The following is a 57355-nucleotide window of genomic DNA, read 5'->3' as shown; positions in this document are numbered from 1 at the left end:
GCCCGCCGACCACCCCGCGCTGGTGCAGGCCGCCGACTGGATGCTCACCGAGGAGATCTCCAGGCCCGGCGACTGGGCGGTGCGCAGGCCCGAACTGCCGCCGGGCGGCTGGGCGTTCGAGTTCCACAACGACAACTACCCCGACATCGACGACACCGCCGAGGTCATCCTCGCCCTGCGGCGGGTCAACCACCCGGACCGTGAGCGGATAGAGGGAGCCATCTCACGCGGGGTGCGCTGGAACCTCGGCATGCAGTCCAAGAACGGTGCCTGGGCCGCCTTCGACGCCGACAACACCAGCGCCTTCCCCAACCGGCTGCCGTTCTGCGACTTCGGCGAGGTCATCGACCCGCCGTCGGCCGACGTCACCGCCCACGTGGTGGAGATGCTGGCCGTCGAGGGCAAGGCCCACCACCCGCGCACCCGGCGCGGCATCACCTGGCTGCTCGCCGAACAGGAGCCCAACGGCGCCTGGTTCGGCCGCTGGGGCGTCAACTACGTCTACGGAACAGGGTCGGTGGTACCCGCGCTGACCGCCGCCGGACTGCCCGGATCGCACCCCGCGATCCGCCGTGCGGTGGCCTGGCTGGAATCCGTGCAGAACGACGACGGCGGCTGGGGCGAGGACCTGCGCTCCTACCAGGACCCCGCATGGGCCGGGCGCGGGGCGTCCACCGCCTCGCAGACCGCCTGGGCACTGCTCGCGCTGATCGCCGCAGGGGAGAGCGACAGCAAGGCCACCGAGCGCGGAGTCGCCTACCTCGCCGAGACCCAGCAGCCGGACGGCTCCTGGGACGAGCCGTATTTCACCGGCACCGGCTTCCCCTGGGACTTCTCCATCAACTACCACCTGTACCGGCAGGTGTTCCCGCTCACCGCACTCGGCCGGTACGTCCACGGGGAGCCCGTCTTCCCCCACTCCCGGTCCGCAACGGACACCCGCAACGCCCGCTGAGGGGGCTGCATGACCCGAAACCCGGGTTCGGCTGGACCCGGCAGTTCCACACCGCTGCTGATCGCCTGCGCGCTCGGCATCGAAAGGATCGCCCTGCGCGGCGGCGACCGCAGCGGTGCGGCAGGACCCGTCCTCGTACTCCGTACGGGGATGGGACCGGAAGCCGCCGACTACGCCATCGCCCGAACGCTCACCGAAGGCCCGGCCAAGGACGCGGCGGTCATCGCCTCCGGGTTCTGTGCCGGACTCGCGGCCGGCATGCACCCCGGTGACCTCGTCGTCGCCACCGAGACCCGGGACCGGCGCGGTGCCACGCCCTGCACGGACGTGGAAGTGCTGGCCGACGCGGTGGCCAGAGCACTGCCGGAACGGGTGGTCCACACCGGGCCGCTGGCCGGCAGCGACCACGTCGTACGCGGCACGGCCGAACGGGCCGCACTGCGCGCGACCGGGGTGATCGGCGTGGACATGGAGTCCGCCGCGACCCTCGCCGGCGCCCTGCGGACCGGGCCGAGGCCCGTTGCCGCCGTCCGGGTGGTCGTGGACGCACCCGAGCACGAACTCCTCAGGCTCGGCACGCTCAGCGGTGGAATATCGGCCTTCCGTGTTCTCCGCCAAGTACTGCCGGCGTTTTACGAATGGCACCGTTCTTTGTTGCTCCCCAGGAGGTGAGCCAGATGGCAATGCCGCTCCGTCAGACCATCAGGGTCGGGACGTATCTCATCGAACAGAAGATCCGAAAGCGCGAGAAGTTCCCGCTGATCGTCGAGCTGGAACCGCTCTACGCGTGCAACCTGGCCTGCGAGGGCTGCGGCAAGATCCAGCATCCGGCGGGTGTGCTCAAGCAGCGCATGCCGGTCGCACAGGCCGTCGGGGCGGTGCTCGAATCGGGCGCCCCGATGGTCTCGATCGCCGGTGGCGAGCCACTGATGCACCCTCAGATTGACGAAATCGTGCGGCAGTTGGTGGCCAAGAGGAAGTACGTCTTCCTCTGCACCAACGCCATGCTGCTGCGCAAGAAGATCGAGAAGTTCAGCCCATCGCCCTACTTCGCCTTCGCCGTGCACATCGACGGGCTGCGCGAGCGGCACGACGAGTCGGTCGCCAAGGAAGGCGTCTTCGACGAGGCGGTGGCGGCGATCAAGGAAGCCAAGAAGCGCGGCTTCCGGGTCACCACCAACTCGACCTTCTTCAACACCGACACCCCCCAGACCATCATCGAGGTACTCAACTTCCTCAATGACGACCTGGAGGTGGACGAGATGATGATCTCGCCCGCCTACGCCTACGAAAAGGCTCCCGACCAGGAGCACTTCCTCGGCGTCGACCAGACCCGCGAACTCTTCAAGAAGGCCTTCGCGGGCGGCAACAGGAAGAAGTGGCGGCTCAACCACTCGCCGCTCTTCCTGGACTTCCTGGAGGGCAAGGCCGACTTCCCGTGCACCGCATGGGCGATCCCGAACTACTCCCTGTTCGGCTGGCAGCGGCCCTGCTACCTGATGAGCGACGGATACGTGCCCACGTACCGCCAGCTCATCGAGGAGACCGACTGGTCGAAGTACGGACGCGGCAAGGACCCGAGGTGCGCCAACTGCATGGCGCACTGCGGCTACGAGCCGACGGCCGTCCTGGCCACCATGGGCTCCCTCAAGGAGTCCATCCGCGCCGCCCGCGAGACCGTCTCCGGAAACCGCGGGTGACGTGGAACCGCGGGTGACGTGATGACCGCCGGAGTCCCGGTTCGGCCGGGGCTCCCGGCGGCGGTCGGCACGGAGGACGCCCGGGGGCCTTCGGGCCGGTCCGGCGTCACGGTGAGCTGAACAGTAGATCCGAGAGGGGGCCGAACGTGGCGATCTTGGAAGGTATCAGGGGTCCACGGGACCTGAAGGCGCTGGACGAAGCAGAACTCGTCGAACTGGCCGAAGAGATCCGGCAGTTCCTGATCAATGCGGTGGCCAGGACCGGAGGCCACCTCGGCCCCAATCTCGGCGTGGTGGAGCTGACGCTCGCGCTGCACCGCGTCTTCGAGTCACCGGTCGACCGGATCCTGTGGGACACCGGCCACCAGAGCTATGTGCACAAGCTGCTGACGGGACGTCAGGACTTCTCGAAGCTGCGCGGCAAGGGCGGCCTCTCCGGCTACCCGTCCCGCGCCGAGTCCGTCCACGACGTCATCGAGAACAGCCACGCCTCCACGGTGCTCGGCTGGGCCGACGGCCTCGCCAAGGCCAACCAGGTACTGGGCAGGCCCGACCACGTCGTCGCCGTCATCGGCGACGGCGCGCTCACCGGCGGCATGGCCTGGGAGGCGCTCAACAACATCGCCGCCGCCAAGGACCGCCCGCTGATCATCGTCGTCAACGACAACGAGCGCTCCTACGCACCCACCATCGGCGGCCTCGCCAACCACCTCGCCACCCTGCGCACCACCGACGGCTACGAGCGGTTCCTGGCCTGGGGCAAGGAACTCGTCCAGCGGATGCCCGTCGTCGGCAAGCCGCTGTACGAATCGCTGCACGGCGCCAAGAAGGGCTTCAAGGACGCCTTCGCCCCCCAGGGCATGTTCGAGGACCTGGGACTCAAGTACGTCGGACCGATCGACGGACACGACGTGGCCGCCGTGGAGTCCGCGCTGCGCAGGGCCAGGCGCTTCCACGGGCCCGTACTGGTGCACTGTCTGACGCAGAAGGGGCGCGGGTACGCCTTCGCGGAGCAGGACGAGGCGGACCGGTTCCACGCGGTCGGCGCGATGGACCCGCTGACCTGCGAGCCCCTCGCCCCGTCCAGCGGGCCCTCCTGGACCTCGGTGTTCGGGGACGAGATGGTCAAGGTCGGGGCCGAGCGGCCGGACGTCGTGGCGCTCACGGCGGCGATGCTGCACCCGGTCGGGCTGACCAGGTTCGCCGAGGCGTTCCCCGAGCGGGTCTGGGACGTCGGGATCGCCGAGCAGCACGGCGCGGTGTCGGCGGCCGGCCTCGCCACCGGCGGGCTGCACCCCGTCTTCGCGGTGTACGCGACCTTCCTCAACCGGGCCTTCGACCAGGTGCTGATGGACGTGGCACTGCACAAGTGCGGCGTCACCTTCGTCCTGGACCGGGCCGGGGTGACCGGCGCCGACGGGGCCTCGCACAACGGCATGTGGGACATGTCGATCCTCCAGGTCGTGCCCGGGCTGCGGATCGCCGCCCCGCGCGACGCCGCACAACTGCGGGCCCAGCTCCGGGAAGCGGTGGCGGTGGACGACGCGCCGACCGTGGTGCGCTTCCCCAAGGAGTCGGTGGGACCCGAGTACCCGGCCCTCGGCCGGGTCGGCGGACTCGACGTACTGCACAGGGACGAGGATCCCGAGGTGCTCCTGGTGTCCGTGGGGGCGCTCGCGGGCGTCTGCCTGCAGACCGCGGAGCTGCTGAAGGAGCGGGGCGTACGGTGCACGGTCGTGGACCCGCGCTGGGTCAAGCCCGTGGACCCGGCGCTGCCGCCGCTCGCCGCGCTGCACTCCCTGGTCGCGGTGGTCGAGGACAACTCCCTTGCCAGTGGCGTCGGTTCGGCCGTAGGGCAGGCGTTGCGGGAGGCGGCCGTCGACGTGCCGCTGCGGACCTTCGGGATTCCCGAGCAGTTCCTCGCGCACGCCAAACGCAGCGAGGTGCTGGCCGACATCGGGCTCACGCCCGTGGAGATCGCCGGGCGGATCGGTGCCGCACTGGCCCCGCCGAACTCGAACTGAGCACCTGACGAAGGAGAGTTGAGGGATGACCGAGGACGCGCCCAAGGGCTTCGACCTGGCCGGGCTGCTGGCCGCGCGCGGCGGCGAGCGGTACGAGCTGCACACGCGGTATCTCAACCACCAGCTGCCGCGCATGCTGCACACCATCGGCTTCGACCGGGTCTACGAGCGGGCCGAGGGCGCGTATTTCTGGGACGCCGAGGGCAACGACTACCTCGACATGCTGGCCGGGTTCGGGGTGATGGGCCTCGGCAGGCACCACCCGGTCGTCCGCAAGGCACTGCACGACGTGCTCGACGCGTCGCTCGCGGACCTGACCCGCTTCGACTGCCAGCCGCTGCCCGGGCTGCTCGCGGAGAAGCTCCTCGCGCACAGCCCGCACCTGGACCGGGTGTTCTTCGGCAACAGCGGCACCGAGGCGGTCGAGACCGCGCTCAAGTTCGCCAGGTACGCCACCGGCAAACCGCGCGTCCTGTACTGCTCGCACGCCTTCCACGGGCTGACCACCGGATCCCTGTCGGTCAACGGCGAGAGCGGGTTCAGGGACGGGTTCGCGCCGCTGCTGCCCGACACCGCGATCGAGATGGGTGATCTGGCCGCGCTGGAACGGGAGTTGCTCCGCGGCGACGTGGCCGGTTTCGTCGTCGAGCCGATCCAGGGCAAGGGGGTGCACGAGAGCCCGCCCGGATTCCTGCGCGCCGCCCAGGAGCTGCTGCACCGGCACAAGGCACTCCTGATCGCCGACGAGGTGCAGACCGGGCTCGGGAGGACCGGGGACTTCTACGCGTACCAGCACGAGGACGGGGTGGAGCCCGACCTGGTCTGCGTCGCCAAGGCGCTCTCCGGCGGCTACGTACCCGTCGGGGCGACGCTCGGCAAGGACTGGATCTTCAAGAAGGTGTACTCGTCGATGGACCGGGTGCTGGTCCACTCCGCCAGCTTCGGGTCGAACGCCCAGGCCATGGCGGCCGGGCTCGCGGTCCTCGCCGTGATGGAGGACGAGAACGTCGTCGCCAACGCCCGGCGGACCGGCGACCTGCTCAAGGCGCGGCTCTCCGAGCTGATCGGCAGGTACGAGCTGCTGCACGACGTGCGCGGACGCGGACTCATGATCGGTATCGAGTTCGGCCGCCCACAGTCGCTCAAGCTGCGCGGCCGGTGGACCATGCTGCAGGCCGCGCGCAAGGGGCTCTTCGCGCAGATGGTCGTCGTACCGCTGCTGCAGAAGCACCGGATCCTCACCCAGGTCTCCGGCGACCACCTCGAAGTGATCAAGCTGATTCCGCCGCTGACGGTGGGGGAGGCGGAGGTCGACCGCTTCGTCGCGGCCTTCACCGCGGTGATGGACGACGCGCACACCGGCGGGGGCCTGATGTGGGACTTCAGCAGGACGCTGGTGAAGCAGGCGGTCCTCAACCGGTGACTTTTTGCCTCAGAGGCAAGTGATTTGCCTCTGAGGCAATCCGTCTGGCCCAATGTAGGTATGACGCCACGCCTCGAAGAGGCGGCCGACGGCTCCGGCGGAAGTGCCGACGAGCTGCCTTCGGTCGCCCCCCACCTGCGGGAACTCCGCCGCAACAGCGGTTTCACGCTGGAGGCCGCGGCCCGCCGCGCGGGACTCTCCCCCGCGCACCTCTCCCGGCTGGAGACCGGACAGCGCCAGCCGTCGCTGCCGATGCTGCTGGCCCTCGCACGTATCTACGGTACGACCGTTTCCGACGTACTGGGGGAGACCACCGGCGAGCGCGACGCCGTCCTGCGGGCGGGCGACATGAGCGCGCGCGAGGCCGACGGCTGGACGTACCGGCAGGCGGGCGGTTCCGGACGGGCCATGCAGGCGCTGCGGGTGCACGTTCCGCACGCGGCGCAGCAGGATCTGGTGCGGGTCCATCCCGGGGAGGAATGGCTGTACGTCCTGGAAGGGCGGCTGCGGCTGGTCCTGGGGGAGAGCGTCCACCTCCTGGACGCGGGCGACAGTGCCCACTTCGACTCGCTCACGCCGCACCGGATCACCGCGGTGAACCCGGGCGGGGCCGAGCTGCTTTTCGTCCACACACTGATGCAGAGCACCGCTGCCGGTCTCTGCCTGCCCCAGGAGTCATGAGATGGCGGAGCTCACCGAGTCACAGAACGCCGCGATGGCCGCGATCGCCAGGGCCGCCGACGAGATGGCCCGCTCCGAGACGGCCGGTGACGGCAAGAAGGCCGACTGGAACGACGGTGCCGGCCGGTCGACCGGGGTGCTCGGCTTCGTGGAGGACCGGGCCCCGCGCGGCCTGGTCCTCCGGGTCTTCCTCTATGTCGCCGTCGGGCACGTCTTCGCGGCCTTCATCTACCTGCTCTTCACGCTGGGCGGCGAGGGCTGAGCGCGAGGGGTCACGAGGTGAGGCGCTCGCGCAGCGCCTCACGGGTGGCGGGGGAGAGGCGCAGGCCCTGGGTCAGGTACGTCTCCGTGTCGCCCCAGATCTCCTCGATGCCGGTGAACGCCGCGTCGAGGTATTCCACGCGGGCGTCGAAGAGCGGCGCGAGCAGGCCCATCACCTCGTCGTTCATCGCCTCGGGGGACGTGCTGCTGCGGCGGACCTTGTAGCGGCGGTGCGGGTCGTTCGACTTGAGGTAGTCGGCGGTGATCGCCTCCCGCCGGACCCCCACCGCGAGCAGCGTCACCGCGATGGCCAGACCCGCGCGGTCCTTGCCCGCCGCGCAGTGCATCAGTGCGGGGACGCTGTCCTCGGCGAGCGCGTGCAGCACCCGGCTGTGCTCGGCGGTCCGCTCCTCGATCATCCGGCGGTACGACTCGGTCATCCGGCGGGCGGCCTTGCCGTCGTCGAGGATCTCCCGCAGCTGGTCCATGCTCCCGTCGCGCACCATCCGCCAGAACTCCGTCCCGTCGGCCGGGTCGCTGAGCGGTATGTTCACGTTCCGCACGCCGGTGAGCGCGACGTCCGGGCCTTCCAGCTTCTGGTCGGCGGCGTTGCGGAAGTCGAAGATCGTGTGCAGGCCCAGGGAGTTGAAGAACTCGGTGTCGGGGCCGGTGGCGTGCGCCAGGTGGCCGCTGCGGAACAGCCGTCCGTACCGGGTCAGCCGCCCGTCGTCGGTCGGCAGGCCGCCCACGTCACGGAAGTTCCGTACCCCGGCGAGCTCGGGCTCCGCATCGGCGGACGACGACGGGGCGGGGACCTGCGGCACCTGCTGGGTCACGAGTGCTCCTCAAGGGTCGTTCGGTGTCGCCGGTCGCGATGGCCGACGAGGGCGCGTTTCGACGATACGACATGGCCCGACATGGATACCTCGGGCAACTAATGGGGATTTGTGCGGCACTTGAGGGCTTCGGGGGCCGGACGGACCGGCGTCGTCCGACCGAATTGAGTGCTTTGGTGAATGCTGAGGCTTTTGCGTGGGCGAGGTCCGGGTGCGGAGTGAGCAGGATCATAGGGAGCCGTGGCGCCCCTGCTGCCGAGGCGTCAAATGGCAGGCCAGGTACGGAAAACGGGCAGCGGGGCAGTTGTGGGGCGACGTGAAAATCATGGAGATGAGGTGCTCGCGGGAAGGAGAAGAAGGGAACGGCTTGTTCCGGCGGCCTCCACTCGCTTACGTTCACCGTCAACCCGGGTGGACCGCCGAATCCTGCCACCGCCCGGCCATCCGCACCCATATTTCTTCGTGTGGCAGGAGCGGGGGACCCAGGTAGTACGCCGGCACCGGAAGACGCGAGTCGACCGGAACGGCTTGGGGTGAAGCCGCGCTCGACGAGAGCGCGACCGGGCATCTCCAGCCCGAACCCGACAGCTCACCTCGCAGGCGCCGGAGAGGAATCCGTCATGCCTGCAAAGGGTAAGCACCGCCGACCGAAGCCCAGTTCCTCGCTCACCCGCGGTTTCGTCGCCGCCGGTACGGGCGGTGCGGCACTGGCCCTCCCGCTGATCGGCGCCACCGGCGCGCAGGCCGCCGAACCGGCAGCTGCCCCCGCCGCCGCACCGGGCCAGGCGGCCCGGTCCGTGGCCCAGCAGGCCCCCCAGATCCAGATTCCGCAGCAGCGCACGGCGGCGCCCGAGGCCGCCCCGAAGGCAGCCCCGGCGTCCGCGCCCAAGGCCGACTCCGCGCGCCAGGCCACCCGTACGTACTCCGTGGTCACCGGCGACCACCTCTCCAAGATCGCCGCGGCCGAGAAGGTGCGCGGCGGCTGGCAGAAGCTCTACGAGGACAACCGGACCGTGGTCGGCGGCGACCCGTCGCTGATCCTCCCCGGCATGAAGCTCTCGATCGGCGCGAAGGCCCCCGGCGGCGCGGCCGCCCCGGCCGCCGGTGCGGGACAGAAGTCCGCGCCCGTCGAGCGCAAGGCCGTCGAGCGCACCGAGAAGCGCAAGGAGCAGCGGGCCGAGCAGCGCCAGCAGCGTACGGAGAAGCGCAAGGAACAGCGGGCCGAGCAGCGCACCGAGTCGCGCACCGAGCCCCGTGGGCAGTCCAGCGGTTCGGGCTCGCGCAGCGGCTTCACCGCGCCCGTGCCGTCCGGCGTCTCCACCTCGTACCGCGCCTCCGGCGGCAGCTGGTCCAGCGGTTACCACACCGGCGTCGACTTCCGGGCCTCCTCCGGCACCTCGGTCAAGGCCGTCGGCGCGGGCACCGTCGTCTCCGCCGGATGGGGCGGCGCGTACGGCAACGAGGTCGTCATCCGGCACAACGACGGCCACTACTCGCAGTACGCCCACCTGTCCGCCCTGAACGTGCGCTCCGGCCAGAGCGTCTCCGGCGGCCAGCAGATCGGCTACTCCGGCTCCACCGGCAACTCCACCGGGCCGCACCTGCACTTCGAGATCCGCACCGGCCCCGGCTACGGCTCGGACGTCGACCCGCTGAGCTACCTGCGCCAGAAGGGCGTCTCGCTCTGACGCACGGGCCGGCGTACGGGCCGACGCACCGGCCGTCGCACGGGCACTGACCCGTACGGCCCCGTGCCCGCCACCCCTTCGTTCCGCCCCCGTACCGGCCCGGTACGGGGGCGGAACGCGTGCGGCGCGAGGCCCCCCTGCGTATTCCGGGTTGAATGAATCTTGACCGGTGGCATATCTCACCCTCCGTCACCCCCTCCCTACGGTGGCGTAGGTCACTTGCGGAAGTGAAGGATGTGTCGACGTGGCAGACGATTCGAGATCATTCAGCGCAGGCACCATCGGGTCGTACGCGGCGATCGGGGACAGCTTCACCGAAGGGGTCGGCGACCCCGGGCCCGACGGCGCGTACCTCGGCTGGGCCGACCGGCTGGCCGTCCTCCTGGACGACCGGGTACCCGAGCACACCTTCCGTTACGCGAACCTTGCCGTACGGGGCAAACTCCTCGACCAGATCGTGGCCGACCAGGTCCCCAGGGCCAGGGAACTCGCCCCCGACCTGGTCAGCTTCTGTGCGGGCGGCAACGACATCATCCGGCCCGGCACCGACCCCGACGACGTGGCCGAACGGTTCGAGAAGGCCGTCGCCGACCTGACCAACGCCGTCGGCACGGTCATGGTCACCACCGGCTTCGACACCCGGGGCGTCCCGGTGCTGCGCCATCTGCGCGGCAAGGTCGCCACCTACTCGGCGCACGTACGCTCCATCGCCGACAGGTACGACTGCCCGGTCCTCGACCTGTGGTCGCTCAAGTCCGTGCAGGACCGGCGCGCCTGGGACTCCGACCGGCTGCACCTCTCGCCGGAGGGCCACACCCGGGTCGCCCTGCGGGCCGGACAGGTGCTCGGCCTGGAGATCCCCGCCGATCCGGACGAGCCGTGGCCGGTGCTGCCGCCGCGCGGCACGCTCGAAGCGCGCCGCGACAACATCCAGTGGGCGCGCGAGCACCTCGTACCGTGGATCGGACGACGGCTGCGCGGCGAGAGCTCCGGCGACCACGTGGAGGCCAAACGGCCGGACCTGATGCCTCTCTGACGGAGAGTCAGGGGGTGATCAGGGGGTGAGTTGTTCGGGGCCGATCAGGGACGTGTTCCCGTCGACGGTGCAGGCGTAGGCCCCGGCCAGCGCGCCCAGCCGGGCGCACTCCTCCAGGGGGCGGCCGGACAGCCGCCCGTACAGGAACCCGGAGACGTACGCGTCGCCCGCGCCGTTGGAGTCCACCACCGGGGCGGGCGGGACCGTCGCCGGGACGTGGCGCGGGGTGCTGCCGCCGTCGCGGGTCAGCAGGTACGAGCCGCCCGCGCCCGCCGTCGCGACCACGGCCCCGGCCCGGCCCTCGCGCAGGATCTCCCGCATCACCTCGCCGATCCGCTCGCCCGCGCCCGCCGCACTCAGGAACACCAGGTCGGCCCGGAGCGCGAACGCCCGGTGGTGGTCGGCGACACCGTCCCAGTCGTGCAGGTCCGTGGAGAGCGGAACGCCCGACTCCACGATGTCGTCGAGCAGGTGGCGGGCGAAGCCCATGATCGACACGTGTGCGTGCCGGGCGCGCCGCAGATGGGGCAGGAAGAAGTCCCGGGGCATCCGCAGGTCCTCGGGGTCACGGGCGTCGTAGAACGACATCCGGCGGCCCGCCGGATCCACCAGGTTGACGGCCCGCCTGGTGCCGGCGGCCGACACGAGGGGCTCGAAGTCGACCCCGCCCTTGGCCATCCGCTCGCGCACCTGGCCGCCGATCCAGTCGTCGCCGATGACGTCCAGGAACTTCACGTCCAGCCCCAGTGCCCGGCAGCCCAGCGCCACGTTGCCGCCGGTGTGGCCCGGCCACTCGCGGATGGGGGCCACGCCGACGGAGTCCGCGAGCGGGACGGGCAGGGCGTCGACGCGTACGACCGTGTCCACACCGCTGCCGCCGATCACCAGGACGTCGAGACCGCCGTCGCCGTCCCACTGCCCTTGCTGCACCACAGTGCTCCCCTTCCCATGCCCCTGGTCTCCCCGACGGGCCCCAGTATGCGGGGTGCGGCCGGGGCCCGTGCCCGGGCGGGAGCAGGTGTGAAAAGGCCGTGTCACCGGCCCGCGAGGTGAATTTCGGTACGGCGGTGGGAGTGGCGCGGCCAGTGGGGGGCCGGGCGGTGCTGGGATGTCCCCGCTCCGTCGCGAGCCCGCTTCCGGGCCCGCCCGTCAGCCCGTCCCCCTCGGAAGGATCCGTCACCATGTCCGTCTCCCTGCCCCTGCCCTTGTCCCGGGCGTCCCTGCCCCTGTCCCGGGCCCTGACCGTGGCCGCGCTCACCGGTGGTCTGCTGGTCAGCGCGGCGCTGCCCGCCGCGGCCCTGTCCGGTGCGGCTCCGGCAGCCCCGGCGGCGGCAGCCCGGCCCGTGCCGTCCACGGTCACCGTCACCGGGGAGGGCGCTGCCGCCGCCGCCCCCGACATGGCGATCATCAGCCTGGGCGTCGAGACCACCGCCCCCACCGCCAAGGCCGCGCTCGCCGCGCAGGCGAAGGCCTCCGAGGCACTGCTCGCCGCCGTCCGCAAGCAGGGCGTCGCCGACCGCGACGTACGTACCGAAAGCCTCTCCCTCAACGCGGTCTACCAGCAGCAGAACGCCCCGTCCAAGGTGACCGGCTACCAGGCCGGCCAGAACTTCTCGGTCCGGGTCCGCGACCTGGCCCGTACCGGCGCCGTCGTCCAGGCGGCGATGGACGCCGCGGGCGAGGCGGGCCGCATCGGCGGCATCTCCTTCGACGTGGCCGACCCCACCGCGCTGCGCACCGAGGCCCGCAAGGCCGCCCACCTGAGCGCTCGCGCCAAGGCGGAGCAGCACGCCGAGCTCAGCGGCCGCACGCTGGGCCGTCTCGTCTCGATCAGCGAGTCGGAGAGCGGGCGCCCGCGCCCGGTGGCCATGCCGCCCGGGGCGATGGCCGACGAAATGCCCGTGGCACCCGGCGAGATCCAGGACGAGGTCATGGTGACGGCGGTCTACGAGCTGGACTGACCGCCACCGGAATAGTGCCCGGAGCGGGCATAGGGCGGGGCCCCGTCACGTTCTCGTAAGGCATCCCCCGGATGCGCCGAGGGCCGCGGTGGCCACCGCCGTCCGTTCCCGGAGCGACCGCGAACGTGCGTCCTCCGGTAACGGGCCCGTGTCCCCGACGTAGCACAGGGTGCACATAATGGAATGAACGACGAACCCCTTGGAGGTGCCGTGACCACTGCGGATTCCCCGCTGAAGCCATTGCGCGAGAAGCTGCGCGGGCTGCGGACCGCGGCGTTCGGAGCCGACGCGACAGGGGAGCGGATGGAGCGCATCCGCCGTTCGCCGAACTTCGCCGACGGCGTTTTCCAGAACCCCGAGGGCACCCGGAGCAGACCCAGTTCCAGCTCCACCCGCGAGCTGCTCTCCACCTACTTCCGCAAGGAGGAGCGCGTCCTGCGTTCCCCCGACGGCACCGTCCCCGTGTACGCGACCACGCTCGCCGACACCGCCGAGCCGCCGGTCTCGGGGCTCCGCATCACCTGGATGGGCCATTCCACGGTGCTCGCCGAGATCGACGGCAGCCGGGTGCTCTTCGACCCGGTCTGGGGCGAGCGCTGCTCCCCGTTCGACTTCGCGGGCCCCAAGAGGATGCACCCGACGCCCGTACCGCTGGCCTCGCTGGGCACGGTGGACGCCGTCGTCATCTCGCACGACCACTACGACCACCTCGACATGCCCACCATCAAGGCGCTGACCAGGACGGACACCGTCTTCGCCGTACCGCTCGGCGTCGGCGCCCACCTGGAGCACTGGGGCGTACCGACGGGCCGCATCCGCGAACTCGACTGGAACGAGTCCACCGAGGTCGCCTCACTCACCCTCACCGCGACCCCCGCCCGGCACTTCTGCGGCCGCGGCCTGCGCAACCAGCAGCACACCCTCTGGGCGTCCTGGGCCGTCGCCGGACCCGAGCACCGGATCTACCACAGCGGAGACACGGGCTACTTCGAGGGCTTCCGCGACATCGGCGCCGCGCACGGCCCCTTCGACCTCACGATGATCCAGATCGGCGCCTACAGCCCGCACTGGCCGGACATCCACATGACCCCCGAGGAGGGCCTGCGCGCCCACCTCGACCTCCAGGGCGGCAGCCCGCTGGGTGTCCTGCTCCCCATCCACTGGGGCACCTTCAACCTGGCCCCGCACCCGTGGGCGGAACCGGCGGAGTGGACGAAGGACGCGGCGGCGGACGTGGAGCAGCCGGTGGCGTTCCCCTGCCCCGGGGAGCCCTTCGAGCCCGCCGGGGCGCTGCCCGACGCGCCGTGGTGGCGGAGCGTTTCCTCGCCCGTCGTACGGCACTGGCGCACGGGAACCGGGGAGGCCGCGCGCGAGCAGGCGGCGGACCGGGGCGAACTCGCACCTGCGGCGGAGAGGTGAGCGGGCACCCCGCCGACGCTCACGGCGGCTGCTGGCGCTGACGTTGACGTACAGCGGGACGAGCTGAGCCGAGGCCCTGCCTTCCCCGATGTGGGGAGGGCAGGGCCTTTCGCGTTTCCCGTGTCCGGCAGGACTTTCGAACTCGCGTCCGACCCCTGCGACCGTTTTCGGGCGGTCGCTTTTCGTATCCCCGTACGACGCCTCATACCAGAGCGGGACCCCGCATGGGCAAGTTTGGCAACTGCCCATCACTCATGGAATGTTCCCGACTACTGTGAGTGCCCGGTGATCAACGGGGGCCCGCATCACCCGAGTTGAGCCCAGCCCTGACCAGGCGGGCCCCGCCATGCCGAATCCCTGGGGCCCCACGTACCGAGGACGCTGATGTCTCATCTTCGCGCACCCTCCGCGCGAGCAGACCGCCGCGAGGGCGGGCGGCACGGCCGGTCGGGGGTCCGCCCCCCGGTGGTGTCCGCTCCCGAGGCGCACGTACGTCCGCAGCTGCTCCGCGCGGCCGTACTGCCGGCGGTGGTCGTCGCCCTGAGCGGCGCGGGCGCGGTGCTCTACACCGTCCGCACGACCGGCACCCGGCCGACCCAGAGCTTATGGGCGGGGCTCGCTGTGGCCGCCGTGCTCGCCGCACTCGCCGTCGGCACCGCTGCGCTGGCCGCCCACCGCACCGCGCGCACCGTGTTCGCACGGTGCAACGAGCTGCGCCGCACCAGTGCGCGCAGCCAGGACGAGCTGCGCGCCGTGGTGGACCGGCTGCGGCGCGGCGAGAGTCCCGACATCCGGCGCACCGTGCCGCCGGGGCTCACCCGTACCGGTGACGAATTCGGCCTGCTGGAACAGGAGTTGGGCCGCGCCCACGACGCGGCGGTGACCGCCGTCGTACAGGCCTCCCAGTTCTCCAGCAGCGCCGGTACGGACCAGAAGGTCGAGGTCTTCGTCAACCTGGCCAGGCGGCTCCAGTCGCTGGTCCACCGCGAGATCCAGCTCCTCGACGAGCTGGAGAACGAGGTGGAGGACCCCGACCTGCTCAAGGGCCTCTTCCAGGTCGACCACCTGGCCACCCGGATCCGCAGGCACGCCGAGAACCTCGCCGTGCTCGGCGGGGCCATCTCACGGCGCCAGTGGTCCAACCCGGTCTCCATGAGCGAGGTCATGCGGTCCTCGATCGCCGAGGTCGAGCAGTACTCCCGGGTCAAACTCGTACCGCCGATCGACGGCACCCTGCGCGGCCACGCGGTCGCCGACATCATCCACCTGCTCGCCGAACTCGTGGAGAACGCCACGGTGTTCAGCGCCCCGCACACCACCGTGCTGCTGCGCGCCCAGTTCGTCACCGCGGGCCTGGCCATCGAGGTCGAGGACCGGGGGCTTGGCATGCCGGTCACCGAGCAGAACAAGATGAACGCCCTGCTCAGCGACCCCGACCAGGTCAATGTGCAGCACCTGCTCCAGGACGGCAGGATCGGACTCTTCGTGGTCTCCGCGCTGGCCCGCCGACACGGCATCGCGGTCCGCCTGCAGAACAACATCTACGGCGGAGTGCAGGCCGTACTCGTCCTCCCGGAGGGCCTGTTGGGCGGCGACCACGAAACCGCGGGAGCCGGTACGTCACGCCAGTCGGGCGGCGGAGTGCACGGAGGCGTGCCCGCCCAGTCGCAGGGCGACCGCCCCCCGATATCCGGTGCGGCGCCCGATGCACGGCAGCCCGGCCCGATGCAGTCCGACCCGCGGCAGTCCGCCCCGAGTCAGTCCGGCCCGATGCAGTCCGACCCGAGCCGGCCCGTACCGCCGGTGCACACGCACCCCGGCGGGCCGTCGCCCGCGCCCCGTGAGGAGCGGCCCAGGTCCACCGGGTCCCCGGCCGGGACGACGGGCAGCAGTCCGCTGCCCGTCCGGGGCGACCGGGCGGACCGGCCCACCCCGGCGGCCGCGGTGCCCGGCGTCACCCACGGCCTCACGGCACCCCCGGAGTTCGTGGTCCCTGCCGAGCCGGTGCACAGCGCGGCAAGGCCGCCCGCCGAGGGTGCCGTACGGGGCAGGGTCAGCAAGCCCCGCCTGCCCAAGCGGCGCAACCAGGAGAACCTCGTACCCCAGCTGAAGGACGGCCCCGCCCCGCGCAAGGACGACGAACAGCCCGCCCTGCACGACCCCGGACTGATGGCCGCCTTCCAGCGCGGCATCGACCTCGCCGAAGCCGCCGACGTACGGACCGAGGAGCCCCCGCACCCGGAGGGCGGCCTTCCGGGGCCCGGTACACCCGAGCGGCCTGTCCCGCCCGAGCTGCCCCGGCGTCACGAACTCCCCGAGCACCCCCGGGGTGCCGGACACCCGGGACGCGGAGCGGCCCCGGAGCAGACCGACGGCGCCCGCCCCGACGACACGAACTTCCCCACCCCCAAGGAGTAACCCCATGGTGAGCGATGCGCCGACCGGCCAGGCGGCCGACCTCGACTGGCTGCTCAGCGGCCTCGTCCAACGGGTGCCGTACACCCGCAGCGCCGTCCTGCTCTCCTCCGACGGACTCGTCAAGTCCGTGCACGGCCTCGACACCGACAGCGCCGACCACATGGCCGCCCTCGCCTCCGGGCTCTACTCACTGGGCCGCAGCGCAGGAATGCGCTTCGGCGACGGCGGCGAGGTCCGCCAGGTGGTGGTCGAGCTCGACTCGACGCTGCTGTTCGTCTCGACGGCCGGCTCCGGGACCTTCCTCGCCGTGCTCGCCGGGCGCGAGGCCGACGCCGCCGTGCTCGGCTACGAGATGGCGATGCTGGTCAAGAGCGTACGGCCGTACCTGGCGACGCCCGCACGGCAGCGGGCGGGCAGTGCGCCGAACGCCCCGGGGCAGTGACCGTGGCGGCCCCGAAGGACGGGCCCTGGCTCGACGACGCGGCCGGCCGGCTGATCCGCCCGTACACGGTGAGCAACGGCCGCACCCGTCCCACCGCCGAACTCGACCTGCTGACCCTGGTGATGGCCACCGGCACGGGCCTGCCCCTGCACCTCGGACCCGAGCACGCGACCGCGCTCGGGCTGTGCGACGACCCGATGTCGGTGGCCGAGATCGCGGCGCACCTGCGGCTGCCCGCGGTCGTCACCAAGGTCGTCCTCTCCGACCTGGTGGACTGCGGCGCGGTCCTCACGCACGCACCCGTCCTCCAACACACTCCGACCGACCGCGACTTGCTGGAGGCAGTGCTCGATGGTCTACGACGACAACTCTGACTACGGCTCCGGAATCGGGGACGACGGCTACGGGGGCGACGGCTACGGCGGCTGGGGCCACGGGGGCGGTGGCGGTGGCGACGTGCCGGGCCCCGAGAGCTTCCCCACCGCGTTGAAGATCCTCGTCGCGGGCGGCTTCGGCGTCGGCAAGACGACCTTCGTCGGCGCGGTCAGCGAGATCGACCCGCTCAGCACCGAGGAACTCCTCACCCAGGCCGGGGCCGACACCGACAGCCTGGAGGGCATCGAGAACAAGTCCATGACGACCGTCGCCATGGACTTCGGCCGGATGACCCTCGACGACCAGCACGTGCTGTACCTCTTCGGCACCCCCGGGCAGGAACGGTTCTGGTTCATGTGGGACGAGCTCTCCAAAGGGGCGCTGGGTGCCGTCGTGCTCGCCGACACCCGCCGTCTGGAGGACTGCTTCGCCGCCGTCGACTTCTTCGAGCAGCGCGGCATCGGATTCGTCGTCGCCGTCAACGAGTTCGACGGCTCCTTCCGGTACGAACCCGAGGAGGTGCGCGGCGCCCTCGACCTCAACCCCGGGATCCCGGTGGTGATGTGCGACGCCCGGCTCGCCAGCTCCGGCATCGCCACTCTCGTCACCCTCGTCAAGCACCTCCTCAACAACGCGCCCGCCGTCCCCACCACAGTCCACGGAGCCCACCCATGACGGGAGCCCACATATGACGTACGACAGGATCGGTCACCTGCTCCTCACTCCCGCCGACCGGGAAGGGCCCGAACGGGCGCGCAGGCTACGGCAGTTGGGGGTCGGAGGGCGGCCCGACCCGATACTCGACGCGTTCGCCGTCCGGCTCGCGCTGGCGGTCGGCGCCCCTTACTCCATGGTCAACTTCATCGACGAGAACCGGCAGTTCTTCGCCGGACTGCACACCCCGTCCGGCACCCACTCCGGCAGCGACCTCGGGGCTGCGGCCGCGGCGGGGCGGATCGGCCGGGCGATGGCCCGCGACCACGGCTACTGCCCGCACGTCGTCGCCCGGCGCAAGGCCCTCGTCCTGGAGGACGTCTGCGACTACCCGCGCTTCGCGGGCAACCCGGTCGTCGACGAGATCGGCATCCGCTCCTACCTCGGCGCCCCGCTGATCGACCGCTCCGGCATCGCGCTCGGCGCGATCTGCGTCGTCGATACCAAGCCCAGGCAGTGGGGGCGGGAGGGGCTGGAGACCATCAAGGCGATGGCGGTGGAGCTGATGGCGGAGATCGACCGGCGGGAGGAAGGGGGAATTTGAGGGCGGCGTCCGAGGGCGGCAGCCGGGAAGGGCAACCGAGGACGGCGTCCGAGGCGGCCCGGTCGTATGCGCCGCACATCCGGGCATTAACGTCAACTGCCGTACTGCGCGCGGATGCCCGCCCCGTTCCGGCCAGCGCTTCGGGCTCGCAGGGCCCGCCGGGCCCTTCAAGGGAGTGCCACACCATGACCGAACAGCCCGACCTCCGCATCGGCGTCCTCGGGTACGGGCTGCGCGGCAGCCTCGCCCGTACGGCACACCGCCCCGGCGCCGGAGCGCGGGTGACCGCCCTGGCGGACCCCGACGACCGCGCCCGCGCCCAGGCCGCCGAAGCCTTCCCCGACGCCGCGACGGCCGCCGACCACCGCAAGGTCCTGGAGGATCCGGCCGTCGACGCCGTCCTCGTCCTCACCCCGGACCACACCCACGCCGACCTCGCCTGCCAGGCACTGCGGGCCGGAAAGCCGGTGTTCGTGGAGAAGCCCCTGGCAACCTCCGTCGAGGACTGCGACACCATCCTGCGGACCGCGTACGAGACCGGCACCCGGCTGTACGTCGGCCACAACATGCGCCACATGCCGGTGGTCCGCCTCATGCGCGAGCTGATCGCGGCGGGCACCATCGGCCGGGTCAGGACCGTCTGGATACGGCACTTCGTCGGCTACGGCGGCGACTGGTACTTCAAGGACTGGCACGCGGAACGCGAGCACACCAACGGTCTGCTCCTCCAGAAGGCCGCCCACGACATCGACGTACTGCACTGGCTGGCCGGCGGCTACGCGCGCGACGTGCAGGCCATGGGCGACCTGATGGTCTACGGCGACAACCCGCACCGCCGCGCCCCCGGCGAGCCCAAGACCGACGACTGGTACACCAAGGACGGCCACTGGCCGCCGCACACCCAGCGCGACCTCAACCCGGTCATCGACGTCGAGGACGTCTCGCTGCTCAACATGCGCCTCGACAACGGGGTCCTGGCCGCCTACCAGCAGTGCCACTTCACCCCCGACTACTGGCGGAACTACACCGTCATCGGCGACGCGGGCCGGCTGGAGAACTTCGGCGACGGCCCCGGCGGCCAGGTCAAGGTGTGGAACACCCGCCGTTCCTCGCACCGTTTCGACGCCGACGAGGTCCACGAGATCCCGGCGGCCGAGGACACCGCGGGACACGGGGGCGCCGACCCGCTGCTGATCGACGAGTTCCTGCGCTTCGTCCGGGACGGCGGCGCGACGGACACCTCGCCGGTCGCGGCCCGGATGGCGGTCGCGGCGGGCTGCCGGGCCACGGAGTCGCTGCGCGACGGCGGGACACCGCGCCGGGTCCAGGAGCCGGACGCGGAACTGGCCGCCTACTTCACGCGGGGGCAGACGCGGGCATGAGCCGGGCGTGACGCGGGCACGGGGCGGGCGTGACGCGGGCACGGGGCGGGCATGATGCGGCGCCTGCCGGGGGAGGTGCAGGACCGTACCCCGCCCGCACCACCCCATCCGCACCCCCCGGCACCCACCGCGAGAGGCAGGCCCCCACCCATGACCACCACCGGCACCGCGACCGCGCACGACGGCGTCCAGATCGCCACGTACACCTGGCTGCCGGACGGCGGCCGACCGCGTGCGCTCGTCCAGATCGCGCACGGGGCCGCCGAACACGCCCAGCGCTACGACCGGTTCGCCCGCCACCTCGTCTCCCACGGGTACGGGGTGCTCGCCTCCGACCACCGGGGGCACGGCGCGACCGCCACCGGCACCGGCGGGTTCGGGGTGACCGGGGACGGGGAAGCGGACAGCTGGCGGGCGATGGTCGACGACCTGCGCACGGTCGGCGGCCAGGCCCGGGCGCTGCACCCGGGGGTTCCCGTGGTGCTGCTCGGGCACAGCCTCGGCGCGATGCTGGCCCGCGACTACGCGCAGGAGTACCCGGACGACCTGGCCGGAGTGATTCTCTCGGGAGTCTTCCGCACCCTGCCCGGGACGGACCTGGAGGCGGCGGTGGCCCGGCTGGAGCGGGAGGTCGCGGAGGGCGGACGCACCTCGGTCTCCGGATTCGTCCCCGAGCGGTTCGCCTCCTTCAACGACGCCTACCCGCACCGCACGGGCTACGAGTGGCTGTCCCGGGACGAGGCCGAGGTCGACCTCTACGCGGCGGACGAACGCTGTGGCTTCGCCTTCAGCGCGGGACTCGCCCTGGACTGGGTCCGGGGCATCCGCAAGCTCAACGACCCGGCGAACGTCGCCCGCATCCCCGCCGACCTGCCCTTCCACCTGGCGGTGGGCGCCGAGGACCCCTGCAACCAGGGGCTGACGCTGCTCCACGAACTCCTGGAGGACCTGCGCTACGCGGGTATCGAGGACCTGACCTGGAAGGCGTACGAGGGCGCCCGGCACGAGATCCTCAACGAGACCAACCGGGACGAGGTCCAGGACGACCTGACGGCCTGGCTGGACAAGCACGTCTGAGCAGGCGGACTGTCAGTGGTGGCCCGTACGGTTTTCCCATGACCACTGCCGAGGACGTACGCAGGGCGGCGCTCGCCCTGCCGGACACGACGGAGAAGCTCGCCTGGGGGCAGCCGACCTTCCGGGTCGCGGGCAAGCTCTTCGCCGCGCTGGGCGACGACGACACGTCGATGGCCTTCCGGTGTCCGAAGGAGGAGCGCGACGAACTGATCGCGGCGGAACCGGAGAAGTTCTTCCTCCGGGCCGGGCACGACGACCACTACAACTGGCTGCGTGCCCACCTGGCCGCCCTGGAGGACGAGGAGGAACTCCGCGCCGTCCTCGTCGACTCCTGGCGGCAGGTGGCACCCCGCAGACTCCTGGCGGACCACCCCGAACTGGCGGGCCCGTGACACACACGCCCGTGCCGGAGGGCTAGCCGAGGAAGGAGGAGATCCGCTCCCGCAGCGATGCCGCGTCGAGACCGTGCGCGGTGAGGTGCTCGTCCAGTTGGCCGTAGCGGCGCAGCTCGCGCTTCGCGACGCCCAGCCCGAGTACCCGGTGCGGCAGGTCGGCGAGCGCGTCGTTCGCGGCGGCGGTCGAGGTGCCCGCGAGGTACGGCTCGACGACCACCACGTCCGGGTGCCCGGCCGCACGCAGCGCCGCCCCGTCGAAGGGCCGTACGGTGGCCGCGTACAGCACCGTCACATCGAGCCCCGCCACGGCCGCGAGCACGTTGTCCAGCATCGGCCCGACGGCGACGACGGTCCCGCCGCGCCCCTCCCGTACGGTGACGAAACCGCCCTCGCCCCGTACCTCCTGCGGCTGCGCGTTGCTCTGCAACGACAGCCGTACGTACACCCGGTCGTCCCCGGCGGACACCGCGTGCCGCAGCAGCGCCTCCGCCTCGTCGGGATGCCCGGGCACGTGCACCGTCCACCCGTCGAGGGTGTCCATGAGGGCCACGTCGCCCGGCGACATGTGGGTGAAGCCGCCCGCCGGCCAGTCGAAGCTGGCGCCCGCGCTGACCAGCACGCCGCCCACGCCCTGGTGTCCGAAGTCCAGCTTCACCTGCTCGAAGGGCCGCTCCACCAGGAAGCTGGCGAAGGTGTGCACCACGGGCCGCATCCCGGCCAGCGCCAGCCCGCCGCCGACCCCCACGAGCAACTGCTCCCTGATCCCGACGTTGATCACCCGCTCCGGGTGCCGGTGCGCGGCGGTCGCGAAGCCGTCCGCGCTGATGTCGGCCAGGACGACGGCGACCCGGGGGTCCTCGTCCAGCAGCCGTCCGGTGGTCGCGATGAACCGATCCCGCATCGTATCCATGGCAAATACCCCTTTTCTGCTGTTTGTTGGCTCAGCTGTCCTGGTTCTTGGGCTCGACGCGGGCCACCACCACCCGGGGCCGGCCCGGGTGCGGCGCGGTGAACGCCGCGTACAGCGCCTCGTGGTCCCGTCCGTCGACGGTCGCCGCGGACCAGCCGGCCGCCTCGAACCGGGAGGCGATCCCGCCGGGCCAGCCGTGCGTGGCGGACGAGTTGTCGACCACGACCACGTTCAGCTGCCCGAGGCCCGCGGGACCCGCGTACGCGATCGCCTCGTGGTTGCTGCCCTCGTCCAGTTCCGCGTCGCCGACCAGGACCCAGACCGAGGGGTCGGTGCGGCCCTGCGCCCGGAGCCCCAGCACCGTGCCGACCGCGAGCGGCAGCCCGTGCCCGAGCGACCCGCTGCCGATCTCCACGCCCGGTACGAGCACCCGGTCCGGGTGGTGCCCCAGCGGCGAGTCGTACGAACCGAACCCCGGCAGCACCTCCTCACCGAAGAACCCCTTCGCGGCGAGCACCGCGTAGTACGCCATCGGCCCGTGCCCCTTGGACAGCAGGAAGCGGTCCCGGCCGGGGGCCTCCGGGCTGTCGGGGGAGACCCGCAGCACCCGGTCGTAGAGCACCCACAGCGCGTCCAGGGTCGAGGTCGCTGCGGGCCCGTGCTTCTCGTCGCCCGTCATCAGCCCCATCAGGTGCCGAAGGTCCTGGTACCCGTACTCCGGCGTCGTCGTCGGCTTCGTCTCCGGCTCCGGCTTCACTTGCGTCGTCTTCGTCGTCATGGAATCGACGATGCAACGTCAACCGGACTTGAGGTCAAGCGACAGTGTGCCGGAATCGGGCGGGCAAAGTCGTTCGCAACCACGTCCTGAAGTGCGGTATTGTTCTCAAGCGCGCTCAGCCAGGGGAAACCCCAGGTCAGGCGGGCACCGGGACGTGGCGCAGCTTGGTAGCGCACTTGACTGGGGGTCAAGGGGTCGCAGGTTCAAATCCTGTCGTCCCGACTGGAGACAGTCGCAGATCAGGGCCGGTTTCGGAGCAATCCGAAACCGGCCCTGATCATTCTTGGGGACTAATTGGGGACCAGTCGGGGGTCCGGCGTCCTTGACCGGGTCAGCGGGTCATGACGATGGGGCTCGGCAGCGAGCGTGGTGCGCGTAGCGCGGTTAAGTGGGCCGAGAGCGTCGCTCCGGCGGCCGTGATCTTGTGGACGTCCGGGTGCAAGTAGCGCTGGGTGGTGGTCAGTGAACCGTGGCCGACGATCCTGCGGATGACGTGCACTTGGACCCGGCGTCGGCGAACCAGGTGAGTGCGGTGTGCCGGAGGTCGTGGCGGCGCAGATGTTCGTAGTCGAGCTTGGTGACCACCTCGTCCCAGTGTGTGGCATCGCGCAGGCCGGCGGTGGAGATGCGTCCGCCTCGTGGGCCGTGAACAGGCGGGCGTTCGGATTGGGGCCGGCGGACAGGATGCGCTGGGCGACGAGGGGGGATCTCCTCGACGATGGGAACCTTGCGGGCCTGCTTGCCCTTGGTGCCCTTGTCGGTCAGCCCGCCGGGCGCGGGTAGGGTCTGACGCCGCACAGCAGCGACTCCTGGCAATCGCAGGAAACGGTCCGCCAGCCCACGCGAATGGCCAGGTCTCATGCCGTCACAAAGTCCTCGTGAGTCGGCCACTTGACCTGTCGGCGGCCCTCGGGGGCGCGTGTGTCTTAGACATGCTGTGGGGACCCGGGACCGGTCCGTAACCGACGCCTCGGCAAGCCCGCCGACCCGGGTCCCCTGCTCAGAGTCGGTGAGTTTGCCCGGGCACGACTCGCCTCAGCGCGGCGGGCCGGGCGACGGCTTAACCGAAGAGGGTGTGGCGGGGCCCATCTCGGGCATCGCCCGACTCCGGGTGCGGGTCACGCCGTGTGCCCGGCGCCGCGCAGCAGTGGAGGGTTGAGCAGCCAGGCGTCTCCGCGGCGGTAGAGGGCAGCCGGGCGGCCGGTGGGGGGGAAGCGTTGATCGCCGGTGGGCTTGACGAAGCCCGTGGTGTTGAGCACCTTGCGGCGGAAGTTGCTCGGGTCCAGTTGCTGGCCCCAGATCACTTCGTAGACCGTGCGCAACTCGCTCAGGGTGAGGAGTTCACGGCAGAAGGCCGTGGCGACGGCGGTGTATTCGAGCTTGCTCCGGACCTGCTCCAGGGCTTCGGCGAGAATCGCCGGATGATCGAACGCCAACGCCGCCTGCTTCCCTTCCAGCTGGGAGACGGGAGCCCAATAGGCGCGCCGGGCGTCGGTGCCGCCCACGGGGGCGGGCAGGTCCGGTCCCAATGCGAGATAGGCGATCGTGACCACTCGCCCCCTCGGATCGCGTCGGGGGTCTCCGTAGGCGCCGAGTTGTTCGAGGTGCAACTTGTTCCCGTCGATTCCGGCCTCCTCGCGAAGTTCACGGAGCGCGCCCTCACGCAGGGTCTCGTTCTTCTGCACGTAACCGCCGGGCAGCGCAGGACGACCGAGGAAGGGCTCCACCCCGCGCTCGATCAACAGCACCATCAACTGCCCGGACCTGATCGTGAAGATCGCCAGGTCGACGGTCACCCATGACGCCTCCACCTTGGTGGAGTCTTTCAGCCAGTCATCCACGCTGAACCCCTAAAGGTCTCATTGACTTAAACGCCTGCGCGATTTATGGTCTCACAGACCAAAACACAACGAGGGCAGGGGCAGGGCATGTTCACTTCCCATGCGCCATCAGCCAAGGCGGTAGGGGACGAACCTTCCGCCGCCACCCGTCACTTATGCAGCGGCGTATACGTGGACGAGCGCTTCCGGGACCTCGTGATCAACGAGGTGTGCACCGCCCCGTACCGCAGGGTCGCCCCGTCCTACGGGTTCGACATCGTCCCAGTCATGCGCCACGCGTGGCGGGCCGCCGCGCTGACCGCGCTGCTGCGGGGGACGGTGGCCGGCGCGGTGGGTGTCCCGGTCTTCGTTGGCGCCCTGCCCACCGCCGTCATGGTCTCCTGCGGTCTCGCTCTCCTGTGCCTGATTCCGCTCGCCGTCGAGCTGAGGAAGTTGGACCGGGACGAGCTTGGGCTCGACCTGATCGGCCCGACCAGGCGCAGCAGGCGGAAGGCACGGAAGTCCAAGCGTCGGGGGCTGGGGCCGGTGCCGGGCCCTCGGGCTCTGTTGAGGTGGCTGTTCCCTCGTAGATACTCGGAGAGCGCACACGCACTCAGGCGCGTCGGCTGGGCTGCGCTGTCCCTGACGCTGGTCGGCCTGATGTTCGCGCTCACCCATCCGCGCCAGGCCACTTCCGCCGTCCATGTAGGCGCGGGTATCACGTTCGTATGCCTCGGCGTCGGAGCCGTAAGGCAGTTGATACTCCACCGCATCATGCGGGCACCGGCTCTGCGGCCCCGGTACCTGTCCCGCCGGGAGCAGGCGGCAGACACGGAGCAGCACCATCCCTGTGCGGTCTACCGCCGCGCTCGTCACAGCGAGGACGATGACGAGGACGACTTCGCTGTCTTCACCCTGTTTGGCGACGAGTCGCCCTTCATCGGAGCGGGTGAGCTGGTCTACCAGTGGAACCCGCCCATGAGCATCCAACTGCTCCGACCATCTGACGACGACGGCGCACCGCTGCACGAACGTGAGCACCCCGTCCCTCCGTTCCGGGCGCATGAACTGGTCGACTATCTGCGCGAGGCGGTCCAGTTGCTCGACACCGACAGCCAGGACGTCCGGCTTCCAGCACGAGTCACCGACCGCGTTTACGTCGCCGAGACCGATGTGGCGATTGACCGTTCGCTTCTGACCCGCGAGTTCGATGCAACGCGGCTGCGGGAGATCATTAACACGCCCGAATCGAAGGAGTACCACTTCCTTGAGGTGACCACTCCCGCTGAAGGAGCCGAGTTCGTCGCGACGGTCCTGCTGCACATCAGCGTTCAAGGGCGCACGCTGAGCATCTCCACCGCCGCGTGCGTCCTCGCCCACACGCCGAGATCTTTCCAGCGCACCGCAGAATTCGGGCACCATGGTGTCCTGGCAGTCGCCTGGGCGGCTCTGCGTGAGCTGGCCATACTACCTTCGGAGATCCGACACTCCTGGCGACTCCTGGGCTATCTCTATTCCCTGGGGAAAGCAGCCATATTTCCCCGCGACCTCACCTCTACGCCAATCCGTAACGTTCTAATCGGTAGCCGCGTGAGCATACGAGAGAAATCGGCGCAGGAATGGTCAAAGATCCAACTGGAGAAAACCGAAATTCTCGGACGGATGAAGACTATAGAGCGCCGGCTTCTCCGGGCTGCCGGTGACTTCCTGGCCACTCACGATGTGGATGCGTCCGAGTTCAATGACCGCGCGACCAAAATTATCAACAGTGGCATCTTCAACTTCGGCGACAACAATAATTTCAGCAACAACGCCGTGGGCGACGCCGCGCAGGTCAGCGCGTCCGCGCACGAATCGTCAGGCCCCAATCCCAGCGGTGGAGGAAACAAGTGAAAACTAATCGCGGAATCGTCAGCCACGGTGACCACAACACTTTTAATAACAATGCCATCGGGGAGCACGCTCGCGTCTCCTTGGCCACTCCCACTCACCGCTCCACGCGCCCCGCCGAGATCGGCTCGGACGGCGAACCGGCCTCCGTCGACTGGGACATCGGTGTGGTCACAATCTTAAGTGAGGAACTGCGATCCGTGGCAGACGAGTTGAAACTCGAACGGCACAAGGTGGGCGGGGGCCTGTATTTCTATCAAGGCGAGCACACCACTCCGGACGCAACCGTACGCATCGTGGCCACCCAGAGTCAGAGCCAGGGGCAGCGCTCGGCGATGGCCGCCCTGGAGAACCTGCGTCGCCACTACAACCCGCGGCTGTGGGCACTCGTGGGTGTGGGCGGTGGGATCCATGATCAGTACGCGCGTGTCGGCAACGTGGTCGTCTCCACCGAGATCGTGTATTACGAGAACCGCAAGGTCAATCCGCTGGGGGACGTCCGTCGGCGCGGGGAGCACCGCCAGGCTCCCGCGCCGGTCGTCCACGCGGTGAACGCCTTCTTCGCCGATCATGGAACCCCGGCACGGATCCACGGGCAAATTGCCACGCACGCGTCGGAGGAATTCGAAGTCTATCCAGGTTTGATCGGATCCGGTGAAGCCGTCATCGCTGACCGGGAGAGCGATATCCGCGAATGGCTCAAGAAATATCACGAGAAGGTCTTGGCAGTGGACATGGAAGCCGGCGGGCTGAGTCAGTACTGGCAGGAAAACTCAGTCCACGGCGCTTCCAATCCCGGCTGGATCGTCATCCGAGGCGTGTCCGACAATGCCGACCAGGATAAGGGTCACGGCTTTCACGAGCTGGCGGCCCGGAACGCCGCGTACGTTTTACGGGAACTTCTGCGCTATCTCTGCTGACTCTCTGTCAAACGGGAACCCGACTACCCGAGATCAGTCATACGCTGGGAGATGGCTCGCATGACTGCTTTTCTGTTCGGAATACTCAGCTCGCTTGCAGCCAGCGCGATCGTCCTCGTCCTCGGCCTCGTACGCGGTTCCCGCCCTCTGTGGTGGCTGGTCGCGGTCTGCTCGCGCCTCTCTGGCGCTGGGCTCGCTCGTGTGTACCGTCACCAGTCGTCCGCCGAAGGCGATATCGCCCGCGATCTCGGCCGAGCCAGTTGGATCAAGGTGCTGGCGGGACGAGGAAACGTACTCACCCGCGAGGTCTTCTCAACCCTGTGGTCGGGGGAGCTATCCCCGGGATCCGTCCAGGTGCTGCTGCCCGACACGCTCGCGCCGGGCGACTCCTGGCTCGACCGACGCTCACAGGATCTACGCCTCTTCGATCCCGGCTTCACGTCCGACCTGCTCAGGAACCAGGTTCGGGCGAACACGGACTACATCGCCCAGGTGACCCGCGCGCAACCCCATGTCCAACTGCGCAGCTTCAACCTCCCCAACACCTGCCGCGTGATCGCCACGGACCGGGCGGCCTACCTCACCTTCTACAGCAGCTCCAGCCACGGCAGGAACTCTCCTTGCCTCTACGCACGGGCCCCCGGACTTCTGTACTCGATAGCCCTCCAGCAGTTCGACGTGGCATGGAGGAACAGTTCCTCAGCCCGCCCCACTCCCTGACCTCTACCGACCTGATGGCCAAAAACGATTCGTCAAGGGGAGCACGGCACGAGTTACCAAGGGGAAGTTGCTACGGGCCTGCTGCGCCCGAGATAGGCGGCACACCTGAGGCTCGACAGGCTTCCCTCGTGCCCAGGCCCGGAGCGTTCTGCGGCAGCTGAGTGAAAAACGTGATGTGCGCAGGCTTGGACTGCTGGCACGATGCCTGGAAGCGGCTGCCCGGCTCTCTCGGACAGCTTTGGTCCAATACCCGCCGCAGACGCGACATCAGACACCGCACGGGGAGCACGGCCCACCAATGACGACGCGCCTGTCCGGAAACGACTTCGCCCTGCAGCTGATCATGCAAGATGGCATGTTCCTGCGGCGCTTCTTGCAGCGAGTCATCGCCAGACCGGAACTGACCACCCTCCCAGTCTTCTGTCTGTACAACTACATATGCCTGATCCTCCACGAGTCCCACCGGGCGCTGGGCCGTATCGCACCCGATCTTGCGACCTCACTTGCCTACGACCATGCCGAGGTGATCGCGCGGGCCCGGAATTCGGTCAAGCTCTACGATGACAAGGCCAAGAAACCGGCGGAGCTGAGTGCCGAATTCCGGCGCATCATCGAGCAGCACCGCCAGGAGTTCCTCAACAACACATGGCTCCCGCTAGCGCGGCCGCTGGAGACAGACCTGGGCCTGGGGCGCTTCCGAGGGAGGCTCGTCTCGACCTCCCACACGGTGAGTTTCTTCCTCGGTTTCCCGCCCGAACGTTTCGAAGCCGAGGTACTGGGCGCACGAATTCGGACGGTCGCTGTGGAAATGGGACGCTACGTGAGGGCCATATCTGACGGACTGCCGTGGGAAGGGCCTTCCTGCCTCGACACGGTGCGCAAGTCAGACTTGAGGATGCAAGACGTGCGAGCCAAGAGGCATTACCGGGGAAGTTTCGACCCCTCTTTGCCTGAGGAGGTCAAAGCATCTTTGACAGCCATGACTTGCGCTCTGAACACCCTTGATGTCCTCTTGTCCGAGGAGGCCGAGCACTCTGCGATCAGTCTTTGGAAGCTGCGCTATATCACGCTCCACCATGTGTTCTCCAGTCTCGCCAAGCTCGACGAGGAGTACGGAGCTGGCCTGCGAACCCCCGACCGCTCCGTGCTGAGGGAGATCCTCGACGCCCCAATGACCGGTCTGATCTTGCAGGCTCACAGCGGCTTTCGGAACACCCTGGTCCACTACGTGCCCCCGCGGAACGTGCACGAGCAACTGTCCCTCCACCAACCGTTTTACGGGTTGTTGGACGCCTACTTCCCCGACGCAGACGCCCGCCTTCTGTATGAGGGGCTCGCCGGCCATACCAGTCACGTCGCCACCATTCTGGATGCCTGGTCGCGATCGCGCATCCCCTAGACGGTGTCCCCGTCGGCACCTACCGGACCGGTAGCTGGCACGATGTTGCTGCTCAGCCTGCGCAGCGCAATCTGAAACACCATCTGCTCGAACACGTGGTGCTCGTTGCGGCTAAAGGCTGTTGCACAAGGATGCCTTTGGGCAGGTCAGTGCCTGTGGCCACGGTCTTCTGGTCATGATGCGAGCGCAAGGTTGTGCATGTGGGCGACGGCCTGGACGGCGCGGTGGAGGCCGTCGCCGTGCTGGCGGCATTCGCGGCGGTTCTTGTAGTTCTTCATTCGGCCGATCACGTGCTCCACCCGGGCACGGACCTTGCGGGGGGCGGCGTTGTCCGCTTCCTCGCCCGGCAGCAGGGGGCGGCGGGGACGTTTGCGATGGGGCACGGCCATACCGCAGTTGAGGTAGGCGCCGTCGCCCAGGACGGTCACCCCCTGGCAGTACTCGGCCAGGCCGGAGGCCCGCCAGGCATGCGCGTCCGCGGTGGTGCGGATATAGCAGGCTTAATCCGGGCACAAGCTGTGCATGGAAGCGTGCATCGTGTACCACCGCGCGTACCGTGTGGTCCCCAACTAGTCCCCAGGATCGCTGTCCTGGCGGTGAGGATCCCTCTGGCGTCTCTGGTCACTGCAGGGTAGAGAGGGCAGATTGACCGGCGGACTGTCAGTGCCCGCGCATAGCCTGCCGACATGTCCTCGACTCGCGATGCAGAAAATATCCTCGACCCTTACTCCTGGGGGTCAACGGGTCGCAGGTGAAGGGCCGTTTTCGAACGGCCCTTTTTCTGTTGTGCGCCGGGCGAGTTGACGACCGGGCAGGCTAGGCGGGGTGCCCCGGTGTGATGTCGTCCGCGTCGCCGAGACGGAGAGCACCTTCCGCCGACGGGTCGTTGACGCCGTGCGCGACGGGCGCGAGGAGAAAGCCGACATGGTCGCCGTCGTCGGTCTGCCGCTCGATCCTGCCGACGAACCAGGCGGGGGAGTCGTCCAGGACCGGAACGCCCCCCGGCCCCGGCGTCCACGGTCCGTGCGCGAATTTGTCGACCTCCTCGTCGCCGGTCTCGCCCCCGAAGAGCGCCGCCAAGTGGTGCTGCTCGGGCCTGAGCAGGTGTACGGCGAGATGCGTGGCCGTTCGGGCGGTCCTCAAGGTCTCGTTGGCCTTGGACAGCCAGACCGTGAAGCGCACCGGACTGATCGAGCACTGGGAGGCGAAGCCCACGAGGCAGCCGGAGCGCCGCTCCCCGGCTGCGGTGGTCACCACGTAGAGGGGGTAGTCCAGCTGGTCGATGAAGCTGTCCATGGCCATCACGGTCTCCTTGTCCGGGGTGGGGCGGCCCAGGGCGTCGAGCCGGTGGTAGCGGTGTCAGTTTGCCGGAAATGGTGCCGGGCAGGCGGAACCCAGCACTTGGGACCACAGGCGCAGTCGCGCGGAGTGGTGCGTACGCCCGCACGATGACGCTCCCGGGTGCGGGAGCTCCGCAACCAGGTCCGTGTCGCGCGCAGCGAGCTCCTCCGGGAAGCGGTCGAGGCAGGGCCGAGGGCTCCGCCCGACCGTGAACGAACGGTCCCTTGACGCCGTGAGCGGCACTCGGTGCCGCTGATCGCGACACAGTTCGATCGCCACGACCAAACGAAAGGCAAACCCATGCTGAAGGCCGTCGCAGATGCTCTCAGGTCCATCGGTGGAGCTGTCGCCACCGTCGTCACCCTCCCCTTCCGCCTGGTCGCCAGGCTCTTCGGTGGTGCGTCCGACACGGCTCGCGGTCGTCACTGAGGCCGCGGCGTTGTTCGCCAGGCCAAGTCCCGGCAGGGTTCTTTGTGTCCTGCGACCAACACTCGCGCCTTCCGCTCTGCCTACGCTGCCCACCGACTTCGGTCGCCACGGCCCGCCCGGGGTGGCGTCCACCCCGTCCCGGAGGAGCCACCCGTGCACCACCTCGATGCGATGCTCGCCGACCTCGAAGAGCTCGTGTGCTGCGAGTCGTTCTCCGCCGACCACGCGGCCGTGGCGCGCAGCGCCCAGGTCGTCGCCGAGCAGGGGCACAGGCTGCTCGGTGCGCGGCCCGAATTCCTGGTGACCCGGGGAGTGACCCATCTGCGGTGGACCTTCGGCACCCCGCGCGTCCTGCTCCTCGGCCACCACGACACCGTGTGGCCGATCGGATCGCTCGCGACGCATCCGTGGTCCGTGCGGCAGGGCATTGCGCGCGGGCCCGGGGTCTTCGACATGAAGGCGGGGCTGGTGCAGATGTTCCACGCGCTGGCCTCGCTGCCCTCCCTCGACGGGGTGTGCGTGCTGGTCACCGGCGACGAGGAGGTGGGCTCGGACACCTCGCGCCCGCTCATCGAGGCCGCCGCCCGCGACTGCGAGGCGGCACTCGTGCTGGAGGCGGCGGCCGGGGGCGCCCTCAAGACCAGCCGCAAGGGCGTCTCGCACTACGAACTCACCGTCCACGGCCGGGCGGCCCACGCCGGACTCGAACCCGAGAAGGGCGTCAACGCCGGGCTGGAGCTCGCCCACCAGCTCCTCGCCCTCGAAGACCTCACCGCCACCGTCACCGCGCGCACCGGCCCCGGGACGACCGTCACCCCCACCCTGATGTCGGCGGGCACCGCGACCAACACCGTGCCCGCCCGGGCCGAACTGAGCATGGACGTACGGGTCCCCAGCGGCGCGGCACAGGACGCGGTCGATGAACTCGTACGTGCCCTGCGCCCCCGCATTCCCGGCGCCCGGCTGGAGATCAGCGGCGGCCCCAACCGCCCGCCGCTGGAGGCCGAGGCCTCCCGGAAGCTCTTCGAACTGGCCGCCGGGCTGGCCGAACGGCTCGGGATGGAGCGCCTCCGGCAGGCGGCCGTCGGCGGCGCATCCGACGGCAACTACACCGCCGGTGTCGGCTGCCCCACCCTCGACGGACTCGGCGCCGTCGGCGACGGCGCCCACGCCGACCACGAACACGTCGAGACCGCCGCGATGCCCGAGCGCGCCCAGCTCCTCGCCCAGCTCGTCGGAGCACTGCGGTGAGTGCCGACGCCGCGCGCGAGATCCGCGAGCTGCGCACCATGGCGGAGTTCGGCGACGTCTGCCGGCTCTACGCCGACATCTGGGGCGCCGACCCCGCCGTCCCCATCGTGCCCGCCGACATCATGCGGGCCCTGGTCCACGCCGGGAACTACGCCGCCGGAGCCTACGAGGACGGCCGTCTGGTCGGCGCCTCCCTCGGCTTCTTCGCCGAACCCGCGGGCACTACCCTGCACTCCCACATCACCGGCGCCCTGGCCGGGCGGGGCATCGGCCTCGCCCTGAAACTGCACCAGCGGCAGTGGTCCCTGGACCGCGGACTCAAGCGGATCACCTGGACGTACGACCCGCTCGTCCGCCGGAACGCCCACTTCAACCTCGACAAACTCGGCGCCCGCCCCGAGCAGTACCTCCGGTCCTTCTACGGCGACATGCACGACGCCATCAACGGCGGTGACGAATCCGACCGGGTGCTCGCCGTCTGGGACCTCGGCATGCCTGTAGGCGACCGGCCGACCCTGCCCCCGGACGTCGCGCGCAGCGTCCGTCAGCAGGACGGCCGTCCCGAAGCCGGGCCGATCGACGCGGAGTTCGTACTCGTCGACCTGCCCGACGACATCGAGGAGCTGCGCCGCACCGACCCCGGCACCGCCCGTGCCTGGCGGCTCGCCGTCCGGCACACCCTCGGCGAACTCCTTGACGGGGGCGGGCAGGTGGTCGGCCTGCACGACAGGCGCAGCTACCTCGTCCGCCGCGCCACACCCCATACACCCCACACCCCGACCCCCGCCACCGCCTCCGCAGACCACCACCCCGGGAGCCACCCGTGACCTCGCTCAAGATCTCCGGCGTCGAGCTGCGGCGGATCGCCATGCCTCTCGTCTCACCCTTCCGCACCTCGTTCGGGACCGAGACCAGCCGGGACGTGCTGCTGGTGCGGGTCGTCACCTCCGAGGGCGAGGGATGGGCCGAGTGCGCCGCCATGTCCGAGCCGCGCTACAGCAGCGAGTACGTGGACGGGGCGCAAGAAGTGCTGCGGAAGTTCCTGGTGCCCGCGCTGCCGAAGGGCCTGGACGTGCACGCCGTGGGCCGCGTACTGGAACCCTTCACCGGCCACCGGATGGCGAAGGCCGCACTGGAGACGGCAGTGCTCGACGCCCAACTCCGGGCTTCGGGCGAGTCGTTCGGGTCGTTCCTCGGGGCGGCGCGCGACCGGGTGCCCTGCGGGGTGTCGGTCGGCATCATGGACTCGATCCCCCAGCTCCTCGACGCGGTCGAGGGGTACGTGGCCGAGGGCTACGTCCGGATCAAGCTGAAGATCGAGCCCGGCTGGGACGTCGAGCCGGTACGCGCCGTACGCGAGCGCTTCGGGGACGAGCTGCTCCTCCAGGTCGACGCCAACGCCGCCTACACCCTGGTCGACGCCCAACACCTCGCCAAACTCGACGAGTTCGGGCTGCTCCTCATCGAGCAGCCGCTCGCCAACGACGACATGGTCCAGCACGCCCAGCTCGCCGGACTCCTGCGGACCCCGGTCTGCCTGGACGAGTCCATCGAGTCCGCCGCGCACGCCGCCGCGGCCATCTCGCTGGGCGCCTGCTCCGTCATCAACATCAAGCCCGCCCGCGTCGGCGGTTACCTGGAAGCCCGCCGCATCCACGACCTCGCGCGCGCCCACGGCATCCCCGTCTGGTGCGGCGGCATGCTCGAAACCGGCATCGGGCGGGCCGCCAACGTGGCCCTCGCCGGGCTGCCCGGCTTCACCCTCCCCGGCGACACCTCCGGCTCGCACCGCTACTTCGCCACCGACATCACCGCACCGTTCGTCCTCGACGGCGGCCACCTGGAAGTGCCCACGGGGCCGGGGCTCGGCGTCGAACCGCTGCCCGATCTGCTCGACGAGGTGACCACCTCCAGCGAGTGGATCGCGCTCTGAGGCGTCGGCGAAACAGGGGCTGGCGCGGGGCCCGAAACAGGGTCCGGAGCGGGACCCGAAACAGAGGCCAACTGTCCTGATTCCGGACGCCTTTGGACGCCTTGACAAGGGTTTGGGACCGCCTCCAGACTGTCGTTGCGCGTCCCGCGACCTGTTTCGCCATACGCACCGAGGTGTCATGATGATTCCCGCGTGCCTTCTCGTGGATCTGCCGCGAGGCGAGGCCCATCGGCTCGACATCGATCCCCCCGTAACGGTGTTCCACACCGAGGACGGCGAGCTCTTCGCCGTCGACGACACCTGCACCCACCAGGACGCCTCGCTCGCCGACGGCTGGCTGGAGGGGTGCGAGGTGGAGTGCCCGTTGCACGCCTCGAAGTTCGACCTCAGGACCGGAGCCGTTGACGCTCCGCCGGCCAAACGCCCGGTCCGTACCCATCAGGTCCTCGTCGAGGACGGAACGGTCTACGTCAGGCTCTCCGCCGAGGCGCCCCCGCCCCGCTCGCAGCCGCCCCGCCCGCAGCCGTCCTGCGTCGTCGCCCGGCTCGCCGGGGAACCCGCGTGAGGACCGTGCGGACGGTGGCCGTCGTGGGCGCCTCGCTGGCCGGTCTCTCGGCGGCCCGCGCGCTGCGCCAACAGGGCTACGAAGGAAGGCTGTTCGTCATCGGCGACGAGCCGCACCGCCCCTACGACAGGCCACCGCTGTCCAAGGAGTTCCTGACGGGCGGTGTCACGGAGGCCGATCTCGCACTGGAGGCGGACGACGAGGACCTGGCCGTGGAGTGGGTGCTCGGCGTACGGGCGACCGGGCTGACCACGACGGGCGCCCACGGCAGCGGCCGTACGGTGCGGCTCGCCGACGGACGGGAGGTCCGCGCCGACGGCATCGTCCTGGCGACCGGAGCCGCCGCCCGCGAACTGCCGGGCACCGAAGGACTCGCCGGAGTGCACACCCTGCGCACCCTGGACGACGCCCGCTCGCTGCGCGGCCAACTGGCCCCGGGCGGAAGGCTCGTGGTGATCGGCGCCGGGTTCATCGGCGCCGAAGTGGCCTCCACCGCCCACGCCCTCGGGCTCGACGTGACGGTCGTCGAGGCGGCGCCGACACCCCTCTCGGGGCCGCTCGGCGAAGCCATGGGAGCCGTAGTCTCCGCGCTCCACACCGACCACGGCGTACGGCTGCACTGCGGCGTGGGCGTCAAGGGGCTGAGCGGGGAGCGCCGGGTCGACGCCGTGCTCCTGGAGGACGGCCGGAGCGTCCCCGCAGACCTCGTGGTCGTCGGCATCGGGGCGCGGCCCTGTGTCGACTGGCTCCGGGGGAGCGGGGTGGAGCTCGACGACGGGGTCAAGTGCGGCCAGGACGGCCGCACCCGGCTCACCGGTGTGGTTGCGGTCGGGGACTGTGCCTCGTGGTACGACCCGTGGACCGGGGCACACCGCAGGGTCGAGCACTGGACCGGTGCGCGGGAGCGCCCCGCCATGGCCGTGGCGGCGCTGCTGTCGGGCGGGACGGCGGAACCCGGCGTGCCCAGGCCGCCGTACTTCTGGTCGGACCAGTACGGAGTGAAGATCCAGTTCGCCGGCCGTGCGGCCGGTGCCGACAGCGTGACGGTCGAGGAGGGCGCGCCGGACGACCGCAGCTTCCTCGCGGTCTACCGCAGGGGCGGGCGGCCCGTCGCCGTGCTCGCGATGGACCGGCCCCGGTCGTTCACGCGCCTGCGCAAGCAGCTCACCGCAGCGACCACCTGACACCCGAGGAGCCCGCCGTGACCTCGAACAGCCTGCCGGACAGCCTGATCGCCACGCTCCCCGGCTCCTCCTACACGGACCCGGGGATCTTCGCCCAGGAGCAGGAGCACATCTTCGAGTCGCTGTGGTTCTGTGCCGTGCGCTCCGCCGACCTGGCCGGCCCCGGCGCCTTCAGGACCGTCGACGTGGGCCGCGAGAGCATCCTGGTCACCCGCGCCAGGGACCGCTCCGTACGCGCCTTCTTCAACGTCTGCCGGCACCGGGGGGCCAAGCTCTGCACCGAGGCGGCCGGCGAGGTCAGGCGCGCCTTCCAGTGCCCGTACCACGCCTGGACGTACGGACTGACCGGCGAGCTGATCGCGGCGCCCAACCTCACCGGCATGACCGGCGTCAGCCGCACCGAGTACGGGCTGAACCACGTGGCCACCCACGAGTGGCTCGGCTACGTGTGGGTGTGCCTCGCCAAGGAGCCGCCGCCCTTCGACGAGGTGGTACGGGAGGTCGTCGCCCGCCTCGGCGACACCGAGTCCATCGAGCGCTACGACGTGCCGGGACTGGAACTGGGCAAACGGATCGTCTACGACGTCCGGGCGAACTGGAAACTGATCGTCGAGAACTTCATGGAGTGCTACCACTGCGCCACCATCCACCCCGAACTCACCGAAGTGCTCCCGGAGTTCGCCGCCGGGTACGCCGCCCAGTACTACGTCGGACACGGCGCGGCCTTCGACGACGGGGCCAAGGGCTTCACCGTCGACGGCTCCGAGGGGCTGGACCGGCTGCCGGGGATCTCGCCGGACCAGGACCGCCGCTACTACGCGATCACCGTCAGGCCGCAGGTGTTCGTCAACCTCGTCCCCGACCACGTGATCATCCACCGGATGTTCCCCATGGCCGCGGACCGTACGGTCGTCGAGTGCGACTGGCTCTACCTGCCGCACGTCGTCGCGGGCGGCCGCGACCTCAGCCGCTCCGTGGAACTCTTCGACCGGGTCAACCGGCAGGACTTCGACGCCTGCGAGCGCTGCCAGCCCGCGATGAGCTCGCGGACGTACGCCGCGGGAGGCGTGCTGGTGCCCAGTGAGCACCACATCGGCGAGTTCCACCAGTGGGTGCGGCAACGGCTGCGCCCACCAGGCGAGTTGACGGAGCTCGCAGGCACCCCTGTCGCGTCCGGCACCACCGGATAGCCGCGCCGCGCTCAGCCCAGGAAGCCCATCCGGTGACTGATCTCCTCCGCACCCGTGATCAGGACCGGGGCCAGGTCGTGCATCCGTTCCTCGGTGAAGCGGTACGAGGGCCCCGACGCGCTCAGTGCCGCGACGACGGCTCCGTCCCGGTCCCGGATCGGCGCCGCGATGGCGTGCAGCCCGACCTCCAGCTCCTCCACCGTCCACGCGTAGCCGCGCTCCCGCGCCTCGGCGAGGTTCTCCTCCAGCTTCGCCCTGGAGGTCAGGGTGTGCGGGGTCATCCTCTTGAGGCCGACCTCGGAGAGCAGTTCGGCGCGCTCCCCGGCGGGCAGATGGGCCAGCAGGATCTTGCCGCTGGAGGTGGCGTGCAGCCGGGTCAGATGGCCCACCCAGTTGTGCGCGGCGACGGCTCCCGGGCCGCGCACCTGGTACAGGTTGATCGCGTAGGTCTCCCGCATCACCGCGATGTTGACGGTCTCGCCGAGCTCCTCGGCGAGCCGCTCGCAGACCGGCCGCCCCTGCTGGGTGATGTCTATCCGGCCCGTGACCGCCCCGGCCAGCCGGACGATGCCGAAGCCCAGCCGGTACTTCCCGCGCTCGCCCGTCTGCTCCACCAGACCGCGCGCCTCCAGCGCGCCGAGCAGCCGGAACGCGGTCGACTTGTGCACATCGATCTCGGCGGCCACCTCGCTGACCCCCGCCTTTCCGCGCTGGGCCAGGATCTCCAGCACGCTGATGGCGCGGTCGACGGACTGCACCCCTCCGGCCTGGCCGCCGCCGGGCTGCACGCCGTCGGACTGCGGACCCGAACTCTCCGTATCGTGACTGTAGTTGCTCACAGCGAAACCATACGCGCGGTGCACAACGGCATCTCGATCCCTCGTGTCGTCCTCGTGTTGTCGCCGGTCGCCGACCCCTTGACGTACGTGCGCCCGTTCGCCAGGGTGTTCCACCACAAGCAATACGGTGCACGATGCGCAACGGAATTCTCGCGAAGGGCTCCGTACGTGGCTGACCTGTATGTGGACGGCGAGGGACGCGACCGCGCGGCCCCCGGGCAGCGGCACGGCACGCTCCAGGATTCGGCGTATCCCCCGGTCATCTCCGTACGCGAGCTGTGGAAGGTGTTCGGGCCCAGGGCGGAACGGGTGCCGGACTCCGAGGAGTTGCGCGGGCTCGGGCGCCGCGAGCTGATGGAACGTACCGGATGCACCGTCGCCCTGCGCGACGTCGGCTTCGATGTCGCGCCCGGCGAGGTCTTCGTCGTCATGGGCCTGTCCGGCTCCGGGAAGTCCACGCTGGTGCGCTGTCTGACCCGGCTGATCGAACCCACCGCCGGAGGAATCGTCGTCGAGGGCGAGGACATTCGCAGCGCGGACCGAGGACGGCTGCGCGAGCTGCGCCGGGAGAAGTTCTCCATGGTCTTCCAGCACTTCGGCCTGCTGCCGCACCGCCGGGTGCTCGACAACGTCTCCTTCGGCCTGGAAGTACGGGGCACCGGCAAGGCGGAACGCGCCCAACGGGCCCGCGAAGTCATCGAGTTGGTCGGGCTCCGCGGCTACGAGGACTTCTTCCCCGACCAGCTCTCCGGCGGCATGCAACAGCGCGTCGGGCTCGCCAGGGCACTGGCCGGCGACCCGGACGTACTCCTCTTCGACGAACCGTTCTCGGCGCTCGACCCACTGATCCGCCGCGACATGCAGAACGAGGTCATCCGGCTGCACCACGAGGTCGGCAAGACCATGGTCTTCGTCACCCACGACCTCTCCGAGGCGCTCAAACTGGGCGACCGCATCCTCATCATGCGCGACGGACGGACCGTCCAGTGCGGTACGGGCGACGAACTCGTCGGCGCTCCCGCCGACGACTACGTCCGCGACTTCGTGCAGGACATCCCGCGCGGAGACGTCCTGACCCTGCGCTGGATCATGCGCCCGCCGGACCCCGAAGACCCGCTGGACGGACCCGAGTTGGGCCCTGACGTGGTGATACGGGAAGCGACACGGGCGGTGCTCGCGGCGGAGCGCCCGGTCAAGGTCGTCGAGAACGGCCGACTCCTGGGTATCGTCGGCGACGAGGAGATCCTCGCAGTGGTCGCGGGACAGGGGACGGGCGGGAACGCGGGCGCGGACAAGGGTGCCGGGCGTGGCGGGGGCGGTCCGGTATGACCGTTGCGCCGGAGAGGCCGGGGGAGTTGGGGGTGCGCCCGGGGGAGAAGGCCCGGTCCTCGGCGAGCGGGCGGCGGGTCAGTCGGCGCATGGTGGTGGCGGCCGTCGTCCTCGGGTGGCTGGTGCTCTTCGCCCTGCTGCGCGGGAAGCAGACCCTCACCCTCGCCGCGGCGGACCTCACCGGTCTGCACCGCTGGTTCAACGACCTCAACGACTCGATCGGCGCCGACCGCAACTCCAACCCCCTCTTCCTCTACTTCTTCAACGAGATCCGCCTCGTCATCGACAGCCTCGTGACCTTCGTGCAGTCGCTGATCTCCCAGCCCACCGACAGCCGCCCGCTGCCGCAGATCGGCTGGCTCGGCGTCGTCGGGACCGCCGGATACGTCTCCTGGGCCGTGGGCAACTGGAAGGTCGCCCTCCTTGCCGTGGCCGGGTTCACCCTCCTCGGGCTCCAGGGGCTGTGGGTGGAGAGCATGGACACCCTGGCGCTGACCCTCTCCGCCGTGCTCGTCGCGCTCCTGATCGGGATTCCGCTCGGGGTGTGGGCGGGGCTCTCCGACCGGGTGCACCGGATCGTGACGCCCTTCCTGGACTTCATGCAGACGATGCCGACCTTCGTCTATCTGGCCCCGCTCACGCTCTTCTTCCTCATCGGCCCGGCCTCCGCCACCATTGCCACCCTGATCTACGCGGCCCCGCCCGCCATCCGGATCACCGCGCACGCCATCCGCTCCGTACCCGCGACCACCGTGGAGGCGGCCGAGTCGATGGGCTCGACGCGGGGGCAGACGCTGCGCAAGGTGCTGCTGCCGATGTCCGCGCGGACCGTGGTGATGGGGATCAACCAGACCATCATGGCCGCCCTCGCCATGGTCACCATCGCGGCCCTGATCGACGCGCCCGGCCTCGGCAAGACCGTGGTCACCGCCCTCCAGTCGCTGGACGTCGGCACCGCGTTCAACGCCGGTCTGGCCATCGTCGTCATGGCGATCGTGCTCGACCGGGTCACCACCGCCGCGAGCGTCAGGAGCCGGGCGGTCTGGGGGCCGGCCGGGCGGTTCGGCAAGAAGTGGCGGCGGACGCTGCTGGTCGCGGGCGCGGCGGTGACCGCCGTCCTGGTGTACCTCTCGCACACCTACGTATGGGCGGCCGAGTTCCCCGGCCGGGGCGGCACCGGCAGCACACTCGCCCGTACCGCCGACGACGTGACCGCATGGGCGCAGGACAGCCTCTCGGGAGTCACCAACGGCTTCCGCGACGCCGTCACCGTCGGCCTGCTCAACCCCTTCCAGGCCCTGCTCACCGACTCCCCGTGGTGGCTCGTCGCCGCCGCTCTGGTCGCCCTGGGCACCGTGGTCGGCGGCTGGCGCGCCGGGGCCACCGCCGCCGTGTGCGTGGGGCTGCTGCTCGGCACCGGCATGTGGTCGGACGCCATGACGACACTGGCGTCGACCGTGGTGGCCACCCTCCTGGTGATGGCCGTCGGGGTCGTCCTGGGCGTGTGGATGGGGCGCAGCCGACTGGTGGACCGGCTGCTGCGGCCGACCCTGGACGCCGCACAGGTGATGCCGCCGTTCGTCTACCTCGTACCGTTCCTCGCCCTGTTCGGCGCCACCCGCTTCACCGCGATCGTCGCCGCCGTGGTCTACGCGGTGCCGGTCGCGACGAAGATCGTCGCGGACGGAGTACGCGCCGTGCCCGAGACCACCGTCGAAGCGGCCACCGCCGCCGGATGCACCACCTGGCAGACCGTCACCAAAGTCCAACTCCCCATGTCCCGCGCCGCGTTGACGCTCGCCACCAACCAGGGCCTGATCTACGTCCTGTCGATGGTCGTGGTCGGCGGCCTGGTGGGGGCCGGGGCCCTCGGCTACCAGGTGGTGGCCGGATTCTCGCAGGGGCAGCTGTACGGGAAGGGACTGGCGGCGGGACTCGCCATCGTCCTGCTCGGCGTCATGTTCGACCGGATCACCCAGGCAGCGGCCCGACGGACAAGCACATGAAGTGCATCACGCGACGTACAAGTACATAAGGAGTACTGACCATGGCGAAGCGAATACGACAGTGGCAGCTCGGCGCGGCCTCGGCCGCGGTCCTCGGCCTGACCCTCACCGCCTGCGGCGGCGCGAAGGTCGGCGACACCGCGGGAAGCACCGGAGGCGCGAAGAGCCCGGGCGGCGCGGGCAAGTGCGGCACCTTCAACATCGCGATCAACCCATGGGTGGGCTACGAGGCCAACGCCGCCGTCGTCGCCCATGTCGCGCAGCACGACCTCGGCTGCAAGGTCGTCAAGAAGAGCCTCAAGGAAGAGATCGCCTGGCAGGGCTTCGGCACCGGCGAGGTCGACGTCGTCCTGGAGAACTGGGGCCACGACGACCTCAAGAAGAAGTACATCACCGGCCAAAAGACCGGTGTCAACGCGGGCCCCACCGGCAACAAGGGCGTCATCGGCTGGTACGTACCCCCATGGCTCGCCAAGGCGAACCCCGACGTCACCGACTGGAAGAACCTCAACGCCCTCGCCAAGAAGTTCGTCACCTCCGAGTCCGGCGGGAAGGGCCAACTCCTCGACGGGGACCCCTCGTTCGTCACCAACGACGAAGCCCTGGTGAAGAACCTCAAACTGGACTTCAAGGTCGTGTACGCGGGCAGCGAGGCCGCGCTCATCCAGGCCTTCCGCAAGGCGGAGAAGAACAGGGAATGGGTCATCGGCTACTTCTACGAGCCGCAGTGGTTCCTGTCCGAAGTGCCCCTGGTCAAGGTCGATCTGCCCGCCTACAAGAAGGGCTGTGACACCGACGCGGCCAAGGTGGCCTGCGACTACCCCGTCTACGAACTCGACAAGATCGCCAGCGCGAAGTTCGCCGCGTCGGGCAGCCCCGCGTACGACCTGGTGAAGAAGTTCAACTGGACGAACGAGGACCAGAACGCGGTGGCCAAGTCCATCGCCGTCGACAAGATGTCGCCGGAAGCGGCGGCGAAGAAGTGGGTCGACGCCAACCGGGCGAAGGTCGACGCCTGGATCAAGTGAGTCGCCCGCCGGCAGGGCGGGTCGAGCGGAGAGCTACGAGCCGGGAGGTGCGGCGATGGCAGGACCCCGAGTGGTCATCATCGGAGCGGGAGTGGTGGGAGCGGCGCTCGCCGACGAGCTCTCCGCACGCGGCTGGAGCGAGGTGACGGTGGTCGACCAGGGGCCACTGCCCGCCGCCGGGGGATCCTCGTCGCACGCTCCCGGACTGGTCTTCCAGGCGAACGCGTCGAAGACGATGACCGGGCTGGCCCGCCGCACCGTCGAGAAGTTCCGCTCCCTCGACGTCGACGGGCAGCCCTGCTTCCTCCAGGTCGGCGGCCTCGAAGTGGCCACCACCCCCGAGCGGCTCGCCGAACTGCACCGCCGCCACGGCTGGCTCACCGCCTGGGGTATCGACTCCCAGGTGGTCGACGCCACCGAGTGCGTCCAACGGCACCCGCTGCTCGCCCCGGCCAGGGTGCTCGGCGGCCTCCTCGTACCGACCGACGGCCTCGCCAGGTCCGTCCTCGCCGTCGAGGCCCAGCTCCGCAGGGCCACCGCGCGCGGCGTCCGCGTCCTCGACCGCCACGAGGTCCTCGACCTCACGCGGGCGGGGGGCCGGGTGACCGGCGTCCGCACCGACCGGGGCGAACTGCCCGCCGACCTCGTCGTGTGCTGCGCCGGAATCTGGGGCCCGAGGATCGCCCGCATGGCGGGCACGAACCTCCCGCTCACCCCGCTCGCCCACCAACTGGCCTGGACGGGACCCGTACCGGCCCTGGCCGGCCAGACCGAGGAGGCCGTCCGCCCGATCCTGCGCCACCAGGACGCCGACCTCTACTACCGCGACTGCCACGACCGCCTGGGCATCGGCTCCTACGGGCACCGCCCGATGCCGGTGTCCGCCGACGACATCCTGTCGGTGGACACCGCCGACGGCATGCCGTCCGTCCTGGAGTTCACCGAGGACGACTTCGCGGACGCCTGGGCCGAGACCCGCTCGCTGCTCCCCGCGACCCGGGAAGCCAAGATCGAGGAAGGCATCAACGGGCTCTTCTCCTTCACCACCGACGGATTCCCGCTCCTCGGCGAATCCCCTGACCTCCGCGGCTTCTGGGTCGCCGAGGCCGTCTGGGTCACCCACTCCGCCGGAGTCGCCCAGGCACTCGCCGAATGGCTGGTCGACGGCCACTGCGGCTCCTTCGACCTCCACGAATGCGACCTCAACCGGTTCGAACCCCACCAGCTCGCCCCGGAGTACGTCCGCGCCCGCGCCTGCCGCAACTTCACCGAGATCTACGACATCCCGCACCCCCTCCAGCCCCCGGGCGACCCACGGCCACTGCGCACCACCCCCTTCTACGCCCGCCAGCAGGAGCTGGGCGCCCACTTCCTGGAGGCGGGCGGCTGGGAACGACCGCAGTGGTACGAGTCCAACTCCCGCCTCCTGAAAGGCCGTTCCATCCCCGAGCCCCATGCCTGGGCCGCCCGCCACTGGTCACCCGTCGTGGGCGCCGAAGCACAGGTCACCCGGGAGACCGTCGCCCTCTACGACATGACCGCCCTCAGGCGCGTCGAAGTCGCGGGACCGGGCGCCGCCGCGTTCCTGGAACGGCTGTGCACCGGCAAGGTCGACAAGTCGGTCGGCTCCGTGACGTACACCCTCCTCCTGGACGTCGACGGCGGCATCCGCAGCGACATCACCGTCGCCAGGCTCGCCCACGACCGCTTCCAGGCCGGCGTCAACGGCAACCTCGACCTCGCCTGGTTCACCCGCCACCTGCCCGCCGACGGCACGGTCCAGGTGCGCGACCTCACCCCCGGAACCTGCTGCATCGGCCTGTGGGGCCCGCTCGCCCGCGAGGTCCTGCAACCACTCACCGAGACGGACTTCTCGGCAACCGGACTGAAGTACTTCCGGGCTACGCGGGCCCACATCGGATCCGTACCCGTCACGGCCATGCGGCTGAGCTACGTCGGGGAACTCGGCTGGGAGCTCTGCACCACCGCCGACCTCGGCCCCACGCTGTGGGACACGCTGTGGCGGGCGGCCGGGCCGCTCGGCGGAATCGCCGCCGGCCGGGGCGCCTTCAACAGCCTTCGCCTGGAGAAGGGCTACCGCGCCTTCGGCACCGACATGACCTTCGAGCACGACCCGTACGAGGCCGGAGTCGGTTTCGCCGTGAAATCCGGCAAGACGGACTTCATCGGGAGCGCGGCCCTGGAGCGGCGCAGGACGCGGGTACGGCGCAGGCTGGCCTGCCTCACCATCGACGATCCGCATGACGTCGTCATGGGAAAGGAACCGGTGTACGACGGCAACGGCCGCGCGGTGGGGTACGTCACCAGCGCCGCGTACGGCCACACCATCGGCAAGGGCATCGCCTATGCCTGGCTTCCCGCCGAACTGGCGGTCCCTCAAACCCCGGTGAGCATCGGCTACTTCGACCGCCGAGTGGCGGCAGTCGTCGCCGAGGAGCCCCTGTTCGACCCGGCGATGGAGCGACTCCGTGCGTAGCGCCAGACACCCTGACCGGCTGTGGCGTACGCCCGAGCCGCGGCGGTCGTACGACGTGGTCGTCGTGGGCGGCGGCGGACACGGCCTCGCCACCGCCCACTACCTGGCGAAGAACCACGGCATCACCGACGTCGCCGTACTGGAGAAGGGCTGGCTGGCGGGCGGCAACATGGCCCGCAACACCACCATCATCCGCTCCAACTACCTCCGGGACGAGAGCACGGGCATCTACGAGCACGCGCTCAAACTGTGGGAAGGACTGGAGGAGGAGCTCGACTACCCGCTGCTCTTCTCGCAGCGCGGCGTGCTGAACCTCGCCCACAGCCTCCAGGACGTCCGCGACAGCGTGCGCCGGGTCGAGGCGAACCGGCTCAACGGCGTCGACGCGGAGTGGCTCGACGAACGGCAGGTGAAGGAGGTCTGCCCGATCGTCGACACCTCGCCGGACGTGCGCCACCCGGTCATGGGCGGCACGTTCCAGCCGCGCGCGGGCATCGCCAAGCACGACCACGTGGCCTGGGGGCTGGCCAGGTCCGCCGACGCCGCCGGAGTCGACCTGATCCAGGACTGCGAGGTGACAGGGCTGGACGTGGTGGCCGGCCGGGTGGTGGGCGTACGGACCTCGCTCGGGCCGATCGCGGCGCGGAAGGTGGCGCTGTGCGCGGCGGGGCACACCTCGGTCCTCGCGGGCATGGCGGGCATCGAACTGCCCTTGCAGACACACCCGTTGCAGGCGTTGGTCTCGGAGCTGCTGGAGCCGGTGCACCCGACGGTCGTCATGTCCAACGCGGTCCATGTGTACGTCAGTCAGGCGCACAAGGGCGAGCTGGTGATGGGCGCGGGCATCGACCCGTACAACTCCTACGCCCAGCGCGGTGCCTTCCATGTCATCGAGGAGCAGATGGCGGCGGCACTGGAGCTCTTCCCGGTCTTCGCGCGCGCCCATGTGGTGCGGACGTGGGGCGGCATCGTCGACATCACCCCCGACGCGTCGCCGGTCATCGGGCTCTCACCCGTCAACGGGCTCTATTTGAACTGTGGTTGGGGCACCGGCGGGTTCAAGGCGACCCCGGCGGCCGGGTGGTGCCTCGCCCACACGATCGCCCACGACGCGCCGCATCCGCTGAACGCCCCGTTCTCGCTCGACCGCTTCACCACCGGCGCGCTCGTCGACGAGCACGGCGCGGCCGCCGTCGCCCACTAGAGCGCCCACAAGAGAGGGGGTTGAACCCATGCTGCTGATTCCCTGCCCGTGGTGCGGGCCCCGCGACGAAGCCGAGTTCCACTACGGGGGACAGGCACACGTGCCGTACCCGGAGGACCCGGCGGGCCTGAGCGACGCGGACTGGGCCCGCTACCTCTTCTTCCGGGCCAACCCGCGAGGCCCGTTCGCGGAGAGCTGGTGCCATGCGGCGGGCTGCCGAAGGTGGTTCCACGTGGTGCGCGACACGAGGACCAACCAGGTGCTGGCCGTGTACCGGCCGGGGGACGCGCGCCCGGCGGACTCGCGCGGGGACGAGGCGGGTGGCCCCCAGCCGTTCCGCCTGGCCACCGGCGGCCGGGTCCGGCGCGACGAGCCGCCCCTGCGCTTCACCTTCGACGGTACGGAGTACACCGGCCTGCGCGGCGACACGCTCGCCTCCGCACTCCTCGCCCACGGCGTCGTCCACACCGCCACGAGTATCACCCTGGGCCGCCCGCGCGGCATCTTCTCGGCGGGCGTCGAGGAACCCAACGCCCTCGTCCAGATCGAAGCGCCCTTCCCCGAACCGATGCTCCCCGCCACCACCGTCGAACTCCACGACGGCCTGGTCGCGGGCGCTCTCGCAGGCCGGGGGCGGCTCGCCACCACCCCGGATCCGGCCCGCTACGACGCCGTCCACGTCCACTGCGACCTGCTCGTGATCGGCGCGGGCCCGGCCGGACTCGCCGCCGCGTCGGCCGCCGCACACAGCGGCGCCCGCGTCGTACTCGCCGACGGCGGAAGCGAGTTGGGCGGCAGCCTGCTGGGCACGGGCGAACTCCCCGGCTGGGTAAGGGAGACCGGGGCACTGCTCGCCGCCGCACCCGAGGTCCGCGTGCTGCTCCGCACCACCGTCTTCGGCCACTACGACGACAACCACCTCCTCGCCGTCGAACGCCGCACCCACCACCTCGGCGCCGACGCCCCCGCCCACGTCTCCCGCGAACGCGTCCACCGCATCCGCGCCCGCCGCGTCGTCCTCGCCACCGGCGCCCACGAACGCTCGTTCGCCTTCGCCGACAACGACCGCCCCGGGGTGATGCTCGCGGCCTCCGCCCGTACCTATGTCCACCGCTACGGCGTACTGCCCGGCCGCCGCGCCGTCGTCTTCACCGCCAACGACAGCGCGTACGCCGCCGCGCTGGACCTCGCGGCGGCCGGGGCGGAGGTGGCGGCGATCGTCGACGCACGCGCCGACGCGGGGGAGTGGGCGCGGCGGGCCCGCGCGGCGGGCATCGAGGTGCTGACGGGCCACGTGGTCACCGGTACGGAGGGTGGCGCGGCGGGCCGAGCGGAGGGTGGCGCGGCAGGCGGCACGTCGGGCGGTACGGGCGGCGGCGCGTCGGGCGGTCCGGGCTGCGGCGCAGCGGGCGGTACGGCGGGCGGCGTGGCAGGCGGAACGCCCCCCGCCGCGGCCCGGCTGACCGGTGTCACCGTCGCCCCGTACGGCCGGAAGGCCACCGCCACCCCCACCCCGAGCCCCGCCCACCGCGAGTTCGCCGCCGACCTCCTCCTCGTCTCCGGCGGGTGGAACCCCGTCACCCACCTCTTCAGCCAGGCGGGCGGCGCCGTCCGCCACGACCCGGAGCTCGGCTCCTTCGTCCCCGACACCTGCCGTCAGGCCGTCGAAGTCGCGGGCAGCGCCAACGGCGTCCTCGACCTGCCCGGCGTCCTCGCCCAGGGTGCGGCCGCAGGCGCCCGGGCGGTCGAGGCCGAGGGGTATACCGCCCGGGCGCCCCGCCTCCCCCGAGTGAGCGCCGAACCGCACACCCCCGCCGCGCACCTCTTCCTGGTGCCGGACGACGACGCGCCGGGTCACGAGCGTGCGCCCCGTTTCGTCGACCTCCAGCGGGACGTCACCGTCGACGACCTGGCCCGCGCCACCGGCGCCGGGCTGCGCTCCCTCGAACACACCAAGCGCTACACCACCGCGGGCACCGCCAACGACCAGGGCAAGACCTCCGGCGTCCTCGCCGGTGGCGTCGTCGCCGAACTCCTCGGGGTGGACGTCTCCGCACTCGGCACGACCACCTTCCGGCCGCCCTTCACCCCCGTGTCCTTCGCCGCCCTCGCGGGACGGCACCGCGGCGCCCTGCACGACCCGGTCCGCGTGACCGCGCTGCACGAGCGGCACGTCGCGCACGGCGCCGTCTTCGAGGACGTCGGCCAGTGGAAGCGGCCCCGCTACTACCCCCGCCCCGGGGAGGACATGGCGGACGCCGTCCTGCGCGAATGCGCCTCGGCCCGTACCGCCGTCGCGCTCATGGACGCCTCCACCCTCGGCAAGATCGACGTCCAGGGACCGGACGCCGCCGTTCTCCTCGACCGGCTCTACACCAACCTGATCAGCAGCCTCAAGGTCGGCATGATCCGGTACGGCGTCATGTGCAACCCCGACGGGACGGTCTTCGACGACGGCACCGTGATGCGCCTGGCCCCCGACCGCTTCCTGCTCACCACCACGACCGGCAACGCCGCCGCCGTCCTCGACCGGACGGAGGAGTGGCTCCAGACCGAGTGGCCCGGGCTGCGCGTCCACTGCACGTCCGTCACCGAGCAGTGGGCCACCGTCGCCCTGGCCGGACCCCGCTCCCGGGACGTACTGGGCACCCTGGCACCGGAGTTGGCGGTCGACCGCGACAGCTTCCCCTTCATGGCCTGGCGCGCGGCGGCCGTCGCCGGGCTCGCCGCACGGGTCTGCCGCATCAGCTTCTCCGGCGAGCTCGCGTACGAGATCAACGTGTCCCCCTGGCACGCCCACACCCTCTGGGACGCGCTGCGCGCCGCCGGTGCCCCGTACGGCATCACCCCGTACGGCACCGAGACCATGCACGTCCTGCGCGCGGAGAAGGGGTACCCGATCATCGGCCAGGACACCGACGGCACCGTCACCCCGTACGACCTCGGCATGAGCTGGGCGGTGTCGAAGAAGAAGCCCGACTTCATCGGCAAGCGGTCCTTCGCCCGCGCCGACGCCGTCCGCCCCGACCGCAAACACCTGGTCGGGCTCCTCCCCGACGAACCCGGCACCCTCCTCCCCGAGGGCAGCCAGCTGGTGGCCGACGCCCAACTGCCAGCCCCACCAGTGCCGATGCTCGGCCACGTCACCTCCAGCTACCGCAGCGCCGCCCTCGGCAGGACCTTCGCGCTCGCCCTCGTCAAGGGCGGCCGGGAGCGGGTCGGGCAGCGGCTGTACGCACCGGTGGCCGGGTGCATGGTCCCGGTGACCGTGGCGAGTCCCGTCCTGTACGACCCCGAAGGAGCCCGCCGCGATGGCTGACACCGCCCTGGGCCGCAGCCCCCTGGCCGGCGGCCCCGCCGACCGCCTTGCCGCCGCGACCCGTACCTCCAAAGGGGAGGTCCGGCTGGCCGAACTCCCCTTCCTCGGCCAGGTCGACGTACGCCTCGACGCGAAGGGCCCGGCAGCGGACGCCGCCGGGCTCGCGCTGGGGCTCGCCCTGCCGGTCGAACCCAACACCCTTGTACGGCAGCGGGAGTTGGCAGCCCTGTGGCTCGGGCCCGACGAGTGGCTGGTGGTCGGGCCGCCCGGGACAGGACCGGACCTGGAGGGCCGGATCCGGGCCGCCACCGACGGCGAACCCGTCGCCGTCACCGACGTGTCCGCCCAGCGCACCACCCTCCTCGTCGCGGGCCCCCGCGCCCGCGACCTGCTGGCCCACGGCTGCCCGCTCGACCTGCACCCCCGCGCCTTCGGTGCGGGCCGGTGCGCGCAGACCACCCTCGCCCGTACCCAGGTCGTGCTGGTGGCCAGGGGGGAACCCGGCGGCGGGTTCTGGGTCCTGGTGCGCGCGTCCTACGCCGGATACCTGGTGGACTGGCTGCTGGACGCGGCGGCCGAGTACCTCTGGAGCCGCTGACCGGTCGGTTCAGTGCGGCTGCGCCGGCAGTACGTGCCTGCCCTCGCGGTCCGTCGACAGGCACAGCGAGCAGATCACCCCGCCCACGGCGCTCGCCAGGACGTCGGGCCGCTCGAAGGGCTGCTCGCAGACGACGCAGTCGTACGTCGTCGCGCTCGGGTTGCCGTCCGCGTCGAGCAGCGGCTCCTCGATGCCGTCGTCCGTGCGGCGCAGGTAGTAACGGCCCTTGGTGAGGACGGCCATGGCGGGCGTCAGGAGCACGGCCACCACCACCGCGACCAGCGGCGAGTACGGCTGGAGGGCGTCGCCGAACAGGCCGAAGTACACGGCGATGGACAGCAGCGAGGACGCCAGGAAGGAGACGAGGCCGACCGGGTTGGCCGCGTACAGCATCCCCCGGCGGAACTCGGGCTGCTTCGGCGACAGCTTCAGGAGGTACTTGTTGACGGCGATGTCGGTGGCGACGGTGACGACCCAGGCCATCGCGCAGTTCGAGTAGAAGCTGAGGACGTTGTTGAGGAAGGCGAACATGTTCGCCTCCATCAACACGAGCGAGATGCCCAGGTTGACCAGCACGAACACGATGCGGCCGGGGTAGTGCTTGGTGACCCGGGTGTACGAGTTGGTCCAGGCGAGCGAGCCGGAGTAGGAGTTGGTGACGTTGATCTTGACCTGGCTGAGCACCACGAGCAGCAGCGCGAGCGGCACAACCAGCCAGCCCGGCATCAACTGCTTGAACGCGGCGGTGAATTGCTCGATCGGCTCGACGGCCGCCGCCACGCCCACCGCGTCCACGATGTACACCGCGAGGAAGACGCCGATCGCCTGCTTCAGCGCGCCGAACACCACCCAGCCGGGACCGGCGAGCATCGTCGCGGTCCACCAGGAGCGCTTGTTGGAGTCGGTCTTGGGCGGCATGAAGCGCAGGTAGTCGATCTGCTCGCCGATCTGCCCCAGCAGCGAGAGGCAGACGCCCGCACCCAGCATCACGGCCGCCGTCGAGATCCCCGTACCGCCCGAGCTGCCCTCGTACGACAGGAACCGGCCGACCGAGTCCGGCTCCGTCGCCACGACGTACACCAGGGGAGCGACGATCAGCACGATCCACAGCGGATTCGTCCACGACTGGAGCTTGGTGAGCGCCTTCATCCCGTATATGACGAGGGGGATGATGACGACGGTGGACAGCGCGTAACCCGCCCCAAGCGGCATCCCCAGCGCGAACTTGAGACCCTGCGCCATGATGGCGCCCTCGGTGGCGAAGAAGATGAAGGTGAAGCTGGCGAAGATGACGCTGGTGATCACGGAGCCGTAGTAGCCGAAGCCGGATCCACGGGTGATCAGGTCCAGGTCGAGGTTGTAGCGGGCCGCGTAGTAGGCGAGCGGGATGCCGGAGACGAAGATGACGGCGGCGGCGACGAGGATCGAGAGCAGGGCGTTGCCGGTGCCGTGGGTCATGCCGATCCCGGCACCGATGGAGAAGTCGGCCATGTACGCGATCCCGCCGAGCGCGGAGGCGCCGACCACGGCGGGGGTCCAGCGCCGGTAGCTGCGCGGAGCGAATCGGAGGGTGTAGTCCTCCAGGGTCTCCTGAGCGGCCGGGCGGCCCGGCTCAGGGGCGGAGGGAGTGGCGGATGGTGCGTGCCCGGGCTCGACGGCGGGGGTCTGATCGACCGTCACGGTGTCTCCAGGGGGAGGGTGGGGGCTGGGAGTTGGCTCGCGGGGCGCTGGTGCGGGACCCGTGGGCCGTGACGGTAGGGGGCGGGTGTTTCGGGGCCCGGCTCGGTGCGTAACACACGTATTTCGGGGCGGGGTGGGTGCGTGGGGGGATGGTGGTGGTGGGGGAGGGGCCCGTATACGGGCCCCTCCCCGAGCTGACGGCCGGTCGGAGAACCGGTCAGGCGACCAGGCGGAGCCAGGCCTTCGTGAGTGCCGCGTGGCTGGCCGGGGTGGGGTGCACGCCGTCGGCGCACCAGTGCTCGGGGGCGGTCTTCGCCGAGAGGGTGGCGAACAGGGTTTCTGCGGCGAGCAGTTGGGCTCCGTACTTGCGGGCGAGGTTTCGTACCGCCGCGATCTTGGGGTTCAGGTCCGCGCGCCACTCCTTGCGTTCGGCCTCTCCGACGAGTGCGTGACCCGCCTGGATGGTGCCCCGGACCGGCAGGAGGAACGGCTCGATGAGAATCAGTTGCGTGCCCGCCTCGGCGAGGGGTGCGAGCAGCCGGTCGTAACCCGCTTCGAACTCCGTCGCCGGGATCACCCGGCCCTCCGGGTCCAGGGTGTGCCAGCCCATGTCGTTGACACCGACCAGGAGCGACAGCACGACCTCGACGGTGCGCTGGCCGACCTGGACGAAGCCCAGCGGCTGGTCGGCGAGTTCGGGTCGGTCGGCCTCGGCGACGCGGTCTTCATCGACCTGCGCCGCATCAACCTCTCCGTACGGCTCGACGACCCCGCACGGGCCGCCGCCACGATCCCCGCCGCGCGGGAACGCGTGCTGCGCTCCTCGTCCCCCGAGATGGCGATCGTCGTCGACGCGCTGGAGGCCGGGCTGTGGGTGCGGCACGGCGAACCCGACCGGGCGCGCGAGCTGATCGAGTCCGCCGAGCGGGCGCTGGCCGAGCAGTTCCCGCACGCGGGCGGCCACGGGCAGGCGATGACGGGCATGGTGCGGGCCGCGCTCTGCGTGGAGCTCGGCGACGGACCGGGCGCCGAGGACGCGCTGCGCCGCGCCCATGCGGCGGCGGTCGCCAGCAAGGACATGCCGATCCTGGCCGCGGTGGCGGTGACCGTGGCAGGGCTGGCCGCGCTGTACGGGCAGTACCGCGAGGTGGCCGTCGTCCTCGGCGCGGCGGCCAGGCTGCGCGGGGCCCACGACCGCACCGAACCGCAGGTCCGCGCACTGGGCCGGCGGGCCAGGACCGCACTCGGCGACGGACCCTTCGACGAGGCGTACCGGATGGGCTGGGAGCTGGACACACAGGCAGCCCTGCAACGGACCGACCCGGCGCGGCTGCGGCGCACGGCGGGCTGAGGACTCTCCTGGGCCGGGCCGAGGACTGCCGTGGGTCCGGCCGCCGCCCTACTGTCCGGCGTCCCGCTCCGTCAGCGGTTTCCCGCCCTGCGCCGACACCGCGAGCGTGGAGACCCGCCCATCCGCCGAGATCTCGATTATCGGCACCGCCTTCCGCTCCGGCGAGCCGTCCCGGCCCAGCGAGATCATGCCGCTCGCACCGCGCACCGTCTCCGGACCGTGCAGCGAACGCCAGATCTGGATGACCTCCGAGCCGCTCACCGTCCCGTTGTTGTTCTCCGAGTTCTCCGCCACCATGCGGATCCCGGCCACCGCGGTGAGTACCGCGTCATGGCCCATGATGGCCTGTCCGTCATCCAGCGCCTCCTCCTTGAACTCGTTGCGGAACCGCCCGTCCGGACCGAACGACGGCATCGCCGCCCCCGGGTAGACCTCCGGCCGCAGCTGCCAGCTGCCCGGGTGCGCGAGACCCGTGTAAACGAGCCGCACGTTGCCGGTCTCCAGGGTGTCCTTGATGTCCTGGAACCCGGCCGCCTGAGCCGTCTGCGAGGCGTCGTCGCCGGAGATCACCAGCACCTGGCGGTCGTCCCGGCACGGACGGTCCTTGAGCGGCGCCAGGAAGCGGGGCAGGTCGACGCCGCGGCCCGCGAAGTAGATGACGTCCGGTTTGGCCGCGCAGATCGTCGACATCCGGGTCTTGAAGGCGGTGGCCACCCCGTCCTCCGCCGAGTTGTACATCTCCGGCTCCCCGGCCAGCCGGTCACGGGGCAGCGCGGCCAGGAACTTGCCGCCCAGCGTCCGCGTGTAGTGGTCGTTGGGACTCTCGTCCTGCACGACCAGCACCCGCTTCTTCCGATACTCCTTCTGCTGCAGGAACGCGGCGGCGGCCGATGCCTCGTCCGAGTTGACCGGTGCGACCCGCACGAGGCCCGGCACCTGGGCGAGCGTGTCAGCGGTCAACACCGAACCCACGGCAGCGAGTTGAAGCCCGCCGGTGGACGTGGGAGCGGTGATCCGCCGGATCACTCCCTCGGTGGCCCGGGTACTGGTGCCCAGCCCGGCCACCGCGACGATGCGCTCCTGCGCAGTACGCTTTCGGATCTGCTCCAGCGTGGCGTCGGCCTGCGCCGCGCTGCTGCCGAGGTGTCCGAGAAGCAGCTTGATCTTCGGGCTGTCGCCGTACTTGTTGGTGCGGTTGGCCTCCATCTGCGCCGTGTACGCACCCTGGATCTCGTGCCGGATCGAGTCGGGCGTATTGGTGTCCTTGTCCTTCGGCACCATCGACATCAGATAGACGATGCTGACGTGGCTCACTCCGCCCTTCCGCGCCGACTCCTTTGCGACGGCGGCGTTCTCGGTGTGGATCCGCTCGAAGAGCGACCCGAGGTTCTTCCCGTCGAAGTGGTGCGAACCGTCGGTCACGCCGACACACGCGCCCTCGACCCGCTCGACGCCCGTGGCGCACGACGTGTCCACCGGCGGATCCGGCCACAGCCACCACACCAGGCCACCCGCCACCAGGGCGACCAGCGCCACGGCGGAGAGGGCGTTGCCCGGCCAGCGCCGCCACCACGGAGGCAGCTCGCCCACCCAGCCGGAGCGGCGCTCCCGGTTCCCGCGCAGCCACCCCATGGGCGGACTCCTCTCGCTCAGCAAATCGATGGATCAATGAAATTGACGGCACGTCAGTCGGTGTACCGGGCCGCCTCGTCCAGCAGGGTGTCCGCGTCCGCGTCCGCGACGGCCGCCACCTGCCGCAGCTTCGCGCTGATCTTGTGGTTCAGCTCGGGGCGCCCCAGCGGCAGCCGGTTGCGCGGATCACCCGCCAGCCACAGCGCCGCGCACAGCTCGGCCAGCGGTCTGCCGAGCCGTTCGTCGTCGTACGCGGCCGGGGCCAGCTCGCGGGCGATCTCGCTCGCCTGCCGCTGCGGGACCGCGTCCGACAGCCACGCCGAGTACATCGGCGCCGCCGTCACGTGGTACAGCTCGCGCAGCCACGGCACCAGGTCCGCGCGCGCCACCCCGGCCGTGAAGTGGTCGACCACCACCTGGAGTTCGCCCTTCGCGAGCCGGTGGTAGAGGCCGTCCAGCGGCTGGTGGTGGCGCTCGTGCCAGGTGGCGAGGAGCTCGTGCAGCCGCCGCCAGCCCTCCAGGGATCCGCACGCCGGATCCGTCAGCCGGTCGAGCAGCAGCAGCCGCAGCCACGGATGCAGCACCGGCTGCGTGTCGAACGTCGAGTCGACGGCGCTCTCGCCCCGGCTGCCCGCCTGCGGCAGCAGATACCCGGACGGGCCGCGCCCGCCCCGGGTGTGCGCGTCCTCCGGAACCCGCCGCGACAGCCAGAGCCGCTCGCGCAGCTCCCGTATCACCGTGTCCCTGGCGTGCTCGGGCTGATCGTTCAACAACCCGGCGTTGACCGCCGACTTGGGGGTGCGGGCGGCAGCCATCAGCAGGGCCGCCGCCTGCTGGTCCTCGGTGAACCCGGCGAGCAGCCTGGCCCGTACGACATCGGTCAGCGGCACCCCCAGACCCGGCGGACGCACCGCCAGCAGCCCGCGCAGATCACTCTCGGCCGGACCGCCCGAGCGCAGCTCCGCCAGCACCTCGTGCAGGGTGCGCACGCTCCACGGGTGCCCGTACGTCAGGCGGTGGATCAGCGGGGTGGTGGCGGGCAGCACCCACGGCTCCGGGGGCCCGGTGTGCCGGGCGGCGCGCTCTCTCTCGTACCGCGTGGCCTCAAGCCCGACCTCGACCTCGTCCAGGTCGCGCAGCCGCACCGGACACCACCAGTCCGGCGGCGCCGCGTCCGCGCGCGGGTTCCACGCCCGGTACGACAGGTCCTCGGGCAGCCGGATGTGCGGATCGCCGGGCGTGCCGTCGCTGGGCCCGGGAACGGCGCGCGTGGACGCGGCGGTGGCGACGATCAGCAACGGGTCGTACACCCCCGAACGGGCCTTCTCCGCGCGTAGCCCGCACAACGTCTCCAGGAAGGCGGTGACGTGCGGACGGCCGATGTTGTCCAGCAGGGCGAGGCAGTTGTAGAGCCGGCCACGGCCGCCGAACGAGGCGGTGAGGTCGTCGAGGAACACCTCGCACAGCTCCCGGTCGACGAAGTCCGCATCGGCCTCGACACCGCTGCGGTGGCGCCGGTTGAGCTCTATCAGGGCGTCGATGCCCTCCTTGGCGCTGCCCCGCCCGTAACCGACCAGCGCCCGGTTGAGGGCGGTGGCCACCGGGAGGTGGGTGAAGCCGCGCACCAGCAGCCCGGCGGCCAGTTCCAGGTTCGGCACGGGGGAGAGGCCGAGGTCGTCGATGACCCCGCCGGCCGTCTCGGCGGCCTGGACCGCGGCGCTGCTGCGGGCACTGCTCAGCGCCGTCTTGAGCTGTTTGCGGGCGGCGTCGCGGTTGTCCAGCGGCAGATCGCGCAGATTCAGCGCCAGCAGGCCCAGCATCAGCCGGGGGAAGCGCGGCGGGCGCACCCGCGAGTGCTTGCGGGCCAGCAGGAACGCCAGGTGCACGGCCATCTCGTACGGCCGCTGGACGGGCAGCGGCGCGTAGTCGATCCGGGCGGTGATACCGCTCGCCGCCTCGCGCCCGAAATGGTCCAGGGCGTACGTCCTGCCGCTGCCGGGCCGCCCGAGCAGCACGAGTACGGGCAGCGGCCGGGCCGCGTCCCGCTGCCAGCAGTCCCGTACGAACGCGGCGATCTCCGCCTGGCCGGCGGGAGTGGTGCTGGAGCCCTGGGACATCCGGTCTCCCTGTGGCAGGAGTGATCGCGGAGGCAGCATCCTGTCACGAACTCGCCGGGGCGGCACAGAGAATTGAATGCTTGGTGCCGCGGCA

At 70.7% G+C, this 57355-nt stretch carries 50 protein-coding genes, 1 tRNA gene, 2 pseudogenes and 1 riboswitch (1 of these 54 running past the window's edge); of the genes and pseudogenes, 40 read left to right on the top strand and 13 right to left on the bottom strand.

Annotated elements, in window-relative coordinates; all coding sequences use genetic code 11:
- The 7 genes from shc to ACZ5PB_RS00470 form a co-directional block, all read left to right on the top strand.
- Positions 1–955 carry the end of a squalene--hopene cyclase gene (shc, locus tag ACZ5PB_RS00500; protein ID WP_468686523.1) on the top strand. 1049 nt of this gene lie to the left of the window's left edge, so the window shows 955 of its 2004 coding nt (coding positions 1050–2004); the start codon falls outside the window, past its left edge; the stop codon is at positions 953–955.
- Between the two features lie 9 nt (positions 956–964).
- A complete protein-coding gene (locus ACZ5PB_RS00495) occupies positions 965–1627 on the top strand; it encodes a phosphorylase family protein (RefSeq protein WP_468686521.1) in 663 nt (220 codons plus the stop codon).
- Positions 1628–1632: 5 nt separating this feature from the next.
- Positions 1633–2655, top strand: coding sequence for an adenosyl-hopene transferase HpnH (hpnH, locus tag ACZ5PB_RS00490; RefSeq protein ID WP_468686519.1), 1023 nt, complete (start codon positions 1633–1635; stop codon positions 2653–2655).
- A gap of 146 nt (positions 2656–2801) precedes the next feature.
- On the top strand, positions 2802–4679 hold the full coding sequence (gene dxs / locus ACZ5PB_RS00485) for a 1-deoxy-D-xylulose-5-phosphate synthase (RefSeq protein ID WP_468686517.1): 1878 nt from the start codon (positions 2802–2804) through the stop codon (positions 4677–4679).
- A gap of 25 nt (positions 4680–4704) precedes the next feature.
- Entirely contained in the window at positions 4705–6102 is a 1398-nt protein-coding gene (locus ACZ5PB_RS00480) for an aspartate aminotransferase family protein (RefSeq protein ID WP_468686515.1), read from the top strand.
- A gap of 60 nt (positions 6103–6162) precedes the next feature.
- Positions 6163–6783, top strand: a complete 621-nt coding sequence (locus tag ACZ5PB_RS00475) for a helix-turn-helix domain-containing protein (RefSeq protein ID WP_468686513.1) — start codon at positions 6163–6165, stop codon at positions 6781–6783.
- A 1-nt stretch (position 6784) separates the two neighbouring features.
- Positions 6785–7045, top strand: a complete 261-nt coding sequence (locus ACZ5PB_RS00470) for a DUF6126 family protein (RefSeq protein WP_468686512.1) — start codon at positions 6785–6787, stop codon at positions 7043–7045.
- 10 nt (positions 7046–7055) lie between these two features.
- Here ACZ5PB_RS00470 and ACZ5PB_RS00465 read toward each other — a convergent pair whose 3' ends face one another.
- Positions 7056–7880: a tyrosine-protein phosphatase gene (locus tag ACZ5PB_RS00465; RefSeq protein ID WP_468686511.1), complete on the bottom strand. Its 825-nt coding sequence runs from the start codon at positions 7878–7880 to the stop codon at positions 7056–7058.
- Positions 7881–8317: 437 nt separating this feature from the next.
- Positions 8318–8496, top strand: a riboswitch (cyclic di-AMP (ydaO/yuaA leader).
- Positions 8497–8500: 4 nt separating this feature from the next.
- On the opposite strand from ACZ5PB_RS00465, the gene ACZ5PB_RS00460 reads away from it, so the two are divergent.
- Positions 8501–9568 carry a M23 family metallopeptidase gene (locus ACZ5PB_RS00460; RefSeq protein ID WP_468686510.1) on the top strand — a complete coding sequence of 356 codons (1068 nt, stop codon included), beginning with the start codon at positions 8501–8503 and terminating at the stop codon, positions 9566–9568.
- A gap of 244 nt (positions 9569–9812) precedes the next feature.
- On the top strand, positions 9813–10604 hold the full coding sequence (locus ACZ5PB_RS00455; RefSeq protein WP_468686509.1) for an SGNH/GDSL hydrolase family protein: 792 nt from the start codon (positions 9813–9815) through the stop codon (positions 10602–10604).
- A gap of 18 nt (positions 10605–10622) precedes the next feature.
- Here the strand turns inward: ACZ5PB_RS00455 and ACZ5PB_RS00450 are convergent, their stop codons facing one another.
- Complete coding sequence (locus ACZ5PB_RS00450; protein WP_468688204.1) at positions 10623–11492, bottom strand: carbohydrate kinase family protein; 870 nt, start codon at positions 11490–11492, stop codon at positions 10623–10625.
- A 293-nt stretch (positions 11493–11785) separates the two neighbouring features.
- Between ACZ5PB_RS00450 and ACZ5PB_RS00445 the strand changes: the two genes are divergently transcribed.
- The 10 genes from ACZ5PB_RS00445 (at position 11786) to ACZ5PB_RS00400 (ending at position 21328) form a co-directional block, all read left to right on the top strand.
- On the top strand, positions 11786–12565 hold the full coding sequence (locus ACZ5PB_RS00445; protein ID WP_468686508.1) for an SIMPL domain-containing protein: 780 nt from the start codon (positions 11786–11788) through the stop codon (positions 12563–12565).
- A gap of 210 nt (positions 12566–12775) precedes the next feature.
- Complete coding sequence (locus ACZ5PB_RS00440; RefSeq protein ID WP_468686507.1) at positions 12776–13984, top strand: MBL fold metallo-hydrolase; 1209 nt, start codon at positions 12776–12778, stop codon at positions 13982–13984.
- A gap of 384 nt (positions 13985–14368) precedes the next feature.
- Positions 14369–16402, top strand: a complete 2034-nt coding sequence (locus ACZ5PB_RS00435) for a sensor histidine kinase (RefSeq protein ID WP_468686505.1) — start codon at positions 14369–14371, stop codon at positions 16400–16402.
- Between the two features lie 4 nt (positions 16403–16406).
- Complete coding sequence (locus tag ACZ5PB_RS00430; RefSeq protein WP_389241479.1) at positions 16407–16844, top strand: roadblock/LC7 domain-containing protein; 438 nt, start codon at positions 16407–16409, stop codon at positions 16842–16844.
- A gap of 2 nt (positions 16845–16846) precedes the next feature.
- Positions 16847–17218 (top strand): DUF742 domain-containing protein, encoded by a 372-nt coding sequence (locus tag ACZ5PB_RS00425; protein WP_468686504.1) that lies wholly within the window; start codon positions 16847–16849, stop codon positions 17216–17218.
- Positions 17196–17894, top strand: a complete 699-nt coding sequence (locus ACZ5PB_RS00420) for a GTP-binding protein (protein WP_468686503.1) — start codon at positions 17196–17198, stop codon at positions 17892–17894. Before ACZ5PB_RS00425 ends, ACZ5PB_RS00420 begins: the two co-directional genes overlap by 23 nt.
- Before the next feature lie 13 nt (positions 17895–17907).
- Positions 17908–18477, top strand: coding sequence for a GAF domain-containing protein (locus ACZ5PB_RS00415; protein ID WP_468686502.1), 570 nt, complete (start codon positions 17908–17910; stop codon positions 18475–18477).
- Between the two features lie 185 nt (positions 18478–18662).
- Positions 18663–19859: a Gfo/Idh/MocA family protein gene (locus tag ACZ5PB_RS00410; protein ID WP_468686500.1), complete on the top strand. Its 1197-nt coding sequence runs from the start codon at positions 18663–18665 to the stop codon at positions 19857–19859.
- Between the two features lie 150 nt (positions 19860–20009).
- Positions 20010–20936, top strand: coding sequence for an alpha/beta fold hydrolase (locus ACZ5PB_RS00405; protein WP_468686499.1), 927 nt, complete (start codon positions 20010–20012; stop codon positions 20934–20936).
- Between the two features lie 38 nt (positions 20937–20974).
- Positions 20975–21328: an MmcQ/YjbR family DNA-binding protein gene (locus ACZ5PB_RS00400; RefSeq protein WP_468686498.1), complete on the top strand. Its 354-nt coding sequence runs from the start codon at positions 20975–20977 to the stop codon at positions 21326–21328.
- Between the two features lie 22 nt (positions 21329–21350).
- Here ACZ5PB_RS00400 and ACZ5PB_RS00395 read toward each other — a convergent pair whose 3' ends face one another.
- Both ACZ5PB_RS00395 and ACZ5PB_RS00390 read right to left on the bottom strand, forming a co-directional pair.
- Positions 21351–22241, bottom strand: coding sequence for a transketolase family protein (locus ACZ5PB_RS00395; protein ID WP_468686496.1), 891 nt, complete (start codon positions 22239–22241; stop codon positions 21351–21353).
- Positions 22242–22272: 31 nt separating this feature from the next.
- On the bottom strand, positions 22273–23019 hold the full coding sequence (locus ACZ5PB_RS00390) for a transketolase (RefSeq protein WP_468686494.1): 747 nt from the start codon (positions 23017–23019) through the stop codon (positions 22273–22275).
- A gap of 148 nt (positions 23020–23167) precedes the next feature.
- Between ACZ5PB_RS00390 and ACZ5PB_RS00385 the strand changes: the two genes are divergently transcribed.
- Positions 23168–23241 (top strand) — tRNA-Pro (locus ACZ5PB_RS00385).
- Positions 23242–23350: 109 nt separating this feature from the next.
- Here ACZ5PB_RS00385 and ACZ5PB_RS00380 read toward each other — a convergent pair.
- Positions 23351–23817: pseudogene (locus ACZ5PB_RS00380) on the bottom strand (tyrosine-type recombinase/integrase); the annotation flags it as partial.
- Between the two features lie 320 nt (positions 23818–24137).
- Positions 24138–24860 carry an NUDIX hydrolase gene (locus ACZ5PB_RS00375; protein ID WP_468686493.1) on the bottom strand — a complete coding sequence of 241 codons (723 nt, stop codon included), beginning with the start codon at positions 24858–24860 and terminating at the stop codon, positions 24138–24140.
- Between the two features lie 87 nt (positions 24861–24947).
- On the opposite strand from ACZ5PB_RS00375, the gene ACZ5PB_RS00370 reads away from it, so the two are divergent.
- The 4 genes from ACZ5PB_RS00370 (at position 24948) to ACZ5PB_RS00355 (ending at position 29768) form a co-directional block, all read left to right on the top strand.
- Positions 24948–26732, top strand: a complete 1785-nt coding sequence (locus tag ACZ5PB_RS00370; protein ID WP_468686492.1) for a hypothetical protein — start codon at positions 24948–24950, stop codon at positions 26730–26732.
- On the top strand, positions 26729–27649 hold the full coding sequence (locus ACZ5PB_RS00365; RefSeq protein WP_468686490.1) for a 5'-methylthioadenosine/S-adenosylhomocysteine nucleosidase family protein: 921 nt from the start codon (positions 26729–26731) through the stop codon (positions 27647–27649). The genes ACZ5PB_RS00370 and ACZ5PB_RS00365 overlap by 4 nt, the downstream gene beginning before the upstream one ends.
- Before the next feature lie 60 nt (positions 27650–27709).
- Positions 27710–28369, top strand: a complete 660-nt coding sequence (locus ACZ5PB_RS00360) for a hypothetical protein (RefSeq protein WP_468686489.1) — start codon at positions 27710–27712, stop codon at positions 28367–28369.
- A gap of 298 nt (positions 28370–28667) precedes the next feature.
- A complete protein-coding gene (locus ACZ5PB_RS00355) occupies positions 28668–29768 on the top strand; it encodes a hypothetical protein (protein ID WP_468686487.1) in 1101 nt (366 codons plus the stop codon).
- A 173-nt stretch (positions 29769–29941) separates the two neighbouring features.
- Here the strand turns inward: ACZ5PB_RS00355 and ACZ5PB_RS00350 are convergent.
- Positions 29942–30247, bottom strand: a pseudogene (locus ACZ5PB_RS00350) (transposase family protein); the annotation flags it as partial.
- A 337-nt stretch (positions 30248–30584) separates the two neighbouring features.
- Entirely contained in the window at positions 30585–31070 is a 486-nt protein-coding gene (locus tag ACZ5PB_RS00345; protein WP_468686485.1) for a flavin reductase family protein, read from the bottom strand.
- A gap of 159 nt (positions 31071–31229) precedes the next feature.
- Here ACZ5PB_RS00345 and ACZ5PB_RS00340 point away from each other — a divergent pair, with 159 nt between their 5' ends.
- From ACZ5PB_RS00340 to ACZ5PB_RS00305, 8 genes are all read left to right on the top strand, one after another.
- The gene (locus ACZ5PB_RS00340; protein WP_468686483.1) at positions 31230–31337 is read left to right on the top strand and encodes a ribbon-helix-helix domain-containing protein; all 108 of its coding nucleotides are present in this window, start codon (positions 31230–31232) and stop codon (positions 31335–31337) included.
- 72 nt (positions 31338–31409) lie between these two features.
- Positions 31410–31538, top strand: coding sequence for an LPFR motif small protein (locus ACZ5PB_RS00335; protein ID WP_468686481.1), 129 nt, complete (start codon positions 31410–31412; stop codon positions 31536–31538).
- A gap of 171 nt (positions 31539–31709) precedes the next feature.
- Complete coding sequence (locus ACZ5PB_RS00330) at positions 31710–32789, top strand: M20 family metallopeptidase (RefSeq protein ID WP_468688203.1); 1080 nt, start codon at positions 31710–31712, stop codon at positions 32787–32789.
- Positions 32786–33616: a GNAT family N-acetyltransferase gene (locus ACZ5PB_RS00325; RefSeq protein ID WP_468686477.1), complete on the top strand. Its 831-nt coding sequence runs from the start codon at positions 32786–32788 to the stop codon at positions 33614–33616. The genes ACZ5PB_RS00330 and ACZ5PB_RS00325 overlap by 4 nt, the downstream gene beginning before the upstream one ends.
- Before the next feature lie 41 nt (positions 33617–33657).
- The gene (gene menC / locus ACZ5PB_RS00320) at positions 33658–34722 is read left to right on the top strand and encodes an o-succinylbenzoate synthase (protein WP_468688201.1); all 1065 of its coding nucleotides are present in this window, start codon (positions 33658–33660) and stop codon (positions 34720–34722) included.
- 178 nt (positions 34723–34900) lie between these two features.
- On the top strand, positions 34901–35287 hold the full coding sequence (locus ACZ5PB_RS00315; RefSeq protein WP_468686474.1) for a bifunctional 3-phenylpropionate/cinnamic acid dioxygenase ferredoxin subunit: 387 nt from the start codon (positions 34901–34903) through the stop codon (positions 35285–35287).
- Between the two features lie 5 nt (positions 35288–35292).
- On the top strand, positions 35293–36471 hold the full coding sequence (locus ACZ5PB_RS00310) for an NAD(P)/FAD-dependent oxidoreductase (RefSeq protein ID WP_468688198.1): 1179 nt from the start codon (positions 35293–35295) through the stop codon (positions 36469–36471).
- 17 nt (positions 36472–36488) lie between these two features.
- A complete protein-coding gene (locus ACZ5PB_RS00305) occupies positions 36489–37661 on the top strand; it encodes an aromatic ring-hydroxylating oxygenase subunit alpha (RefSeq protein ID WP_468686472.1) in 1173 nt (390 codons plus the stop codon).
- 11 nt (positions 37662–37672) lie between these two features.
- Here the strand turns inward: ACZ5PB_RS00305 and ACZ5PB_RS00300 are convergent, their stop codons facing one another.
- Positions 37673–38419: an IclR family transcriptional regulator gene (locus ACZ5PB_RS00300; RefSeq protein ID WP_468688196.1), complete on the bottom strand. Its 747-nt coding sequence runs from the start codon at positions 38417–38419 to the stop codon at positions 37673–37675.
- A 258-nt stretch (positions 38420–38677) separates the two neighbouring features.
- Between ACZ5PB_RS00300 and ACZ5PB_RS00295 the strand changes: the two genes are divergently transcribed.
- Genes ACZ5PB_RS00295 through ACZ5PB_RS00265 form a run of 7 tightly spaced genes read left to right on the top strand, consistent with a single transcriptional unit; the run spans position 38678 to position 50481 of the window.
- A complete protein-coding gene (locus ACZ5PB_RS00295; protein ID WP_468688195.1) occupies positions 38678–39829 on the top strand; it encodes a quaternary amine ABC transporter ATP-binding protein in 1152 nt (383 codons plus the stop codon).
- Complete coding sequence (locus tag ACZ5PB_RS00290; protein ID WP_468686470.1) at positions 39826–41835, top strand: ABC transporter permease; 2010 nt, start codon at positions 39826–39828, stop codon at positions 41833–41835. The genes ACZ5PB_RS00295 and ACZ5PB_RS00290 overlap by 4 nt, the downstream gene beginning before the upstream one ends.
- A 41-nt stretch (positions 41836–41876) precedes the next feature.
- On the top strand, positions 41877–42863 hold the full coding sequence (locus tag ACZ5PB_RS00285; protein ID WP_468686468.1) for an ABC transporter substrate-binding protein: 987 nt from the start codon (positions 41877–41879) through the stop codon (positions 42861–42863).
- A 55-nt stretch (positions 42864–42918) separates the two neighbouring features.
- Entirely contained in the window at positions 42919–45360 is a 2442-nt protein-coding gene (locus ACZ5PB_RS00280; protein ID WP_468686466.1) for a GcvT family protein, read from the top strand.
- Complete coding sequence (locus tag ACZ5PB_RS00275; RefSeq protein ID WP_468686465.1) at positions 45353–46564, top strand: sarcosine oxidase subunit beta family protein; 1212 nt, start codon at positions 45353–45355, stop codon at positions 46562–46564. The genes ACZ5PB_RS00280 and ACZ5PB_RS00275 overlap by 8 nt, the downstream gene beginning before the upstream one ends.
- Before the next feature lie 28 nt (positions 46565–46592).
- Positions 46593–49883, top strand: coding sequence for a sarcosine oxidase subunit delta (locus ACZ5PB_RS00270; protein WP_468686464.1), 3291 nt, complete (start codon positions 46593–46595; stop codon positions 49881–49883).
- Positions 49876–50481 carry a sarcosine oxidase subunit gamma gene (locus tag ACZ5PB_RS00265; protein WP_468686462.1) on the top strand — a complete coding sequence of 202 codons (606 nt, stop codon included), beginning with the start codon at positions 49876–49878 and terminating at the stop codon, positions 50479–50481. The genes ACZ5PB_RS00270 and ACZ5PB_RS00265 overlap by 8 nt, the downstream gene beginning before the upstream one ends.
- 9 nt (positions 50482–50490) lie before the next feature.
- Here ACZ5PB_RS00265 and ACZ5PB_RS00260 read toward each other — a convergent pair whose 3' ends face one another.
- Together ACZ5PB_RS00260 and ACZ5PB_RS00255 are read right to left on the bottom strand one after the other, a co-directional pair.
- On the bottom strand, positions 50491–52161 hold the full coding sequence (locus tag ACZ5PB_RS00260; protein ID WP_468686461.1) for a purine-cytosine permease family protein: 1671 nt from the start codon (positions 52159–52161) through the stop codon (positions 50491–50493).
- Positions 52162–52378: 217 nt separating this feature from the next.
- Positions 52379–52801, bottom strand: a complete 423-nt coding sequence (locus ACZ5PB_RS00255; RefSeq protein WP_468686460.1) for a GDSL-type esterase/lipase family protein — start codon at positions 52799–52801, stop codon at positions 52379–52381.
- On the opposite strand from ACZ5PB_RS00255, the gene ACZ5PB_RS00250 reads away from it, so the two are divergent.
- Positions 52760–53512 (top strand): hypothetical protein, encoded by a 753-nt coding sequence (locus tag ACZ5PB_RS00250; protein ID WP_468686459.1) that lies wholly within the window; start codon positions 52760–52762, stop codon positions 53510–53512. The two genes, ACZ5PB_RS00255 and ACZ5PB_RS00250, sit on opposite strands and share 42 nt — an antisense overlap.
- 48 nt (positions 53513–53560) lie before the next feature.
- Here the strand turns inward: ACZ5PB_RS00250 and ACZ5PB_RS00245 are convergent, their stop codons facing one another.
- Positions 53561–55144, bottom strand: coding sequence for an ABC transporter substrate-binding protein (locus ACZ5PB_RS00245; RefSeq protein WP_468686457.1), 1584 nt, complete (start codon positions 55142–55144; stop codon positions 53561–53563).
- 53 nt (positions 55145–55197) lie between these two features.
- Entirely contained in the window at positions 55198–57261 is a 2064-nt protein-coding gene (locus ACZ5PB_RS00240) for a hypothetical protein (protein WP_468686455.1), read from the bottom strand.
- Positions 57262–57355 lie beyond the last annotated feature (94 nt).

This window comes from Streptomyces sp. NPDC032721 (genome assembly GCF_055579625.1).
Note: the sequence above shows the minus strand (reverse complement) of the source record. Positions and strands in the feature narration are given on the sequence as shown.

Bases quoted from the DNA above. Each gene is read 5' to 3' on its own strand.
- ACZ5PB_RS00495 (WP_468686521.1), top strand. From the start codon at position 965: ATGACCCGAAACCCGGGTTCGGCTGGACCCGGCAGTTCCACACCGCTG.
- hpnH (WP_468686519.1), top strand. From the start codon at position 1,633: ATGGCAATGCCGCTCCGTCAGACCATCAGGGTCGGGACGTATCTCATC.
- ACZ5PB_RS00480 (WP_468686515.1), top strand. From the start codon at position 4,705: ATGACCGAGGACGCGCCCAAGGGCTTCGACCTGGCCGGGCTGCTGGCC.
- ACZ5PB_RS00475 (WP_468686513.1), top strand. From the start codon at position 6,163: ATGACGCCACGCCTCGAAGAGGCGGCCGACGGCTCCGGCGGAAGTGCC.
- ACZ5PB_RS00470 (WP_468686512.1), top strand. From the start codon at position 6,785: ATGGCGGAGCTCACCGAGTCACAGAACGCCGCGATGGCCGCGATCGCC.
- ACZ5PB_RS00460 (WP_468686510.1), top strand. From the start codon at position 8,501: ATGCCTGCAAAGGGTAAGCACCGCCGACCGAAGCCCAGTTCCTCGCTC.
- ACZ5PB_RS00445 (WP_468686508.1), top strand. From the start codon at position 11,786: ATGTCCGTCTCCCTGCCCCTGCCCTTGTCCCGGGCGTCCCTGCCCCTG.
- ACZ5PB_RS00435 (WP_468686505.1), top strand. From the start codon at position 14,369: ATGTCTCATCTTCGCGCACCCTCCGCGCGAGCAGACCGCCGCGAGGGC.
- ACZ5PB_RS00430 (WP_389241479.1), top strand. From the start codon at position 16,407: ATGGTGAGCGATGCGCCGACCGGCCAGGCGGCCGACCTCGACTGGCTG.
- ACZ5PB_RS00420 (WP_468686503.1), top strand. From the start codon at position 17,196: ATGGTCTACGACGACAACTCTGACTACGGCTCCGGAATCGGGGACGAC.
- ACZ5PB_RS00415 (WP_468686502.1), top strand. From the start codon at position 17,908: ATGACGTACGACAGGATCGGTCACCTGCTCCTCACTCCCGCCGACCGG.
- ACZ5PB_RS00410 (WP_468686500.1), top strand. From the start codon at position 18,663: ATGACCGAACAGCCCGACCTCCGCATCGGCGTCCTCGGGTACGGGCTG.
- ACZ5PB_RS00405 (WP_468686499.1), top strand. From the start codon at position 20,010: ATGACCACCACCGGCACCGCGACCGCGCACGACGGCGTCCAGATCGCC.
- ACZ5PB_RS00400 (WP_468686498.1), top strand. From the start codon at position 20,975: ATGACCACTGCCGAGGACGTACGCAGGGCGGCGCTCGCCCTGCCGGAC.
- ACZ5PB_RS00395 (WP_468686496.1), bottom strand. From the start codon at position 22,241: ATGGATACGATGCGGGATCGGTTCATCGCGACCACCGGACGGCTGCTG.
- ACZ5PB_RS00390 (WP_468686494.1), bottom strand. From the start codon at position 23,019: ATGACGACGAAGACGACGCAAGTGAAGCCGGAGCCGGAGACGAAGCCG.
- ACZ5PB_RS00370 (WP_468686492.1), top strand. From the start codon at position 24,948: ATGTTCACTTCCCATGCGCCATCAGCCAAGGCGGTAGGGGACGAACCT.
- ACZ5PB_RS00360 (WP_468686489.1), top strand. From the start codon at position 27,710: ATGACTGCTTTTCTGTTCGGAATACTCAGCTCGCTTGCAGCCAGCGCG.
- ACZ5PB_RS00355 (WP_468686487.1), top strand. From the start codon at position 28,668: ATGACGACGCGCCTGTCCGGAAACGACTTCGCCCTGCAGCTGATCATG.
- ACZ5PB_RS00345 (WP_468686485.1), bottom strand. From the start codon at position 31,070: ATGGCCATGGACAGCTTCATCGACCAGCTGGACTACCCCCTCTACGTG.
- ACZ5PB_RS00335 (WP_468686481.1), top strand. From the start codon at position 31,410: ATGCTGAAGGCCGTCGCAGATGCTCTCAGGTCCATCGGTGGAGCTGTC.
- ACZ5PB_RS00330 (WP_468688203.1), top strand. From the start codon at position 31,710: ATGCTCGCCGACCTCGAAGAGCTCGTGTGCTGCGAGTCGTTCTCCGCC.
- menC (WP_468688201.1), top strand. From the start codon at position 33,658: ATGCCTCTCGTCTCACCCTTCCGCACCTCGTTCGGGACCGAGACCAGC.
- ACZ5PB_RS00315 (WP_468686474.1), top strand. From the start codon at position 34,901: ATGATGATTCCCGCGTGCCTTCTCGTGGATCTGCCGCGAGGCGAGGCC.
- ACZ5PB_RS00290 (WP_468686470.1), top strand. From the start codon at position 39,826: ATGACCGTTGCGCCGGAGAGGCCGGGGGAGTTGGGGGTGCGCCCGGGG.
- ACZ5PB_RS00285 (WP_468686468.1), top strand. From the start codon at position 41,877: ATGGCGAAGCGAATACGACAGTGGCAGCTCGGCGCGGCCTCGGCCGCG.
- ACZ5PB_RS00280 (WP_468686466.1), top strand. From the start codon at position 42,919: ATGGCAGGACCCCGAGTGGTCATCATCGGAGCGGGAGTGGTGGGAGCG.
- ACZ5PB_RS00270 (WP_468686464.1), top strand. From the start codon at position 46,593: ATGCTGCTGATTCCCTGCCCGTGGTGCGGGCCCCGCGACGAAGCCGAG.
- ACZ5PB_RS00265 (WP_468686462.1), top strand. From the start codon at position 49,876: ATGGCTGACACCGCCCTGGGCCGCAGCCCCCTGGCCGGCGGCCCCGCC.
- ACZ5PB_RS00245 (WP_468686457.1), bottom strand. From the start codon at position 55,144: ATGGGGTGGCTGCGCGGGAACCGGGAGCGCCGCTCCGGCTGGGTGGGC.
- ACZ5PB_RS00240 (WP_468686455.1), bottom strand. From the start codon at position 57,261: ATGTCCCAGGGCTCCAGCACCACTCCCGCCGGCCAGGCGGAGATCGCC.